The sequence below is a fragment of the Microbispora hainanensis genome (assembly GCF_006874475.1).
Taxonomy (GTDB): Bacteria; Actinomycetota; Actinomycetes; order Streptosporangiales; family Streptosporangiaceae; genus Microbispora; species Microbispora hainanensis.
The window spans coordinates 56,521-114,191 of the sequence record NZ_VIRM01000011.1 but is presented as its reverse complement, the minus strand read 5'-3'; the positions used below and the strand labels follow the sequence as shown (position 1 = coordinate 114,191).

Annotated in this window: 46 protein-coding genes (2 of these 46 only partly in view); 33 read left to right on the top strand and 13 right to left on the bottom strand. The window is 71.6% G+C overall.

The features are described 5' to 3' along the window. The 6 genes in view from FLX08_RS11810 to FLX08_RS11785 are tightly spaced (each overlapping or abutting the next) and all read left to right on the top strand, a layout consistent with a single transcriptional unit that may run on beyond the window. Nucleotides 1–1,803: the 3' portion of a molybdopterin oxidoreductase family protein gene (locus FLX08_RS11810; RefSeq protein WP_167530376.1), read on the top strand. Its footprint begins 432 nt before the window's first position; only the last 1,803 of its 2,235 coding nucleotides appear in the window; its start codon lies beyond the left edge, outside the window; its stop codon occupies nt 1,801–1,803. Next, nucleotides 1,800–3,209 carry an FAD-dependent oxidoreductase gene (locus FLX08_RS11805; protein ID WP_142618816.1) on the top strand — a complete coding sequence of 470 codons (1,410 nt, stop codon included), beginning with the start codon at nt 1,800–1,802 and terminating at the stop codon, nt 3,207–3,209. Before FLX08_RS11810 ends, FLX08_RS11805 begins: the two co-directional genes overlap by 4 nt. Then, entirely contained in the window at nt 3,206–5,677 is a 2,472-nt protein-coding gene (gene nirB, locus FLX08_RS11800) for a nitrite reductase large subunit NirB (RefSeq protein WP_244312563.1), read from the top strand. Before FLX08_RS11805 ends, nirB begins: the two co-directional genes overlap by 4 nt. Next, the gene (nirD, locus tag FLX08_RS11795) at nt 5,674–6,030 is read left to right on the top strand and encodes a nitrite reductase small subunit NirD (protein ID WP_142618814.1); all 357 of its coding nucleotides are present in this window, start codon (nt 5,674–5,676) and stop codon (nt 6,028–6,030) included. Before nirB ends, nirD begins: the two co-directional genes overlap by 4 nt. Next, nucleotides 6,027–7,190 carry a uroporphyrinogen-III synthase gene (locus tag FLX08_RS11790; RefSeq protein ID WP_142618812.1) on the top strand — a complete coding sequence of 388 codons (1,164 nt, stop codon included), beginning with the start codon at nt 6,027–6,029 and terminating at the stop codon, nt 7,188–7,190. Before nirD ends, FLX08_RS11790 begins: the two co-directional genes overlap by 4 nt. Beyond that, nucleotides 7,187–7,918 (top strand): sirohydrochlorin chelatase, encoded by a 732-nt coding sequence (locus tag FLX08_RS11785; protein WP_142618810.1) that lies wholly within the window; start codon nt 7,187–7,189, stop codon nt 7,916–7,918. The genes FLX08_RS11790 and FLX08_RS11785 overlap by 4 nt, the downstream gene beginning before the upstream one ends. Before the next feature lie 159 nt (nt 7,919–8,077). On the opposite strand, the gene FLX08_RS11780 is transcribed toward FLX08_RS11785, so the two are convergent. Then, entirely contained in the window at nt 8,078–8,407 is a 330-nt protein-coding gene (locus FLX08_RS11780; protein ID WP_142618808.1) for a ribbon-helix-helix protein, CopG family, read from the bottom strand. 946 nt (nt 8,408–9,353) lie between these two features. Between FLX08_RS11780 and epsC the strand changes: the two genes are divergently transcribed. From epsC to FLX08_RS11750, 5 genes are read left to right on the top strand one after another with little or no spacing between them, the layout of a single operon-like run. Further along, a complete protein-coding gene (epsC, locus tag FLX08_RS11770) occupies nt 9,354–11,324 on the top strand; it encodes a serine O-acetyltransferase EpsC (RefSeq protein WP_208761401.1) in 1,971 nt (656 codons plus the stop codon). Nucleotides 11,325–11,377: 53 nt separating this feature from the next. Further along, entirely contained in the window at nt 11,378–12,652 is a 1,275-nt protein-coding gene (locus FLX08_RS11765; RefSeq protein ID WP_142618806.1) for an ATP-binding protein, read from the top strand. Beyond that, the gene (locus tag FLX08_RS11760) at nt 12,649–13,992 is read left to right on the top strand and encodes an MFS transporter (RefSeq protein ID WP_208761400.1); all 1,344 of its coding nucleotides are present in this window, start codon (nt 12,649–12,651) and stop codon (nt 13,990–13,992) included. The genes FLX08_RS11765 and FLX08_RS11760 overlap by 4 nt, the downstream gene beginning before the upstream one ends. Beyond that, the gene (locus FLX08_RS11755; RefSeq protein ID WP_142618804.1) at nt 13,992–14,669 is read left to right on the top strand and encodes a TRM11 family SAM-dependent methyltransferase; all 678 of its coding nucleotides are present in this window, start codon (nt 13,992–13,994) and stop codon (nt 14,667–14,669) included. The genes FLX08_RS11760 and FLX08_RS11755 overlap by 1 nt, the downstream gene beginning before the upstream one ends. Continuing rightward, nucleotides 14,666–15,601: a PLP-dependent cysteine synthase family protein gene (locus FLX08_RS11750; protein WP_142618802.1), complete on the top strand. Its 936-nt coding sequence runs from the start codon at nt 14,666–14,668 to the stop codon at nt 15,599–15,601. Before FLX08_RS11755 ends, FLX08_RS11750 begins: the two co-directional genes overlap by 4 nt. Nucleotides 15,602–15,631: 30 nt before the next feature. On the opposite strand, the gene FLX08_RS11745 is transcribed toward FLX08_RS11750, so the two are convergent. Further along, a complete protein-coding gene (locus tag FLX08_RS11745; protein ID WP_079315266.1) occupies nt 15,632–16,486 on the bottom strand; it encodes a PAC2 family protein in 855 nt (284 codons plus the stop codon). Nucleotides 16,487–16,706: 220 nt separating this feature from the next. Here FLX08_RS11745 and metH point away from each other — a divergent pair, with 220 nt between their 5' ends. The 8 genes from metH (at nt 16,707) to FLX08_RS11705 (ending at nt 27,816) form a co-directional block, all read left to right on the top strand. Next, nucleotides 16,707–20,171, top strand: a complete 3,465-nt coding sequence (gene metH / locus FLX08_RS11740; RefSeq protein WP_142618800.1) for a methionine synthase — start codon at nt 16,707–16,709, stop codon at nt 20,169–20,171. Nucleotides 20,172–20,251: 80 nt separating this feature from the next. Then, nucleotides 20,252–20,893: an HAD family hydrolase gene (locus FLX08_RS11735; RefSeq protein WP_142618798.1), complete on the top strand. Its 642-nt coding sequence runs from the start codon at nt 20,252–20,254 to the stop codon at nt 20,891–20,893. A gap of 68 nt (nt 20,894–20,961) precedes the next feature. After that, nucleotides 20,962–21,462, top strand: coding sequence for a cellulose synthase (locus FLX08_RS11730; RefSeq protein ID WP_142618796.1), 501 nt, complete (start codon nt 20,962–20,964; stop codon nt 21,460–21,462). Nucleotides 21,463–21,829: 367 nt separating this feature from the next. After that, nucleotides 21,830–22,822: an ABC transporter permease gene (locus FLX08_RS11725; RefSeq protein ID WP_142618794.1), complete on the top strand. Its 993-nt coding sequence runs from the start codon at nt 21,830–21,832 to the stop codon at nt 22,820–22,822. Nucleotides 22,823–22,871: 49 nt separating this feature from the next. Continuing rightward, nucleotides 22,872–24,650, top strand: coding sequence for an ABC transporter substrate-binding protein (locus tag FLX08_RS11720; protein WP_142618792.1), 1,779 nt, complete (start codon nt 22,872–22,874; stop codon nt 24,648–24,650). Between the two features lie 90 nt (nt 24,651–24,740). After that, nucleotides 24,741–25,760, top strand: coding sequence for an ABC transporter permease (locus FLX08_RS11715; protein ID WP_142618790.1), 1,020 nt, complete (start codon nt 24,741–24,743; stop codon nt 25,758–25,760). Then, nucleotides 25,757–26,782: an ABC transporter ATP-binding protein gene (locus tag FLX08_RS11710; RefSeq protein ID WP_142618788.1), complete on the top strand. Its 1,026-nt coding sequence runs from the start codon at nt 25,757–25,759 to the stop codon at nt 26,780–26,782. The genes FLX08_RS11715 and FLX08_RS11710 overlap by 4 nt, the downstream gene beginning before the upstream one ends. After that, the gene (locus FLX08_RS11705; protein WP_142618786.1) at nt 26,779–27,816 is read left to right on the top strand and encodes an ABC transporter ATP-binding protein; all 1,038 of its coding nucleotides are present in this window, start codon (nt 26,779–26,781) and stop codon (nt 27,814–27,816) included. The genes FLX08_RS11710 and FLX08_RS11705 overlap by 4 nt, the downstream gene beginning before the upstream one ends. 277 nt (nt 27,817–28,093) lie before the next feature. On the opposite strand, the gene FLX08_RS11700 is transcribed toward FLX08_RS11705, so the two are convergent. From FLX08_RS11700 to FLX08_RS11690, 3 genes are all read right to left on the bottom strand, one after another. Beyond that, nucleotides 28,094–28,777: a response regulator gene (locus FLX08_RS11700; RefSeq protein ID WP_142618784.1), complete on the bottom strand. Its 684-nt coding sequence runs from the start codon at nt 28,775–28,777 to the stop codon at nt 28,094–28,096. Nucleotides 28,778–28,874: 97 nt separating this feature from the next. Next, nucleotides 28,875–30,074: a sensor histidine kinase gene (locus tag FLX08_RS11695; RefSeq protein WP_244312562.1), complete on the bottom strand. Its 1,200-nt coding sequence runs from the start codon at nt 30,072–30,074 to the stop codon at nt 28,875–28,877. A 93-nt stretch (nt 30,075–30,167) separates the two neighbouring features. Next, nucleotides 30,168–31,028, bottom strand: a complete 861-nt coding sequence (locus FLX08_RS11690) for a RecB family exonuclease (protein WP_142618782.1) — start codon at nt 31,026–31,028, stop codon at nt 30,168–30,170. A 160-nt stretch (nt 31,029–31,188) separates the two neighbouring features. On the opposite strand from FLX08_RS11690, the gene FLX08_RS11685 reads away from it, so the two are divergent. Then, nucleotides 31,189–32,358 (top strand): site-2 protease family protein, encoded by a 1,170-nt coding sequence (locus tag FLX08_RS11685; RefSeq protein WP_142618780.1) that lies wholly within the window; start codon nt 31,189–31,191, stop codon nt 32,356–32,358. Between the two features lie 243 nt (nt 32,359–32,601). Further along, entirely contained in the window at nt 32,602–34,119 is a 1,518-nt protein-coding gene (locus FLX08_RS11680) for an FHA domain-containing protein (RefSeq protein WP_142618778.1), read from the top strand. 43 nt (nt 34,120–34,162) lie between these two features. Here the strand turns inward: FLX08_RS11680 and FLX08_RS11675 are convergent, their stop codons facing one another. Beyond that, nucleotides 34,163–34,753 carry a TetR/AcrR family transcriptional regulator gene (locus FLX08_RS11675; protein WP_142618776.1) on the bottom strand — a complete coding sequence of 197 codons (591 nt, stop codon included), beginning with the start codon at nt 34,751–34,753 and terminating at the stop codon, nt 34,163–34,165. Nucleotides 34,754–34,805: 52 nt separating this feature from the next. Between FLX08_RS11675 and FLX08_RS11670 the strand changes: the two genes are divergently transcribed. Both FLX08_RS11670 and FLX08_RS11665 read left to right on the top strand, forming a co-directional pair. Beyond that, the gene (locus tag FLX08_RS11670) at nt 34,806–35,726 is read left to right on the top strand and encodes a carbohydrate kinase family protein (RefSeq protein WP_142618775.1); all 921 of its coding nucleotides are present in this window, start codon (nt 34,806–34,808) and stop codon (nt 35,724–35,726) included. Nucleotides 35,727–35,791: 65 nt separating this feature from the next. Further along, nucleotides 35,792–37,015 carry an aminotransferase class III-fold pyridoxal phosphate-dependent enzyme gene (locus FLX08_RS11665; protein ID WP_142618773.1) on the top strand — a complete coding sequence of 408 codons (1,224 nt, stop codon included), beginning with the start codon at nt 35,792–35,794 and terminating at the stop codon, nt 37,013–37,015. Nucleotides 37,016–37,129: 114 nt separating this feature from the next. Here FLX08_RS11665 and FLX08_RS11660 read toward each other — a convergent pair whose 3' ends face one another. Further along, the gene (locus FLX08_RS11660; RefSeq protein ID WP_142618771.1) at nt 37,130–38,242 is read right to left on the bottom strand and encodes a GNAT family N-acetyltransferase; all 1,113 of its coding nucleotides are present in this window, start codon (nt 38,240–38,242) and stop codon (nt 37,130–37,132) included. A gap of 151 nt (nt 38,243–38,393) precedes the next feature. On the opposite strand from FLX08_RS11660, the gene FLX08_RS11655 reads away from it, so the two are divergent. The 4 genes from FLX08_RS11655 to dop all read left to right on the top strand — a co-directional run bounded on the left by FLX08_RS11655 (nt 38,394) and on the right by dop (nt 44,333). Continuing rightward, the gene (locus FLX08_RS11655; protein ID WP_142618769.1) at nt 38,394–39,257 is read left to right on the top strand and encodes a tRNA (adenine-N1)-methyltransferase; all 864 of its coding nucleotides are present in this window, start codon (nt 38,394–38,396) and stop codon (nt 39,255–39,257) included. A 205-nt stretch (nt 39,258–39,462) separates the two neighbouring features. Beyond that, nucleotides 39,463–41,226 carry a proteasome ATPase gene (arc, locus tag FLX08_RS11650; protein WP_142618767.1) on the top strand — a complete coding sequence of 588 codons (1,764 nt, stop codon included), beginning with the start codon at nt 39,463–39,465 and terminating at the stop codon, nt 41,224–41,226. Nucleotides 41,227–41,486: 260 nt separating this feature from the next. Then, nucleotides 41,487–42,740 carry an acyltransferase family protein gene (locus FLX08_RS11645; protein ID WP_244312561.1) on the top strand — a complete coding sequence of 418 codons (1,254 nt, stop codon included), beginning with the start codon at nt 41,487–41,489 and terminating at the stop codon, nt 42,738–42,740. A gap of 75 nt (nt 42,741–42,815) precedes the next feature. Next, a complete protein-coding gene (gene dop, locus FLX08_RS11640; RefSeq protein ID WP_142618763.1) occupies nt 42,816–44,333 on the top strand; it encodes a depupylase/deamidase Dop in 1,518 nt (505 codons plus the stop codon). 74 nt (nt 44,334–44,407) lie between these two features. On the opposite strand, the gene FLX08_RS11635 is transcribed toward dop, so the two are convergent. Beyond that, the gene (locus FLX08_RS11635; protein WP_142618761.1) at nt 44,408–44,923 is read right to left on the bottom strand and encodes a type 2 periplasmic-binding domain-containing protein; all 516 of its coding nucleotides are present in this window, start codon (nt 44,921–44,923) and stop codon (nt 44,408–44,410) included. Nucleotides 44,924–45,016: 93 nt separating this feature from the next. Between FLX08_RS11635 and FLX08_RS11630 the strand changes: the two genes are divergently transcribed. The 3 genes from FLX08_RS11630 to FLX08_RS11620 all read left to right on the top strand — a co-directional run bounded on the left by FLX08_RS11630 (nt 45,017) and on the right by FLX08_RS11620 (nt 47,453). Beyond that, the gene (locus FLX08_RS11630) at nt 45,017–45,709 is read left to right on the top strand and encodes a response regulator transcription factor (RefSeq protein WP_142618759.1); all 693 of its coding nucleotides are present in this window, start codon (nt 45,017–45,019) and stop codon (nt 45,707–45,709) included. A gap of 4 nt (nt 45,710–45,713) precedes the next feature. Beyond that, on the top strand, nt 45,714–47,003 hold the full coding sequence (locus FLX08_RS11625; protein WP_142618757.1) for a sensor histidine kinase: 1,290 nt from the start codon (nt 45,714–45,716) through the stop codon (nt 47,001–47,003). A 90-nt stretch (nt 47,004–47,093) separates the two neighbouring features. Next, nucleotides 47,094–47,453, top strand: a complete 360-nt coding sequence (locus FLX08_RS11620) for a PepSY domain-containing protein (RefSeq protein ID WP_142618756.1) — start codon at nt 47,094–47,096, stop codon at nt 47,451–47,453. 637 nt (nt 47,454–48,090) lie between these two features. Here the strand turns inward: FLX08_RS11620 and FLX08_RS11615 are convergent. Both FLX08_RS11615 and FLX08_RS40515 read right to left on the bottom strand, forming a co-directional pair. Further along, nucleotides 48,091–48,822 carry a hypothetical protein gene (locus FLX08_RS11615; protein WP_142618754.1) on the bottom strand — a complete coding sequence of 244 codons (732 nt, stop codon included), beginning with the start codon at nt 48,820–48,822 and terminating at the stop codon, nt 48,091–48,093. A 465-nt stretch (nt 48,823–49,287) separates the two neighbouring features. After that, nucleotides 49,288–49,428 carry a hypothetical protein gene (locus tag FLX08_RS40515; RefSeq protein WP_167530368.1) on the bottom strand — a complete coding sequence of 47 codons (141 nt, stop codon included), beginning with the start codon at nt 49,426–49,428 and terminating at the stop codon, nt 49,288–49,290. Nucleotides 49,429–49,907: 479 nt separating this feature from the next. Here FLX08_RS40515 and FLX08_RS11610 point away from each other — a divergent pair, with 479 nt between their 5' ends. Next, the gene (locus FLX08_RS11610) at nt 49,908–50,819 is read left to right on the top strand and encodes a helix-turn-helix domain-containing protein (protein ID WP_142618752.1); all 912 of its coding nucleotides are present in this window, start codon (nt 49,908–49,910) and stop codon (nt 50,817–50,819) included. Between the two features lie 316 nt (nt 50,820–51,135). After that, a complete protein-coding gene (locus FLX08_RS43365; protein WP_208761399.1) occupies nt 51,136–51,753 on the top strand; it encodes a transposase in 618 nt (205 codons plus the stop codon). Here FLX08_RS43365 and FLX08_RS11600 read toward each other — a convergent pair. Further along, entirely contained in the window at nt 51,647–52,858 is a 1,212-nt protein-coding gene (locus tag FLX08_RS11600) for a serine/threonine-protein kinase (RefSeq protein WP_167530367.1), read from the bottom strand. The two genes, FLX08_RS43365 and FLX08_RS11600, sit on opposite strands and share 107 nt — an antisense overlap. 305 nt (nt 52,859–53,163) lie before the next feature. Here FLX08_RS11600 and FLX08_RS11595 point away from each other — a divergent pair, with 305 nt between their 5' ends. Then, complete coding sequence (locus tag FLX08_RS11595) at nt 53,164–53,373, top strand: ubiquitin-like protein Pup (protein ID WP_142618748.1); 210 nt, start codon at nt 53,164–53,166, stop codon at nt 53,371–53,373. A 304-nt stretch (nt 53,374–53,677) separates the two neighbouring features. On the opposite strand, the gene FLX08_RS11590 is transcribed toward FLX08_RS11595, so the two are convergent. Together FLX08_RS11590 and FLX08_RS11585 are read right to left on the bottom strand one after the other, a co-directional pair. Beyond that, nucleotides 53,678–56,716 carry a glycoside hydrolase family 38 N-terminal domain-containing protein gene (locus FLX08_RS11590; RefSeq protein ID WP_244312560.1) on the bottom strand — a complete coding sequence of 1,013 codons (3,039 nt, stop codon included), beginning with the start codon at nt 56,714–56,716 and terminating at the stop codon, nt 53,678–53,680. Between the two features lie 10 nt (nt 56,717–56,726). Continuing rightward, nucleotides 56,727–57,671: the 3' portion of a Gfo/Idh/MocA family protein gene (locus tag FLX08_RS11585; protein ID WP_244312559.1), read on the bottom strand. 267 nt of this gene lie beyond the right edge of the window; the window shows 945 of its 1,212 coding nt (coding positions 268–1,212); its start codon lies beyond the right edge, outside the window; it ends in the stop codon at nt 56,727–56,729.

The window sequence follows — 57,671 nt, the reverse complement described above, 5'->3', positions numbered from 1 at the left end:
TTCGGCATGGACCGGGGGCTGCCGTTCCCGATCACCGACATCGCCCGCGCCGGCGCCGTGCTGTTCGCCGGGGGCAACGTCGCCGAGACCATGCCTCCCTTCGTGCGCCACCTCAGCGCCATGCGGTCCGGTGGCGGCCGGCTCGTCGTCGTCGACCCGCGCGTCACCCAGACCGCCAAGATGGCCGACCTGCACCTCCAGGTCACCCCCGGCACCGACCTCGCCCTCGCGCTCGGCCTGCTGCACATCGCGATCGCCGAGGGGTATGCCGACCTGGACTACCTGGCCGCCCGCACGACCGGCTTCGAGGAGGTGCGCACCTCCGTGTCGGCCTGGTGGCCCGAGCGGGTGGAGCGCGTCACCGGCGTCCCGGTCGCCCAGATGCGCGAGGCCGTACGGATCCTCGGCGAGGCCGAGCGCGCGATGGTGCTGACCGGCCGGGGCGCCGAGCAGCACGCCAAGGGCACCGACACCGTCACCGCGTTCGTCAACCTGGCGCTCACACTCGGGCTGCCCGGCCGTGAGGGCTCCGGCTACGGCTGCGTGACGGGCCAGGGCAACGGCCAGGGCGGCAGGGAGCACGGCCAGAAGGCCGACCAGCTCCCCGGCTACCGCAAGATCGACGACCCGGCGGCGCGGGCGCACGTCGGCGCCGTGTGGGGAATCGACCCCGCCGACCTGCCCGGACCCGGCCGGTCGGCGTACGAGCTGCTGGACGCGCTCGGCACGCCGGAGGGACCGAAGGCCCTGCTGCTGTTCGGCTCCAATCCCGTCGTCTCCGCGCCGCGCGCCGGGCACGTCGCCCGGCGGCTGGGCGCGCTCGACCTGCTCGTGGTCTCCGACTTCGTGCTGTCGGAGACGGCGGCCATGGCCCACGTCGTGCTGCCCACGACCCAGTGGGCCGAGGAGGCGGGCACGATGACCAACCTGGAGGGCCGCGTGCTGCTGCGCCGCCAGGCCGCCGCGCCCCCGCCGGGCGCCCGCAGCGACCTGGAGATCCTGCGGGGCCTCGCCGAGCGGCTCGGCTGCGGCGAGAAGTTCCCCGCCGACCCGCGCACGGTCTTCGACGAGCTGCGCCGGGCCTCCGCCGGGGGCGTCGCCGACTACTCCGGCATCACCTACGAGCGGATCGCGGCCGAGACCGGGGTGTTCTGGCCCTGCCCCGGCACAGTGGACGACGGCACAGTGGACAACGGCACTGTGGACGACGGCGCCGTGGACAACGGCACCGGGAACGACGGCACGGTGGACGACGGCACGGTGGACGACGGCGCCGGGAACGACGGCGCCGGGAACGACGGCGCCGGGAACGACACCGGGGGCGACCCGCACCCCGGAACCCCGCGGCCGTTCCTCGACCGCTTCGCGACCCCGGACGGCCGGGCGCGCCTGGTGCCGGTGGAGCACCGCCCGCCCGCCGAGGACGTGGACGAGGAGTTCCCGCTCTACCTGACGTCGGGCCGGGTGCTCGCCCACTATCAGTCGGGGGCGCAGACGCGCCGCATCCGCCCGCTGACGCAGGCGTCGCCCGAGGTGTTCGTGGAGCTGCACCCGGACCTCGCCGAGCGGCTGGGGGTCGCTTCCGGCGACCGCGTCCGGGTGCGCAGCCGCCGGGGCGCCGCCGAGGGCGTGGCCCGCGTGAACGCCTCGATCCGGCCGGACACGTTGTTCATGCCGTTCCACTGGGAGGGCGTCAACCTGCTCACCAACCCGGCGCTCGACCCGATGTCGCGCATGCCGGAGTTCAAGGTCTGCGCGGCCGCCGTCGAGCGGTGCGCCGAAGACGGGGAGCGTGTCGCGTGAGGCTTGTGGTGGTGGGGAACGGGATGGCGGGCTCGCGCGTGGTGAGCGAGGTCCGCGCCCGGGCCAAGGACGTGAAGATCACGGTGTTCGGGGCCGAGGCATGGCAGCCGTACAACCGGGTGCTGCTGTCGAACGTGGTGGCCGGCACGTCGAGCCCGGACCAGGTCCGGCTGCTCGACTCCCGCTGGTACGCCGACCACGGGGTGACCGCCCGCCTCGGCGTCCCGGTCTCCGCCATCGACCGGGACTGCCAGACGGTGGTCGCCGCCGACGGGACGCGCGAGCCGTACGACGTGCTCGTGCTCGCCACCGGCAGCGAGCCGATCGTGCCGCCGATCCCCGGCGTGCAGCGGGCGACGGCGTTCCGCACGCTGGACGACTGCGAGCGGATCAGGGAGGCCGCAGAGAGCGCGCGCAGCGCGGTCGTGGTCGGCGGCGGGCTGCTCGGCATCGAGGCCGCGCGGGGCCTGGCCGGGCGGGGCGTCCCGGTGACGCTGCTGCACCTCGCCGGCCACCTGATGGAGCGACAGCTCGACGAGGAGGCCGGGCTGATCCTCCGCGAGACGCTCGGCGCGCTCGGCGTCGCCATCCGCACGGGCGTCACCGTGAGCGCGATCCGCGAGCGGCACGTCGAACTGGCCGGCGGCGAGCTGATCGACGCCGACCTGGTCGTGCTGGCCTGCGGCGTGCGCCCGGTCGTCGGGCTCGCCCGCGACGCGGGGCTGGAGGTCGAGCGCGGCGTCGTCGTGGACGACGAGCTGCGCACCGACGACCCGTCGATCTTCGCGATCGGGGAATGCGCCCAGCACGCGGGCCTCGTCTACGGGCTGGTCGCCCCCGGCTGGGAGCAGGCGTCGGTCGTGGCCGACCTCGTGACCGGCGCCGACAAGGGCGCCCGCTATCGGGGTTCGCGGCTGGTCACCCGGCTCAAGGCCAGGAGCGTGGAGCTCGCGGCGATGGGGGAGACCCAGCTGACGGAGGACGAGGCGGAGATCGTCCGCTTCTCCCACCGGCACAAGGGCACCTACCGCAAGCTCGTCATCCGCGACGGCCGGCTGGTCGGCGCGATCCTGCTGGGCGAGACCTCCGCGGTGGGCACGCTGACCCAGCTCTTCGACCGGGGAGGTCCCCTGCCCGGCGACCGCACCGGGCTGCTGTTCCCCGACCTCGCAGGCATGGGCGGCGCGGCGGTGGCCGACAGCCCCACCCGGATGCCCGACTCCGCGCGGGTCTGCCAGTGCAACAACGTGACGAAGGGCCAGATCAGAGCGTGCTGGGAGTCCGGCGCGCGGAACGTGGAGGCCGTGGCCGCCGCGACGAGGGCCACCACCGGCTGCGGCAGCTGCCGCGACGCGGTCGAGGGCATCGTCGGCTGGCTGTGTGAGCAGGAAGGTGTGAGCGCATGAAGGACCGTAAGGGCATGAGACTCGTCGTCGTCGGACACGGCCCGACGGCACACCGCCTGATCGAGACGCTCGCCGGCCGGGGCTTCGAGGGGACGGTCACCGTTGTCGGGGAGGAGCCCCGCCCGGCCTACGACCGGGTGGCGCTCACCTCCTACCTCAGCGGCAAGAGCGTCGAGGACCTCACCTATCCGGTGCCGGACGGCGTCACCGTCAGGACCGGCGTCCGCGTCACCGCGATCGACCGCGCGAGCCGCACCGTCACCACCGACGCCGGCGACAGCGAGCCGTACGACGTGCTGGTGCTGGCCACCGGGTCGGCGCCGTTCGTGCCGCCGGTGCAGGGCCGGGACCTGCCGGGCTGCTTCGTCTACCGGACGATCGACGACCTGGACGCCATCAGGGACGCGTCGCGGGACGCCCGCGCGGGCGTGGTCATCGGCGGCGGCCTGCTCGGCCTGGAGGCGGCCGACGCCCTGCGCGGGCTCGGCCTCGACACCCACGTCATCGAGATGAGCGGCCGGCTCATGCCGCGGCAGGTGGACGAGGGCGGCGGCTCGGTGCTGCGCGGGCACATCGAGGGGCTCGGGCTGACGATCCACACGGGCGCGGGCGTGGGGTCGATCGAGGCCGGCCCGGACGGCCGGGTCGCGTCGCTCGTCAAGCCCGACGGAGAGGCGATCGAGGCGCAGGTCGTGGTCTTCTCGGCCGGCATCCGGCCGCGTGACGAGCTCGCCCGCGCCTGCGGCCTGGAGGTCGGCGAGCGCGGCGGCATCGTGGTCGACGAGGGCATGCGCACCTCCGACGAGCACATCTACGCGATCGGCGAGTGCGCCCTCGCCGGAGGCATGGTCTACGGCCTCGTCGGGCCCTGCAACACCCAGGCGGAGGTGGCCGCCGAACGGATCCTGGACGGGCAGGCCGCCTTCACCGGCGCCGACATGTCCACCAAGCTCAAGCTGCTCGGCGTGGAGGTGGCCCAGTTCGGCGCCATGTCGGGCGCGCTCGACGTCACCTACATGGACCCCGTCGGCGGCGTCTACAAGCGGCTGTTCATCAGCGACGACGCCAAGACCCTGCTCGGCGGCATCTGCGTCGGCGACGCCGCGCCCTACAACGCGCTGCGGCCGTTCGTCGGCAAGCCGCTGCCCGGCGCGCCGAGCGACCTGCTGTTCGCCGGAGCGGGCAAGGCGACGGTCGACCTGCCCGACGACGCGCAGGTCTGCTCCTGCAACAACGTCACCAAGGGAAAGATCTGCGAGGCCATCGCCGACAAGGGCCTGACCGACGTGCAGGGCGTCAAGGACTGCACCCGCGCCGGCACCACCTGCGGGAGCTGCGTGCCGATGCTCAAGCAGATCCTGGTGAAGTCGGGCGTCGACGTCGGCAAGGCGCTGTGCGAGCACTTCCCGCACAGCAGGGCCGAGCTGTTCGACATCGTCAACGTCCGCGGGATCACGACGTTCTCCCAGCTCATCGCCGAGCACGGCACCGGCCGCGGCTGCGACATCTGCAAGCCCGCGGTCGCCTCGATCCTCGCCTCCCTCGGCCGCGGCCACATCCTCGACGGCGAGCAGGCCGCGCTGCAGGACACCAACGACCAGTTCCTGGCCAACATCCAGAAGAACGGCACCTACTCGGTCGTCCCCCGCATCCCGGGCGGCGAGATCACCCCGGACAAACTCATCGTCATCGGCGAGGTGGCCCGCGACTTCGGGCTCTACACGAAGATCACCGGAGCGCAGCGCATCGACCTGCTCGGGGCCCGGGTCGAGCAGCTTCCGGCCATCTGGCGCCGCCTCGTCGATGCCGGCTTCGAGTCCGGTCACGCGTACGGCAAGGCGCTGCGGACGGTGAAGTCCTGCGTCGGGTCCACCTGGTGCCGCTACGGCGTGCAGGACTCGGTGGGCCTGGCCATCGCCCTGGAGCTGCGCTACCGGGGGCTGCGCTCGCCGCACAAGCTGAAGTCGGCGGTCTCCGGCTGCGCCCGGGAGTGCGCCGAGGCCAGGTCGAAGGACTTCGGCATCATCGCGACCGAGCAGGGCTGGAACCTCTACGTGGGCGGCAACGGCGGCTTCAAGCCCCGCCACGGCGACCTGCTCGCGTCCGACCTGTCCACCGACGACCTGGTCAGGACGATCGACCGGTTCCTGATGTTCTACATCCGCACCGCCGACCGGCTCCAGCGCACCGCCGCGTGGCTGGAGAACCTGGACGGCGGGCTCGACTACCTCCGTGAGGTGATCATGGAGGACTCGCTCGGCATCTGCGCCGAACTCGACGCGCAGATGGAACGGCACGTGTCCACGTACGTCGACGAGTGGCGCGCCACCATCGAGGACCCCGACAAACTGCGCCGCTTCGTGAGCTTCGTCAACGCCCCCGGCGTTCCCGACCCCTCGATCTCGTTCGAGACCGAGCGCGACCAGATCAAGCCGGTGCTGATTCCACTGGAGGTGACCCGCAGATGACCATCCTCGACGAGATGCCGGCCCTTGCCGGCCACTGGACCCCGGTCTGCTCCTACACCGACCTGCTGCCCGAGCGGGGTGCGGCGGTGCTCGTCGGCGACCGGCAGGTGGCGGTCTTCCGCACCTTCGACGGCGCCCTGTACGCCCTGGGCAACCTCGACCCGTTCAGCGGGGCGTACGTCATGTCCCGGGGCATCGTCGGCACCAGGAACGGTGAGCCGACCGTGGCCTCGCCCATGCACAAGCAGGTGTTCTCCCTGGTCACCGGCGTCTGCGCCGACGACCCGGGCGTCGCAGTGCCGACCTATCCCGTTCGGGTGACCGACGGAACCGTGGAGGTGAGCGTGGTATGACCGCGCTGGTGGACGAGACCCCGATGAGCCTGGAGACGGCGCCGGACGCGCTGGCCGGGTTCACGATCGGGGTGACGGCGACCCGCCGCAGCGAGGAGCTGGCCGCGCTCCTCGAACGGCGGGGCGCCCGGGTCGTGCGGGCGCCCGCGATCCGCATCGTGCCGCTCGCGGAGGACGCCGGGCTGCTCGCCGCGACCCGGGCCTGTCTGGAGGCGCCCGTCGACGACGTGGTCATCACCACGGGAGTGGGGTTCCGCGGGTGGATGGCGGCGGCGGAGGGCTGGGGCCTGTCGGCCGACCTGAACGCGCACCTCGGCAACGCGCGGCTTCTCGCCCGCGGCCCCAAGGCGCGCGGGGCCGTCCGCGCGGCCGGCCTGGTGGACTTCTGGACGCCGGCCACGGAGTCGTGCGAGGAGGTCAAGGAGTATCTGCTCGCGCAGGACCTGCACGGCCGCCGCATCGCCGTTCAGCTCCACGGCGAACCGCTGGACAGCTTCGTCGCGGCGCTGCGGGAGGCGGGCGCGGAGGTGATCGAGGTGCCGGTCTACCGATGGCTGCCCTACCGTGACACCTCGCCGCTGCGCCGCCTGATCAGCCAGGCGATCACCGGCTCGGTGGACGCGGTGGCCTTCACCAGCGCGCCCGCCGTGCTGGCCATGCTGGGCGCGGCCCGCGCCGACGGGCTGGAGGACGCGCTGCTCGCGGCGTTCGGCAGCCGCGTGGTGGCGGCCTGCGTCGGCCCGGTCACGGCCGGGCCGCTGACCCAGCGCGGGGTGCGGGCCGTCCAGCCCGAGCGGGCCCGCCTCGGCGCGCTCGCCCGGATCCTCGCCCGCCACCTGCCGGAAAGCGGTGTCACGCGGCTCGTCGCGGGCGGGCACGAGCTGGAGATCCGCGGTCACGCCGTGGTGGTCGACGGCGAGCTCAAGCCGCTGCCGCCCGCCCCGATGGCCGTGCTGAAGCGGCTCGCCGAGCGCCCCGGGCATGTCGTCAACCGGGCCGACCTGCGGGTCGTGCTGCCCGGCGGCCCCTCCCGCGACTCGGCCGAGCACGCGGTGGAGATGGCCATCACCCGCCTGCGGCGGGCGCTCGGTCCCGCGGGCATCGTCGAGACCGTCGTCAAGCGCGGCTACCGCCTCGCCTGCGGCCGGGACGAGCGATGACCCCGACCCTGGTGATGGCGGCGCACGGGGCACGCAGCGGCCACTGGGAGTCGGTCATGGACTCTCTGGCGGCCCGCGTGCGCCGCGCCAGGCCCGGCGCCCCGGTCGAGCTGGGGTTCCTGGAGATCAGCGCGCCGCTGCTGTCCGACGTGCTGTCGGGGGTGGCCGGGCCCGTCGTGGTGGTCCCCATGCTGCTCGCCGGGGGATACCACGCGCACATCGACCTGCCGGCCGTCGTCGCCCGCAGCCGGCCCGACGCGGTCGTCGCCGGGCAGCTCGGGCCGCACCGGCTGCTGACCTCGGTGCTGGCGCGCCGCCTCGCCGCGGCCGGCCTGCGGCCCTGCGACGCCGTGATCCTGGGCGCGGCCGGCTCGTCCGACCCCGCCGCCCTCGACGACGTCCGCGCCGCCGCCCGGCTCCTTTCCGTACGGCTCTCGCGTCCCGTCACGGCCGCGTTCGCGTCGGCCGGGACGCCCACCCTCGCCGAGGCCCTGGAACGCACCAGAGCCGGCCTCGCCCCGCGCGTCGCCGTCGCCTCCTACCTGCTCGCGCCCGGGTTCTTCCACGACCGGCTGGTGAGCAGCGGCGCGGACCTGGTCAGCCCGCCCCTCGGCGTGGACGACGACCTGGCCGCCCTCGTCTGGACCCGCTTCGACGAGGCCCTCGCCCGGCACCGCGCCGCCATCACGCCCGCCCGCACCCCGTTCGCCATCCGCACCCACGCCTGAGCCACCGGCCACCCCCCACCCCGGCCCGAGCCACCCCCCACCCGCAGCCACCCCCCACCCGGGCCTGAGCCGCCGGCCACCCGCACCCGCGGCTGAGCTGTCAGCCGCCCGCACGGCTGAGCCGTTCGCCGTGACTGCGCCTTCCGAACGCTGGATCCATCAGGCCGCGTGGTCGCGGAGGTACCGGGCGAACGCCTCTCTGGCCAGTTGCGACACCGTCTTGCCCTCCCGTTCGGCCAGCGCCCTGGCGGCTGCCTTCTCCTCCGGACTCAGGCGGAACGTCACCTGCGGTGAATGCTTGCCCGGTGCCGTGAGCGAGGGACGGCCGACCGTCCGGCGCACATGCTCGACAGCGGCCTCGACATAGGCCTCGTCGATCCGATTCCCCCGTCTGTCATAGAGCTCCTCGGCGCTCAGGTCGACGTCCGACTCGTCGTCCACGGCGAGCTCGACGTCCTCCGGGGGCCAGGGGCCGGTGTATTCGGTCATAGCTCGTTCCTCCTGAACGCGGTCGGCATCGCGTGGATCACCAGCAGGTACTTCTCGGTCAGAACGGCGATCACCTCGAGCTCCAGTCCGCGATCATCCAAGCCGAGCCAGTGCCACTGCTCGTCCAGACCAGGCCCTGGTGGCGGCACTATCCGGGGTGGCTGGCCCCGGATAACGGCAAGGACCCGCGCTGTCCCGATGCGATGCTTCCGTGCTGACTGCGTGAACCTGATTCTACGCACGAAGACGAATTGTGCCATGCACAATTGTTTCTTGCTTACGGAACGCGATTGATTGTTTACCCTTAGTTTGCCGTGCTGCCTCGGCGAGGGCATCGGATGTGGAAGACGACCTGGCCGCCCTCGTCTGGACCCGCTTCGACGAGGCCCTCGCCCGGCACCGCGCCGCCATCACGCCCGCCCGCACCCCGTTCGCCATCCGCACCCACGCCTGAGCCGCCGGCCACCCCCCACCCCGGCCTGACCCGTCCCTGTATCCGCGGCTGGGCCATCAGCCGCCCGCGCCCGCTGCCGAGCCGTTCGCCGACGGCTCCGCGCGGCCGTTGCGGGCGCCCTGCGCCGTCTGGGGGGCCGGGGGTGGGGCTTTTTCTTTTTTTGCCGCGCCGGCCCGTTTCGGGCCGGCGCGTAGGCGTTTTCCGACCCCGCCGACTCCGGGAAAACGCCGCCTTGGGCTCGCATAATTCGGTACGACGCCTGTCCAGTCGGGGTCATCGGCCCGCCGGTTACCGGTCGACGGCCGGTCGGGTAGGGGTTGACCTGGTGGTTCCAGGGCAAGCACGCTTACCCAATAACCGAGGAAAAAGGGTCCGTAATTCACTCTCCCGGAGATGGCCGTGGAGGATCTCCACGCCAGTGGCGGTCTGCCATTCCATGAATCCGGGTTTCATTCATGGTTCATTCGCCGAGCTGAATGTGAGGAGGCGAAGATGCCGCGTGCCGATTTCAGGTCTTCTCCGCCGCCCCCGGGAAGCGAACGGCCGGAGAGGCTGCCGCGTCTCCTGGCCGAGGACCTGCGGACGATCGTCGAACGGGACCCGTCCGTACGCGACCGGAAGGAGGCGTTGCTGCACCCGGTGCTCCCGGCGCTGTGGCTGCACCGGGTCGCCCACCTGCTGCACCGGCGCGGCAGGCGACTGCCGGCCCGGCTGCTGATGCTCCTCGCACGCCACGTCACCGGAGTGGAGATCCACCCGGGCGCGAAGCTGGGGCGCAGGGTCTTCGTCGACCACGGCGCGGCCGTGGTGATCGGGGAGACCGCCGTCGTGGGCGACGACGTGACCATCTATCACCAGGTGACCCTCGGGGCGGTCGGCTGGTGGCGCGACAACCTCCGCGCGGACGGGGAACGACGGCACCCGGTGATCGGAGCCCGCGTGGTGCTGGGCGCCGGCGCGACCGTTCTCGGCCCGGTGCGCGTGGGGGACGACGCCGTCATCGGGGCGCGGGCGCTCGTCCTCGACGACGTGCCCGCCGGCGCGCGCGTCCTCGCCCCCGCCGGGACCGTGGCCGCGCCGCGCGGCGGCGCCCCGGCCCGTACGGCCGGAGCCGACCTGCCCCGACCCCCCGACGAAAGGAGCGGATCGATGAATCCGGACAGCACGGTCCTGATAGTCGGCGCCACCGACGAGACCGTGCGCACGGCCAAGGAGCTGGGGCTGACCGTCCTGCTGCTCCAGCACCCCACCAAGGTCAGCCCCGAGCAGGAGGAGCTCGCCGACGTCCTTCGCGTGCTCGACTACACCGACTGGGCGGCCGTCGAGCCCGTCGCCAGGGAGCTGTGGCGGGAGCCGGGGTTCCGCGTCGCGCTGTCGATCACCGAGCCCGGGCTGGAGAACGCGGGACGGGTCAACGACCTGTTCGGCCTGGGCGGCACCGGTTATGAGGTCACCCGGAGGTTCCGCGACAAACTTGCCATGCGCCGCCACCTCGCATCGGTTCCGGGCGCGGAGCTCGACCCCTCCGCGGTGGCCGCCGCGCCGCTCCTGCGGCGCGAGGACCTGGACGCCTTCGGCGCCGCCCACGGCTATCCGTTCATCGTCAAGCCGACCGACGCGACCGCGAGCATCGGCGTCTTCCGCATCGGAGGACCTGAGGACGCCGGGCAGGTGTGGGCCACGGTGGAAGGCCTGCGCGGCACCCGCACCGACCGGGTCTCCACCATGTTCATCCTGCGGGACTTCCTCATGGAGGAGTACGTCGAGGGGCCGGAGTTCAGCGTCGAGGCGTTCAGTTTCGCGGGCCGCCACGTCGTGGTGGCGATCACCGAGAAGTTCGTGCACCCCGAGCGGTTCGCCGAGCTCGGCCACGCCGTGCCGGCCCGGCTGGACGAGCCGGTGCGGGAGCGCATCCGCGCGAGCGTGTGCCGCTTCCTCGACCTGATCGGTCTCAGGGACGGCGTCACGCACACCGAGCTGCGGCTCGGCCCGGACGGCCCGGTGGTCATCGAGAGCCACAGCCGCGTCGCCGGCGACATGATCCCGGAGCTCGTGCGCGGGGCGTACGGCATCGACCTGATCGAGTATGCCCTGGGCTGGCCGTTCCGGCTGGTCCCCGAGCTGCCGGAACGGCCGGAGGCGCACGCGGGGGCCAGCGTGCGCTCCCTGGTGAGCGAGCCGGGGCGGGTCGAGTCGGTGGAGGGCGTCGCCGACGCCGCGGCGCGGGACGGCGTGCTCGACGTGCGCGTCACGGCCAAGCCGGGCGACACGGTGCACGCGCTGCGCGACAACTGGGACCGGCTCGGCCTGGTGGCGGTGACCGGCCCCGACACGGAGGCGGCGATCCGCCGCGGAGCCGAGGTCGTCGGCGACGCGATCCGGATCCGGATCGCGGGCGAGGACGGGCGCACCTGGTTCGCGCATGTGGCCGAGGCGCGATCCTTCGCGGAGGTGCCGGCATGAAGGAGCGAAGCGAGCGAACCGGCAGACCCCGAGCCGCCGGGCGAGGGAGTGACATGAGTGTCGTCATCGTGCACCGCAACCCGCTGGAGCCGTTCCCGTACGACCGCTGGCTGCGCGATCACGAGGGCCCGGTGGTCATCCTCGCCGCCCGCGACAGGTTCGAGCCGTTCGGCGAGCGGATCCCCGAGGGGAACCTCGGCTACACGCACCTGGAGCTCTTCGACCACGACGACGAGGTGGCCGGGCGGGTCGCGCGGCTCGTCGCCGAGTATGGCGCCACGCACCTGATCGGGGAGCACGAGGCCGACGTGCTGCGCGTGGCCGCCCTGCGCGAGGAGCTCGGGCTGCCCGGCGCGCGGGCCGCCGACGTGCTGCCGTTCCGCGACAAGGCCCTGATGAAGGAGCACGCGGCGCGGGCGGGCGTGGAGGTCGCGCCCCACACGGTGCCGCGGACCGCCGCCGACGCGCCGGCTTTCGCCGGTGTCCACGGATTCCCCCTCGTGGTCAAGAACAGGGCCGGTTTCAACTCCATCGGCCTGCGCGTCCTGCGCGACCGCAACGCGCTGACGGCCTTCCTCACCGAGGCGTACGGCCCGCGACGGGACGGGCAGCGCGACGACCTGCTGCTGGAGGCGTACGTGCCCGGCCGCATGTGCCACGTCGACGGGCTGGTGGTGGACGGCGAGGTCGTGCTGGCCTGGCCCTCGCAGTACCAGTACGAGCTGGCGTCGTTCGGCAGCGACCCGGGCTCCCGCGTCGACCTGGCGCTCGACCCCGGCGACCCGCTCACCGGCCGCCTGCTGGAGCTGACCGGGCGGACGCTGGCGGCGCTGCGGCGGCCCGGCGGCCGGCTGCGCGACCACGCCTTCCACGCGGAGATCTTCCACACGCCCGACGACCGGCTGGTGCTGTGCGAGATCGCCTGCCGGTCCGGCGGCGGGAAGATCCGCGAGGTCTTCCACACCCTGTTCGGGGTCAACCTCGCCGAGTGCTCCATCCGGGCCCAGCTCGGCCTTCCGCTGCCCGACGTGGAGCGGGCCGTACGGCCGGGGCGCCGGCCGGAGCCGGCGCGGATGGCCGGTCAGGTGCTGATGATGAAGCGGCCCGGGCTCATCCACGCGCTGCCCGACGTCCCGCAGGAGCCCTGGGTGGAGCACTTCTGGCTCTACGCGCGGCCGGGCCAGGTGGTGCCGCCCGCCTCGGGCTCGGCCGACTTCCTGACCGTGGCCATCGCCTCGGCCCCCACGCGGGCGGAGTGCGAGCGCAGGCTCCGCTCGCTCGGCGCGCGGCTGGAGGAGCAGGTGCGGATCGGGGCGGTGTCGTCGTGATCCGCCCGTCGACGCAGGTGCGCTACATGGCCGGCATGGTGGTCGACTCCACCGGCAGCGGCATGTACCTGCCCCTGTCGCTGCTGTTCTTCCACCACGTCACCGGGCTGCCGATCGAGCGGGTCGGCGTCATCATGACCGCGGCGGCGCTGTTCAGCCTGGTCGCCAACCCGATCGCGGGCGTGCTCGTCGACCGCTTCGGCGCGCGGGCCGTCGTCGTGGGCGGTTATCTGGTGCGCGCCGTGGGGTTCGCCGCCTACCCGCTGGTGGACTCGCCGCTGACGATGTTCCTCGCGGTGGCGCTGGTGGCGCTCGGCGACGGCTCCTACCCGCCGTCGATCCAGTCGTTCGTCGCCGCGATCGCGCGGGGCGCGGACCGAGACAGGCTCCTCGCCGCGCAGCGCAGCCTGCGCAACGCGGGCCTCGGCGCGGGCGGTCTCATCGCGGGCGCCGCGCTCGGCCTGGGCAGCGACGCCGCCTACCGGGTGATCGTGCTCGTCAGCGCCGCCGCGTTCGCAGGCGCCGCGCTGATCCTCCGTACGATCCCCGTCCCCGGCGGGCAGGATCGTACGGCCGCGCGGGCCGGTGCGGCCGGCACACCGGCTCCGGTGGCGGCGCGGGGGAGCGGGGGATACCGGCTCGTCCTGCGCGACCGGACGTTCCTCGCCCTGACCCTGCAGAACGTGCCGACCGCCTTCGGCTACATGGTGCTGTCGGTGGCGCTGCCCGTCTACGTCACCCAGGAGCTGGACGTCCCCGCGTCGCTGGTCGGCGTGCTGTACGCGGTCAACACCGTCGGCATCGCGCTGCTGCAGATCCCGGTGACGCGGCGGCTGATCCGCTATCGGCGCACCCGCACGGTCGCGGCGGGCGCCGCCACGTTCGGGGCCTCGTTCGCGGCGTTCGCCCTGCTGGCCGGGGTCCCCGTCCGGCCGGTCGCGCTGGCCGGGGTGTTCGCCGCGACGGCGCTGTTCACGCTGGGGGAGATGCTGCACGGCGCGCCGCTGTCGGCGCTCGTGTCGAGCGCCGCCCCCGAGGAGACCCGGGGGCGGTATATGGCGGTCTACCAGTTCTCCTGGGCCATCCCGATCACGCTGGCCCCGGCCGTGCTGACCGCGCTGCTGAGCCTGTCGCCGGTCTCCATGTGGCTGCTGCTCGCGGGAGGCGTCTCCTGCTCGGCCCTCACCATGCTCCGCCTGGAGCCCCGGCTGCCGGCCCGGGCCGTCCACGCGCGAGTCCCCGACGACCCCGAGAACCCCGAAGACCCCGACGACACCGAAAAGACAGATACGGACGACCGTCGCGCAGCGACGACGACACAGAAGGCTGGTGTGGAGTGATGGGCAGATCGAGTTGGCACGTGCTGCGGGGAGAGGACCCCGCCTTCGAGCTGCCGGAGGCCGCGGGGCAGTGCGGCTGGGTCAGCCAGCTGAGGCCGCTGATCGTGGAGATGACCGAGCCGGGCGACGTCGTGCTCGACCCGTTCGCCGGCTGGGGGACGACGCTGGTGGCGTGCGCGGTCGAGGGCCGGAAGGGGATCGGCCTCGAGGTCTCGCCGGAGCGCGCGGAGCAGGCGCGCAAGCGCCTGGAGGCGTACCCCGGCCAGACCATGCTGTGCGGCGACGCCCGCACGCCGCCGCTGCCGCCGGAGTCGGTGGACTTCGTCCTGGCCGACCTGCCCTATTTCGGCACCAACCTCGACACCGACTCCACGGTGGAGGGCCAGTTCTACGCGCTGCGCGACTACGACGAGTATCTGAGCGCGATCGACGAGGCGTTCGCCGCGGTGGCGAAGGTCATGCGGCCCGGCGCGCGGGCGGTGCTCGCCGTGCAGAACCGCCGCCTGGCCGGCAGGTTCGTGCCGCTGGCCTGGGACGTCGCCCGGGTGCTCGGCCGCCACCTGACCCTCGGCGACGAGCGGATCCACTGCTATGACCGGCCGGTGAGCGACGACGGCCCGATGCTGACCAACCGCTCGCACGAATACCTGCTCGTGGCCGAGAAGGAGCAGGCATGATCCCGCTGATCGGCGGCGACATCGCGGCCAGGATCGACGACCTCATCGGCGACACCCCCCTGCTCCGTCTCCGCCTCGACGGCCTGCCCCCGGACGCCACCGTGCTCGCCAAGCTGGAGGCGGCCAACCCGCTGTCGAGCATCAAGGACCGGGTGGCGCTGCGCATGATCGAGGAGGCCGAGGCGTCCGGGGCGCTGACCCCCGGCGCCACCGTGATCGAGTCCACCTCGGGCAACACCGGCATCGCCCTGGCGGCGCTCGCGGTCAGCCGGGGATACCCGTGCGTCGTCGTGATGCCGGACAACGCGTCGCGGGAACGGACGCTGACCCTGCGCATGCTGGGCGCCCGGGTCGAGTTCACCGACCACACCCTCGGCTTCCAGGGCTGCGTGGACCGGGCGGCGGAGCTGCACGCCGCCCTCCCCGGGTCCTGGTACGCCCGCCAGCACGAGAACCCCGCCAACGTCCTGGCCCACTACACGACCACGGGGCCGGAGATCTGGGCCGCCACCGGCGGGCAGGCCGACGTGCTGGTGTGCGGGGTCGGGACCGGCGGCACGCTCACCGGGACGGCCCGCTACCTGCGCGAGCGCAACCCCGGGCTGCGGGTCGTCGCGGTGGAGCCGGAGGGCTCGCCCCTGCTGTCGGGAGGCGCCGCGGGGCCGCACCGGATCCCCGGCCTCAACGGCGGCTTCATCAGCCCCGTCACCGACGTCACCCTGATCGACGAGGTGATCACCGTGCCGGACGGCGAGGCGGCCGCCATGACCCGCCGCATCGCGGCCACCACCGGGCTGCTGGTGGGGGTCTCCTCCGGCGCGGCGGCGTACGGCTGCGCCGAGCTGGCCCGCCGCCGGGACCTGTCGGGACAGACAGTCGTGACGATCTTCCCGGACACGGGCGAGCGCTACCTCAGCTGGTGGCCGGCCTGACCGGTCCCACCGCCACGGCCGCCTCAGGGCTCAGCGGTCGGTGCCGCGGTCGCGGCGGCGCAGGTAGCGCTCGAACTCCGCCGCGATGGCGTCGCCGCTGGCCTCGGGCAGCTCGGCCGCGTCCTTGCGCTCCTCCAGCTCCCGCACGTATTCGGCCACCTCGCTGTCCTGGGCCGCCAGCTCGTCCACGCCGTGCTCCCAGGCCCGCGCCTCCTCGGCGAGGTCGCCGTACGGCATCGGGATGTCGAGCATGTCCTCGATGCGGCGCAGCAGCGCCAGGGTGGCCTTGGGGTTGGGCGGCTGGGCGACGTAGTGCGGGACCGACGCCCACAGGGACACCGTCCGCAGCCCGGCGGTGCCGAGGGTGTGCTGCAGCACGCCCACGATGCCCGTCGGGCCCTCGTATTTGGTCAGCTCCAGGTTGAGCGCGCGGGCCATGCCGGGGTCGCTGACCGAGCCGGTGATCGGCACCGGCCGGGTGTGCGGCGAGTCGTTGAGCAGCGCGCCGAGCAGGATGGCCAGCTCGATGCCGAGGTCGTGGCAGAGCCCGACGATCTCGGCGCAGAACGACCGCCACCGCATGTTGGGCTCGATGCCGCGCAGCAGCACCACGTCGCGCTTGGCGCCGGGCGGGCGCGCCAGCAGCAGCCGGGTCGTCGGCCAGACGATGGAGCGGGTCACGCCGTCGCCGAGCTCGACCACCGGCCGGGTCACCTGGAAGTCGTAGTAGTCCTCGGGGTCCAGCTCGACGAGTGGGGTGGCCTTCCACTCGGACTCGAGGTGCGCGAGCACACCGCTGGACGCCTCGCCGGCGTCGTTCCACCCCTCGAACGCGGCGATCAGCACCGGGTCGACGAGCTCGGGGAGCCCTTCGAACTCGATCACGCGCCGCCTCCTCACTGGCCTTGTGCAGTATGGCTCAGTCCAAGACTATTCGGTGAGGGGCCCCGTACGTCACCTCCGCGGGGGACCGGCCCGTCGCAGCGGCGCTGACCTGCGGCGGCGCGCCGGGCGGACAGGGGCCCGCCGTCCCCCGCGCGACCGATATTCCCGTTTCCCGCGCGTGGACGATGTTCCGTCCGGCGGGGCCGATAGGCTTGCCTCCATGACCAGCAGACCGTCGTTCCGAGAAGTGCTGTCCGAGCGAGTTCTTGTCGCCGACGGAGCCATGGGGACGATGCTGCAGTCCTACGACCCCACCCTTGACGACTTCCAGGGCCACGAGGGCTGCAACGACGTGCTCAACGTGAGCCGTCCCGACATCGTACGGGCCGTGCACGACGCATACCTGGAGGTGGGCGTCGACTGCGTCGAGACCAACACCTTCAACGCCAACCGGGCGGCCCTGGGCGAGTACGGCATCGAGGACCGCATCTTCGAGCTCTCCGAGGCCGGCGCGCGGCTGGCCAGGGAGCGCGCCGACCACTGGTCGACGCCGGACAGGCCCCGGTTCGTCCTCGGCTCGATGGGCCCCGGCACGAAGCTGCCCACGCTCGGCCATCTGCCGTACGAGACGCTGCGCGACGCCTACCGCGACAACGCGGCCGGACTGATCGCCGGCGGGGCGGACGCCCTGATCATCGAGACCTGCCAGGACCTGCTGCAGGTGCGGGCGGCGGTCGTCGGCGCCAAGCGGGCGGTCGAGGCCGCCGGGCGCGACGTGCCGATCATCGCGCAGGTCACCATCGAGACCAACGGCGCGATGCTGCTCGGTTCCGAGATCGGTGCCGCGCTGACCGCGATCGAACCGCTCGGCGTCGACCTGATCGGCCTCAACTGCGCGACCGGCCCGACCGAGATGAGCGAGCACCTGCGCTACCTGGCCAGGCACTCGCGGATCCCGATCTCCTGCATGCCGAACGCCGGTCTGCCCCAGCTCACGGCCGACGGCGCGTACTATCCGCTGAGCCCGGGTGAGCTGGCGGACGCGCACGAGGCGTTCACCCGCGACTACGGCCTCGCGCTGGTCGGCGGCTGCTGCGGCACCACTCCCGAGCACCTGCGCCAGGTGGTCGAGCGGGTGGGCGGCCGCGCCCGCGGCGAGCGGCGGCCCCGGCCCGAGGCGGGGGCGGCGTCGCTCTACCAGCACGTGCCGTTCCGGCAGGACACCTCCTACCTCGCCATCGGCGAGCGGACCAACGCCAACGGCTCCAAGGCGTTCCGCGAGGCGATGCTGGCCGGCGACTACGAGGAGTGCGTGGAGATCGCCCGGGCCCAGGCCCGCGACGGCGCGCACATGCTCGACCTGTGCGTCGACTACGTCGGCCGCGACGGGGTCGCCGACATGAAGGAGCTGGCGTTCCGGTTCGCCACCGCCTCGACGCTGCCGATCGTGATCGACTCCACCGAGCCCGCCGTGCTGGAGGCGGGGCTGGAGATGCTCGGCGGCCGGGCCGTGGTCAACTCGGTGAACTACGAGGACGGCGACGGCCCCGACTCGCGCTACCAGAAGATCATGCGCCTGGTCAAGGAGCACGGCGCGGCCGTGGTCGCGCTGACGATCGACGAGGAGGGCCAGGCCCGCACCGCCGAGGGCAAGGTGCGCATCGCCACCCGGCTCATCGAAGACCTGGTGAACACCTGGGGCATGCGGGTCGAGGACATCATCGTCGACTGCCTGACGTTCCCGATCGCCACCGGCCAGGAGGAGACCCGGCGCGACGGCGTCGAGACGATCGAGGCGATCCGCGAGCTCAAGCGCCGCTATCCGGGCGTGCAGACCACGCTTGGCGTCTCCAACGTGTCGTTCGGCCTCAACCCGGCGGCCCGCATGGTGCTCAACAGCGTCTTCCTCAACGAGTGCGTCAACGCGGGGCTCGACTCGGCGATCGTGCACGCCTCCAAGATCCTGCCGATGAACCGGATCCCGGACGAGCAGCGGCAGGTCGCGCTCGACCTCGTGTACGACCGCAGGCGCGAGGGCTACGACCCGCTGCAGCGGTTCATGGAGCTGTTCGAGGGCGTCGACGCCGCGTCCATGAAGGCCGGCAAGGCCGCCGAGCTGGCCGGGCTGCCGCTGTGGGAGCGGCTCAAGCGGCGCATCATCGACGGCGAGCGCAAGGGCCTGGAGGCCGACCTCGACGAGGCCCTCGCCCAGCGGCCGGCCCTGGAGATCATCAACGACGTGCTGCTCGACGGCATGAAGGTCGTCGGCGACCTGTTCGGCTCCGGCGAGATGCAGCTCCCCTTCGTGCTGCAGTCGGCGGAGGTGATGAAGACGGCCGTGGCCTACCTCGAACCCCACATGGAGAAGGTCGAGGGCAGCAGCAAGGGCCGCATCGTGCTGGCCACGGTCAAGGGCGACGTCCACGACATCGGCAAGAACCTCGTGGACATCATCCTGTCCAACAACGGCTACGACGTGGTGAACCTCGGCATCAAGCAGCCGGTGTCGGCGATCCTGGAGGCGGCCGAGGAGCACCGCGCCGACGTGATCGGCATGTCCGGGCTCCTGGTCAAGTCCACGGTGGTCATGAAGGAGAACCTCGAGGAGCTGAACTCCCGGGGCATCGCCGACAGGTATCCCGTGCTGCTCGGCGGCGCCGCCCTGACCAGGGCGTACGTCGAGCAGGACCTGGCCGACCTCTATCGGGGCGAGGTCCGCTACGCGCGGGACGCGTTCGAGGGCCTGCGGCTCATGGACGCCTTCATGGCGGTCAAGCGCGGCGAGGACGGCGCGACGCTGCCGCCGCTGCGCGCGCGGCGGGTGAAGACCGGGGCGGTGCTCACGCGGACCGCCGAGGAGGACCTGCCGGCGCGCTCCGACGTCGCGGCCGACAACCCGGTGCCCACCCCGCCGTTCGTCGGCGACCGGGTCGTGAAGGGCATCCCGCTGGCCGACTACGCCGCCTTCCTCGACGAGCGGGCGACGTTCATGGGCCAGTGGGGCCTCAAGGCCGCCCGGGGCGGCGACGGACCCTCGTACGAGGAACTGGTCGAGACCGAGGGCAGGCCGCGGCTGCGGATGTGGCTGGAGCGGCTGCAGACGGAGAACCTGCTGGAGGCGGCGGTGGCCTACGGCTACTTCCGCTGCGTCAGCGAGGGCGACAGCCTGATCATCCTGGACGACGACGACAAGGAGCGCACCCGCTTCACCTTCCCGCGGCAGCGGCGCGACCGGCACCTGTGCCTGGCCGACTTCTTCCGTTCCCGGGAGTCCGGGGAGACCGACGTCGTCGCCTTCCAGGTGGTCACGATGGGCAACCGGATCAGCGAGGCCACGGCCGAGCTGTTCGCCAAGGACGCCTACCGCGAATACCTGGAGCTCCACGGTCTGTCGGTGCAGCTCACCGAGGCGCTGGCCGAATACTGGCACGCGCGGGTGCGGTCGGAGCTGGGCATCGGCGGCGACGAGTCGCTGGCCGACATGCTCAAGGTGAACATCACCGGCTGCCGCTACTCCTTCGGCTACCCGGCCTGCCCCAACCTGGAGGACCAGGTGCAGGTCGTGGAGCTGCTCGACCCGGCGCGCATCGGCGTGACGCTGTCGGAGGAGTTCCAGCTCCACCCGGAGCAGGCCACCTCCGCCCTGGTCGTCCACCACCCCGAGGCGAAGTACTTCAACGTCTGACCGGCCGCACGGGCATTTACGGACACCCCTTACCATGTTGGTCCCCCCTCTTCGGGGGTCTCGCAGGGGGAAGGGGCCACGTGGACGCCGTGCTGTTCGACATGGACGGATTGCTCGTCGACACCGAAGGAGTGTGGTTCGAGGTCGAGACCGAGGTGGTCACCCGCCTCGGCGGAGACTGGGGCCCGGAGCACCAGGAACAGCTCGTGGGCGGCTCCTGGGACCGCACCGTCGCGTACATGCTGGAGCTGACGCAGGCCGACGTCGATCCCGCACTCGTGGGGGAGTGGCTGATCGACGGGATGGAGAGCCGCCTGTCGAGAGGCGTCGAGCCCATGCCGGGGGCCCTCGACCTGCTGCGGGGGCTCGGCGACCAGGGGGTGCGCACCGCGCTGGTCACCTCGTCGCTGCGGATCATCGCCGACGCCGTGCTCAAGGCCGTCGGCCGGGAGCACTTCGAGGTCGTCGTGACGGCCGACGATGTCACCTGCACCAAGCCGCACCCGGAGCCCTACCTGACCGCGGCCGGCCTGCTGTCGGTGGACCCGGAGCGGTGCGTCGCGCTGGAGGACTCGCCGAACGGCGTCGCCTCCGCCACCGCCGCGGGCTGCAGGGTCGTCGCCGTGCCGGGCGTCCTGCCGATCGCCCAGGCGCCGGGCCGGGTCGTGATGCCCTCGCTGCTCGACGTGGACGTCGACTTCCTGCGGGGGCTCGTCCGGTAACGCGGGCCCCCGCATGATCGTCGCGCGGGTGCCAGGATGGGGGTACGCCGTGGACCAAGGGGGCCCTCATGAATTTCAACGACATCGCCTGGCTGCCGCTGTGCGCCGGCCTCACCGCGGTGGGCGTCGGGCTCAGCTACCTGGCCTTCCGGCGGCGGGGGGTGACCGCCGGCCTGCGCGCCACCGCCTGGTCCCTGCTGCCGCTGGCCGCCTACCTCACCGGCGCGCTGCGGACGATCTGGAACATCGGCGCGGCGGCGGTGGGTTTCGTGACCGGCCTGGTCCTGTCGCCCGCGGTCTGGGCCGGGGTGGTCCTGGCCGGTCTGTCGGCGCTGCTGTTCGTCGTCTCCGGCAGGCTGCGCGGCCGCGCCCTGTCCCGGGCCCGTACGGCACGGCCGGAGCAGGGCGGCGCCGCCGCGTCCGAACGCTCCGCCGAGCCCAAAACGTCCAAGACGGCCACGTCTAAAACGGCACAGACCGGGAAGACGGCACCACGACAGGTGGAACAGCCCGCATCAGATGATTTTTCGGACATCGAGGACATTCTCAAGCGCCGGGGGATCAGCTGATCGTTCTCGCATCGTGAGACGAAGTTACCGGCCAGTGCAATGTTACAGTTCCACGACATAATCGAAACGGGACGCGGACAATCCCTCCAAGATCAACACGAATGAGTTTCGCGTGAATCACAGTTGAGCCACAGCGGCCCTCTGGGGACTGGTCAGCCCAGCTCAGACCATAGATTCTGCCTCCGGGGGCCGCACACCACGCGGTCCCTTCGGACAATGTCGTCTGGGATCCAGGGGGCCTGCACCACATGGCCGTGCGAGGCAAGGTCGTAAGCGGCCACAGCTTCTTCGTCGCCGGATCGATCCCGGGCTATCCCGAGCATGTCACCGCTGATGCGGTGCGCTCGGGCAGGGCGAAGGAGGATCGATGACCGCGCCGATGGACGTCACCGGTGGGGACACAGAGGCCGCGCCGGAGGCCGTCGTCGACGCGTCGGGCGGCAAGGCGATCCAGGGCAGGTCTCTCGGTCAGATCGCCTGGATGCGGCTCAAGCGCGACAAGGTCGCCCTCGCCGGTGGTCTGATCGTCATCTTCCTGATCCTGGTCGCGGTCTTCGCGCCGGTGATCGTCGGGCTGCTCGGGCAGGACCCGACGCAGTTCAACTCCGACCTCATCGACTCCTCCACGATGGTGCCCAAGACGGGCACCGGCATCAGCGTCGACCACCTGTTCGGCATCGAGCCGGTGAACGGCCGTGACATCTTCAGCCGGGTCGTGTACGGCGCGCGGATCTCACTGCTCATCGCCTTCCTGGCCACGCTGCTCTCGGTGGTCATCGGCACCCTGCTCGGGGTCACCGCGGGCTTCTTCGGCGGCCTGGTCGACTCGATCATCAGCAAGACCATGGACGTCTTCCTGGCCTTCCCGCTCCTGGTCTTCGCGATCGCGCTGGCGGGCATCGTCCCCGACTCGGCGTTCGGCCTGACCGGCGACACGCTGCGCGTCTCGCTGCTGGTGTTCATCATCGGCTTCTTCAACTGGCCGTACATCGGGCGGATCGTCCGGGGGCAGACCCTGTCGCTGCGCGAGCGGGAGTTCGTGGACGCGGCGCGGAGCCTCGGGGCGCGCGGGCCGTACATCATCTTCCGTGAGCTGCTGCCGAACCTGATCGCGCCCATCCTCGTCTACGCGACGCTGCTGATCCCCACGAACGTGCTGTTCGAGGCGGCGCTGTCGTTCCTCGGCGTCGGCGTGCGCCCGCCCACCCCCACCTGGGGCGGCATGCTGGCGGACGCGGTGCGGTTCTACACGATCCCGCACTTCATGTTCTTCCCCGGCATGGCGATCTTCATCACGGTCCTGGCGTTCAACCTGTTCGGCGACGGCCTGCGGGACGCTCTCGACCCGAAGGCCCGCTGAGCCCTCCCTTCTCATAAAGTCCCCGGCTCCTATCACCAAGGGGTTTGCAATGCTAAGAAGAAGACTGGGTGTGGCGGCCATCGGCGCCGTGCTCGCCCTTGCCGTGGCCGCCTGCGGCGGCGGTTCGGGCAGCAGCTCGCCGTCGTCCTCCGGCGACGCCGCGGGCGGCGGCGCCGCCGCGACCGGCGAGTTCAACGCCGCCCTCACGGGGGTCGTGAACCCGTCCGACAAGAAGGGCGGCATCCTCAAGTTCGCCAACGGCGGTGACTGGGACTCCCTCGACCCGGGCGACACCTACTACGGCTACTCCTGGAACTTCATCCGCCTGTACGGCCGGTCCCTGCTGATGTTCAAGTCCGCCGTGGGCAAGGAGGGCAACCAGCTCACCCCCGACCTCGCCGAGGACCTGGGCACGCCCAGCGACGACGCCAAGACCTGGACGTACAAGCTCAAGAAGGGCATCAAGTTCGAGGACGGCACCCCGGTGACGTCCAAGGACGTGAAGTACGCCGTGGAGCGGTCGTTCGACAAGGAGGTGTTCCCGGACGGGTACACCTACTTCAACGACTTCCTCGACTGGCCGAAGGGCTACAAGGGCGCCTACAAGTCCAAGGACGTCAACACCGACAGCGCGATCGAGACGCCCGACGACTCCACGATCGTCTTCCACCTCAAGCAGCCGCTGAGCAACTTCGACTACTTCGCCCAGCTTCCCGCCACGATCCCGGTCCCCAAGGACAAGGACACCGGCGCGAAGTACAAGGAACACGTCATCGCCACCGGGCCGTACAAGTTCGAGAAGAACGAGATCGGCAAGGGCTTCACGCTGGTCCGCAACGAGCAGTGGGACCCGGCGACCGACCCGAACCGCAAGGCGCTGCCGGACGGCTACGAGGTCTCCACCAACGTCAACGCCGACGACATCGACAACCGGATCCTCGCCGGCGACCTCGACATCGACGTCGCGGGCATCGGCATCCAGTCGGCGGCCCTCGGCCGGGTCCTGCCCGACCCCGCCCTGAAGGCGAACTCCGACAACCCGACCAGCACGCGCCTCTGGTACACGTCGATCAACGGCAACGTCCCGCCGCTCGACAACATCGACTGCCGCAAGGCCGTCCAGTACGCCACGGACAAGGTGTCCCTCCAGACCGCCTGGGGCGGCGAGTTCTCCGGCGGCCAGATCGCGACCAGCCTGCTGCCGCCGGCGATCCCCGGCCACGAGGACTTCAACCTCTACCCGCCGGGCGCCGACAACAAGGGCGACCTGACCAAGGCCAAGGAGGCGCTGACCGCCTGCGGCCAGCCCAACGGCTTCGAGACCAACATCTCCTACCGCGCCGAGCGGCCCAAGGAGAAGGCGGCCGCCGAGGCGCTGCAGCAGTCCCTCGGCCGGGTCGGCATCAAGCTCACGCTCAAGCCGTTCCCGCAGGCCGACTACTTCGCGCTGTACGCCGGCAAGCCGGGCTACGCCAAGGACTACAAGATCGGTCTGGCCATGAACGGCTGGCAGTCCGACTGGCCCGACGGCTTCGGCTTCCTGCAGCAGATCGTCGACAGCCGCGTCATCCGTGACACCGGTGGCTCCTCCAACATCAGCGTCCGCGACCCCGAGGTCGACAAGCTGATCGACCAGGCGATGAAGGAGACCGACACCAACGCCCGCAACGCGATCTGGACCCAGATCGACAAGAAGGTCATGGAGGACTCCTTCATCCTGCCGAACGTGTGGACGAAGACCCTGCTCGTGCGCAGCAAGAACGCCACGAACATCTTCGTCAACGACGCGTACGGCATGTACGACTACCTCGGCATGGGCGTCAAGTAAGCGTCCGCCGAGACCAGACAGATCCGATAGACGCGTGAACGCGGCAAGGGGGCCGGTCCCACAGGGCCGGCCCCCGGAGCCGGGGGGACTGTGGTCACATACATCATCCGGCGGCTGATCTGGGCGGTGGTGATGCTCACCATCGTGAGCATCATCACGTTCGCCATCTTCTTCCTGGTGCCCCGCCTGGCGGGCGCCACCTCGGAGAGCCTGGCCGCGCGCTACGTTGGGCGCACCGCCTCGGCGGAACAGGTCAAGATCGCGGCCGACAAGCTCGGCTTCAACGATCCGCTGATCGTGCAGTACGGGCGGTTCGCCAAGGGCATCGTCGCCGGCGCCGACTACGACTACGGCCCCGGCGTGGAGCGCTGCCCGGCGCCCTGCTTCGGCTACTCGTTCCTCACCCGGCTCCCCGTCTGGCCCGACCTGCTGGACCGGCTGCCCGTGACGCTCTCGCTGGCCATCGGGGCCGCCGTCATCTGGGTGTTAGCCGGTGTGGCGACCGGCGTGCTGTCCGCGCTGAGACGCGGCAGCCTGTTCGACCGCGCCGCGATGGGCGTCGCCCTGGCCGGCGTGTCACTGCCGATCTTCTTCACCGGCATCGTCTCGCTGGTCATCTTCAGCTACGGTCATCCATTCCGGATCACCGCCCCGGGCGGCAGCTTCACGCCGTTCGATGAGAATCCGGCGATGTGGGCCTACAACCTGATCCTGCCGTGGATCACGCTGGCCTTCCTGTACGCCGCCGGATACGCGCGGCTCACCCGGGCGGGCATGCTGGAGACGATGAGTGAGGACTACATCCGCACCGCACGGGCCAAGGGCCTGAACGAGCGGAGGGTCGTGGTCAAACACGGCCTGCGCGGAGCGCTCACTCCGATCCTCACGATCTTCGGCCTCGACCTCGGCCTGCTGCTCGGCGGCGCCGTGCTCACCGAGAGCACCTACTCGCTGCCCGGCATGGGCAAGTACGCGATCGACGCGATCACGAACCAGGACCTGCCCAAGGTCATGGGCGTGACGCTCGTCGCCGCCTTCTTCGTGGTCTTCGCGAACCTGATCGTCGACCTCCTGTACGCCGTCGTGGACCCGAGGGTGAGGCTGGGATGAGCTTCCTGGAACTGAAGGACCTGCGGATCCACTTCCCGACCGACGACGGCCTGGTCAAGTCCGTCGACGGGCTGTCGTTCACCCTGGAGCGGGGCAAGACGCTCGGCATCGTCGGCGAGTCCGGCTCCGGCAAGAGCGTGACCAGCCTCGGCATCCTCGGCCTGCACAAGGGCGGGCGCGCCCGCATCTCGGGCGAGATCTGGCTGGACGGCGAGGAGCTCGTCGGCGCCGGCCAGGAGCACGTGCGGGCGCTGCGCGGCAAGAAGATGGCGATGATCTTCCAGGATCCGCTGTCGGCGATGCACCCGTTCTACACGGTCGGCGACCAGATCATCGAGGCCTACCGCATCCACAACGACGTCAGCAAGAAGGTCGCGCGCAAGCACGCGATCGACATGCTCGGCCGGGTGGGCATCCCGCAGCCGGAGCGCCGCGTGGACAGCTACCCCCACGAGTTCTCCGGCGGCATGCGGCAGCGCGCCATGATCGCCATGGCGCTGAGCTGCGACCCCGAGCTGCTGATCGCCGACGAGCCGACGACAGCGCTCGACGTGACCGTGCAGGCGCAGATCCTCGACCTGATGCGCGACCTGCAGCGCGACTTCAACGCCGCGCTGATCATCATCACGCACGACCTCGGCGTCGTCGCCGAGCTGTCCGACGACATCCTCGTGATGTACGGCGGCAAGTGCGTCGAATACGGCACCTCCGACGACATCTTCGAGCGGCCCGAGCACCCCTACACGTGGGGCCTGCTCGGCTCGATGCCGCGGCTGGACCGGGAGCCGACCGAGCGGCTGATGCCGATCAAGGGCTCGCCACCCTCGCTGATCAACGTGCCGTCCGGCTGCGCCTTCCACCCGCGCTGCGTGTTCGAGGAGCGTACGGGCGGGCGGGCCAAGACGGAGGTCCCCGAGTTGCTGGAGACCGAGGGCGGCCACCTCGTGCGCTGCCACCTGCCGCGCGAGCGGCGGCGCGCTATCTGGGAGAACGAGATCAAGCCGAACCTGGAGGCTTCGTGAACGAGGAGCCCTTGCTGTCCGTACAGGGGCTGGAGAAGCACTTCCCGGTCACGAAGGGCCTGCTCAAGCGGCAGGTCGGCGCGGTCAGGGCGGTCGACGGCATCAGCTTCGACGTGAAGAAGGGCGAGACCCTCGGCCTGGTCGGCGAGTCGGGATGCGGAAAGAGCACCAGCGGACGCCTCATCACGCGTCTGATCGAGCCGACCGCCGGCAAGATCGTCTTCGAGGGCGCCGACATCACCCACATGTCCCAGGGGCGGCTGCGCCCGCTGCGCAGGGACGTGCAGATGATCTTCCAAGACCCCTACAGCTCGCTCAACCCCCGGCACACGGTCGGCGCCATCGTCGGCGCGCCGTTCCGGATCCAGGGCATCAAGACCGAGCAGGGCACCAAGAAGGCGGTCCAGGAGATCCTCGAACTGGTCGGCCTCAACCCCGAGCACTACAACCGCTACCCGCACGAGTTCTCCGGCGGTCAGCGGCAGCGCATCGGCATCGCCAGGACGCTCGCGCTCAAGCCCAAGCTGATCATCGCGGACGAACCGGTCTCGGCGCTCGACGTGTCGATCCAGGCCCAGGTCGTCAACCTGCTCGAGGACCTGCAGAAGGAGCTCGACCTCACCTACGTGGTGATCGCGCATGACCTGTCGGTGGTGCGGCACATCAGCGACCGCGTCGCGGTGATGTACCTCGGCAAGATCGTCGAGATCGCCGACCGCAAGGGCCTCTACGAGTCGCCGATGCACCCGTACACCAACGCGCTGCTGTCGGCGGTCCCGATCCCGGACCCGAAGCGGCGCACGGAGCGGGAGCGCATCCGGCTGCAGGGCGACGTGCCCTCTCCGCTCAACCCGCCGCCCGCCTGCCGGTTCCACACCCGCTGCTGGAAGGCGCAGGAGATCTGCAAGCAGGTCGAGCCTCCGCTGGTGACGCTCGCTCCCGGGCACGAGGTGGCCTGCCACTTCCCCGAGAACGCCCCCTCCGGCGACGCGGCCGCGGCGCCCGCGCAGCCGGCCGCCGCGCCCGCCGACTGAGGCACCGGGACTTTCGGCACCGGACTTTCGGCACCGGGACTTTCGGCACCGGTCTTTCCACGCCGGGTCTTTCCGCCGGTACGGCCCCCGCCGTCTTCCCCCAGACGGTCCGCGGGAGCCGTACCGGCGGGGCGTGTTTCCGCCACCTCGGCCACGCCCCTGTCACGACGCTATCGGCGCGCGCCCCCGCCCGGCATCGGCCTCCCGTACGGCTCTCGCCCGCGACCAGGGGAGGACCCGGGCCTGTCTCACTCCTCCTGCGGTCGTAGACCGGTGGTCACGAGAAGGCGCCGGGGACGATCAGCCCGGTCTCGTACGCGAGCACGACCGCCTGCACCCGGTCGCGCAGCCCCAGCTTGGTCAGCACGTTGCCCACATGGGTCTTCACGGTCGTCTCGCTGACCACGAGCTCGGCGGCGATCTCGGCGTTCGACATGCCCTTCGCGATCAGGCGCAGCACCTCCAGCTCGCGCTCGGTGAGCCGGTCGACCCGCGCGGGGGTGGCCTGCGGGTGGGCGGAGGGCAGCCGGGCGGCGAACTTGTCCAGCAGCCGCCGGGTGACGCTCGGCGCCACGATCGCGTCGCCGGCCGCCACCACGCGGATCGCCTGGACCAGCTCGTCGGGCGGCACGTCCTTGAGGAGGAACCCGCTCGCGCCCGCGCGCAGCGCCTCCACGATGTACTCGTCCAGGTCGAACGTGGTCAGCACGAGCACCTTCGGCACGTGGGCGCTCGGTGCGGCCTCCCGCACGATGCGGCGGGTCGCCTCGATGCCGTCGGTGCCGGGCATGCGGACGTCCATGAGCACCACGTCGGGCAACAGGGCCCGCGACTGCTCCATGGCCACCGCGCCGTCGCCCGCCTCGCCCACGACGGTGACGTCCGGCTCGGCCTCCAGGATGAAGCGGAACCCGGTGCGCAGCAGCGGCTGGTCGTCGACCAGCAACACCCGGATCGTCATGATGCGTCCGTCATGGGATGGGCGGCGGGCCGCCGGGTGGAGGGGGACACCCTGATCGTCATGGTCTGTCCTCAGAGGGGCTCTACGTGCGGGGGCTTCACTTCAAGGGGAACCGGGCGCGGACCTCGAACCCGCCCCCGGTGCGGGGACCGATCCGCAGAACTCCACCATAGAGCGCCACACGCTCGCGGATGCCGACGAGGCCGTGACCCTTGCCGCCGATACGCACCGACTCCTCCGCCGCGCCGCGCCCGTCGTCCTCCACGTGGATGCTCAGCTCGTTCGGCTCGTGCCGTACGGTCACCCAGGCGCGGGCCGCGGGCCCGGCGTGCCGCAGGCTGTTGGTCAGCGCCTCCTGCACGAGCCGGTAGGCGGCCAGATCCACCCCCGGCGGCAGGCCGCGCCGCTCGCCCTCGATCGACAGCCGGGTCCGCAGCCCCGCCTCGCGCATCTGCTCCACCAGCGCGGGCAGGTCGTGCATGCCCGGCTGCGGCCCGCGCTCGGCCGGGCCGTCGGTGCGCAGCACGCCGACGATGCTGCGCATCTCCGCCATCGCCGTACGGCCCATCTCCTCGATCGCGGACAGGGCGTCCCGGGCCACGTCGGGCTTGGTGTCGAGCATCTTGCGGGCGGCGGCGGCCTGGACCGTCATCACGCTGACGTGGTGGGCCACGACGTCGTGCAGCTCCCGGGCGATGCGGGAGCGCTCCTCGGCCCTGGCGGCCCTGGTGTCGGCCTCACGCGCCCGCTCCAGCCGGTCGGCCCGCTGCACCAGCTCGGCGAGGTAGGCGCGGCGCAGCCGCAGCGCCCGGCCGCACACCCAGCACAGCAGCAGGACGGAGGCGACGACGACGTGGTCGGTCCACGACGGGGTGATGACCCCGGCGATCGCGCTGGCCGCGTAGGAGGCGAAGGAGACGACGAGGGCGACCAGGCTCAGCGCCAGCCCCCGATAGGCGGCCACGGAATAGAGCAGGACGAGCGCGCCGAACCCGCTCAGACCGGGGTCGTAGTCGAGCGTGTCGAGCACCGCCTGAGGGACGCAGGTGGCCACCAGCAGCACGAAGGGCCGGCTGCGGCGCAGGGCCACGGGCAGCGTGCAGGCCGCCGCCAGGATCAGGTTGAGCGCGTCCGCCGGGCGCGGCGTCCCGGACCGCAGCCAGCCGGCGCCTTCCCCCGGGCCGGCCGAGGCGATCCACGCCAGGGACGCGGTCGTCAGCACCACCGCGAGGATCGAGTCGTAGACCAGGGGACGAGCCCTGAGCCAGGACCGCATGTTGCCGGGGGTGGTGCGCACGTACCAAATCTAGGCGTTCGCCCCTCGCGGCCACCCTGCCCGGGAGGGATATCCCCCCTCCTCCTCGCGGAGGAGCCCGCAGCAGTCCGGGCGTCACAGCTCGTCGCTGGCCGACCTCCTGCTCACGCGGGCGGACAGCCCCGGCTCGCGGTCGGGCACGGGCGGCGGGGTGCCGCCGAACTCCGGGCACAGCGCCTGGTGGTCGCACCAGTCGCACAGCCGGGAGCGCCGGGCGCGCCACTCACGGGTGCGTACGGCACGCTCGATGGCCGCCCACAGGGCCTCCACCTTGCGCTCGGTCGCCCGCAGGTCGGCCTCGTCCGGGACGTAACGGATGATCTCGCCGTTGCCCAGGTACATCAGCTGGAGCATCCGGGGGACCTGGCCGCTGCGCCGCCACAGCGCCAGCGCGTAGAACTTCATCTGGAACAGCGCCTTGGCCTCCCACTCGCGCCCCGGCGCCGTGCCCGTCTTGTAGTCCACGACCCGCACCTCGCCGGTCGGGGCCACGTCGAGCCTGTCGATGTAGCCGCGCAGCAGCAGCCCGCTGTCGAGCACGACCTCGACGTACATCTCCCGCTCGGCGGGCTCCAGCCGCTGGGGGTCCTCCAGCGTGAAGTAACGCTCGACCATGCCGCGGGCCTGGGTCAGCCAGGCGTCCCGCTCCGCGTCGTCCTCGAACAGCCCGGCGTAGTCGGGCTCCTCGGCGAGCAGCCGCAGCCACTGGGGCTCCAGCAGGTCCTGGGCGGCGGCGACCGTCCGCGCCTCCGCGGGCAGATCGTAGAGCCGCTCCAGCACGGCGTGAACGAGCGTGCCCCGGACCGCGGCGGCCGAGGGCCGCTCGGGGAGCTGGTCGATCACCCTGAACCGGTAGAGCAGGGGGCAGGTCATGAAGTCACCGGCCCGGGAGGGGGATAGCGCCCCGATCACGGCGCGCTCTTCGGCGAGGGTCATGCCGGAACTGTAGGACACCGGGCCGACAGAACGCTCCCGCCCCGCCCCTCCCGGGGAGCCGCGGCGCCGATCACACGGTGCGCAACGGGCGGGCGAGCTCTTAGGCTGATCTCACGCTCCGGCACGTAGCATCGAGGAGCGTGGGAGGGGAAGGCGGCACATGAGCACACCTGTCAAGGAGTCCACTGGACTGCGGATGGGGCGGCCCTTCGGCATTCCCGTCTACGTCTCGCCCACGTGGCTCATCGTGGCGGCGTTCATCACCTACAGCTTCCAGCCGGTCTTCGCCGCCAGCCTCCCCGGATACGGGCTCCTCGGCAGTTCCGTGGTGGCGCTGGTCTTCGCCGTCCTGCTCTACGGCTCGGTCCTGCTCCACGAGCTGGCGCACTGCGTCGTCGCCAAGCACTACGGCCTTCCGGTGCGCAGGATCACCCTCTACATGCTGGGCGGCGTCTCGGAGATCGAACGCGAGCCCGAGACGGCGGGCCGGGAGTTCAACGTCGCGCTCGCCGGGCCCCTGCTCTCGCTGGGCCTCGCGGCGATCGGTTATCTGGTGTCCGCGGTCGCGTTCGTGACCGGTCCCGTCGACCCGCTGTCCATGTTCCTGCGCCCGCCCGACGGGCTCGTGCCGGTGCTGATCTGGCAGCTCTGGTCGTCCAACCTGATCGTGGGGATCTTCAACCTCCTCCCCGGCCTGCCGCTCGACGGCGGCCGGATGCTGCGGGCCGCCGTGTGGAAGGCCAAGCGCGACGCGGGCATCGGCACGCTGGCCGCCGCGTGGGTCGGCCGCGGCGTCGCGATCGCGCTGGTCGTGGTGCCGCTCCTGATGAACCTGATGTCCGGCCAGGAGCCCGGCATCGGGAGCATGCTCTGGACGGTGGTGCTGGCGTCGTTCATCTGGCTCGGGGCCTCCCAGTCGCTGCGGGTGGCCCGCGTACGGGCCCGGCTGCCGCAGCTGCGGGCCCGGGTGCTGGCCCGCAGGGCGATCCCGGTCACCGCCGAGGTGCCGCTCTCCGAGGGCCTGCGCCGGGCGCGGGAGGCCGGAGCGGGGGCCATGGTGGTGGTCGACCACGACGGGCGGCCGGTCGGCATCGTCAACGAGGCGGCGGTCAACGCCACTCCGGAGCAGCGCAGACCGTGGGTGAACGTCGGCGCGCTGTCCCGATCTCTGGAGCCCTCGCTCGTGCTCGGCGCCGATCTGGAGGGGGAGTCCCTACTCGACGCCATGCGGGAGGCCCCCGCGCCGGAATACCTGCTCGTCGAGCGGGGCGGTGAGATCTACGGCGTGCTCGCCACGGCCGACGTCAACCGCATGTTCAGCGGTGTGTGAGCGGCCCGGGGAACGGCCCGTGAAACGTCCCGGCCCGCCGGGGCGGCCCACACGCCCGCACGCCGGGCCCCGCGCGCTTCCGCAGGTCGAAACGGGGGCCGGCCACCGTCCGGGCACCCCTCGCGCGGTCCCGCAGGCCGCTTCATCGTTCTTTTTTGCTACTTTCTGGGGTGATCGATCCGGCACATGGCGTGCCGGCGATGGTGCCGGTCATCCGGTGGCGTTTCCGGAGGGAGAACTTCTGTGACGGAACAGGGCGTGGGGGTGGTCCGCCCGCTGCCGGGGGAGGGCGTGGTCGCCCATCTGAACGGGTTGCTGCTCGTGTGCGCCACCGGTGGCGACCACCCGGTCGAAGACCTGCTGGCGGCGCTGAACGAGACCGCCACGACGGGCGGGGACGGCCGGGCGCTCGCCCGGCGGGTGGCCCAGGTCCTCGCGCGCGCCATGGACAGGTCGATCGGCGGCGAGCCGATGGCCTGCGCGGTCGCCGGTCCCGCCGGAGGCGGCGTGGCCGTGCTGGTCAGCGGGGCCGCGTACGCGACCGTGTCGGGCGGGCCCGACGGCGAGGTCCGCCTCGCCGGGCACGACGCGCTGACCTGGACCGATCGTCTCGTCAACGGTGCGGTGTCCCGGGTCGAGCTGCGCCTGCCGGGAGCGGGCCCGTCGAGCCCGTACGCCCGGCTGGACGGCGGTGTGGTCACCGGGGCCGGGCTGGAGTGCGACTTCACGCGGCACGGCGACCTCGCCTTCCCGCCGCTGCCCCCGCGCCCGCCCCAGCCCCAGCCGCAGCAGCAGGGCGTGCAGCCCTCGCCCATCGGCGCTCCGGAGCCGATCGCCCCGCGCGGGCCCGTGGTGCCGTCGACCGTGCCGCCGCCGCCCGTGTCGCCGTTCTCCGGTCCGCTGTCCGGCGGGCCGTCGGGGGAGCAGGGGGCGCCGTCGCCGGGACCGTCCCAGCCCCTCGCGCCGCCGCCCGTCCAGCCGCTGCCTCCGCTCCCCGACCCGGGGCCCGCGCACCACTCGGGGCCGCAGCCGCTGCCTCCGCTGCCCGAGCCCGCCGAGGACCGGGGCGCCCTGCACGACCTCAACCCCCCGCACGACCTGAACCCGCAGCATGACCTGAACCCGCAGCACGACCTGAACCCGCCGCTCGACCTGGGCGGGCCGCATGACCTCGGCGGTCCTGACGGCCCGCCGAGCGGGCCGTTCGAGCCGGTGCCGCACGCGCTCGCGGACGAGGAGCCGGGCGACGCGACCCAGCTGGACGCGACGCCCGAGCCGGAGCAGCGGCCGATGGTCTACGGCGTCGACTGCAAGAACGACCACTTCAACGACCCGCGCGCGCCCTACTGCGCGGTCTGCGGCATCCCGATCGACCAGCGGGCCGTGGTGCCCTACAAGGGTCCCCGGCCGCTGCTCGGCGTGCTGCTGCTCGACGACGGCATGGCGCTGCCGCTGGAGGCCGACTACCTGCTGGGCCGCGACCCCGAGCGCGCGCCCGAGGTGCAGTCGGGCGAGGCGAGGCCGGCCAGGGTGACCAGCCCCGACGGCTCGGTGTCGCGCCGTCACCTGCGGGTCTTCCTGGACAACTGGGACGTCAACCTGCTCGACCTGGGCTCGGTGAACGGCACCCAGATCCAGCCGCCCGGCGACCCCAACTTCTACGACATCCCGCCGAACGAGCCGGTGCCGATACTGCCCGGCACGACCGTGCGTGTGGGCGTCTCGCGCACGATGCGGTACGAGCCCCACCGCACCGCCTGACGATCCCGAGGCCGCCGGGGCAACCGGCTCCCGGCGGCCCTCGTCAGGCGCGCAGCCTGTCGATCTCGCCGAGGATCAGCCGTTCCAGCCGCTCGGCGGTGACGTGCGCGGGATACAGCAGCCGGTGCATGCTCAGCCCGTCCACGAGCGCCAGCAGCCGCTCCGCCACGTCCTCCAGGTCGTCGTCCGTACGGATCTCACCGGCCTCGGCGGCGCACCTGAGCAGGCTCGTCACCAGAAAGCGGAGCTCGGCGGCCTCCCGGCGCTGGACCTCGAGCAGCGCGGGGCTGGTCAGGCTGCGCCCCCAGAAGCCCACCTCCAGCCCGGTCTCCCCGGCCCGCTCGTCGTCGAGCGGCACGTTGTCGAGCAGCAGTTCGCGCAGCGCCTCCAGGCCGGTGCGGCCCGACAGCTTCTCCCGCAGCCGGTCGGTGATCCGGCGATGGGACGCCTCCAGGGCCGACAGCAGGATCTCGTCCTTGTCGGCGAAGTAGTGCGTGAGCACCCCGTTGGAGTAGCCGGCCTCCTTGGCGATGGCCCGCGTCGTCGCGGCCTCGATGCCCTCGCGCAGGATGATCCGGCGCGCCGCCGCGACGACCTCGCCCCTGCGCTCCTCGTGATTGACGATCTTCGGCATGGTGCACCACCTCGGTTGACATTTTAGTCGGGCGCCCGTCTATTATCCGCTCATGACGGTAGTGACGGTCGGCGTGCATATCGTCGACGTCCTGGCCCGCCCGGTCGAGTCGATCCCGGCCGGTCAGGACACCCACCTGCTCGAGCAGATCCGCATCACCGCGGCCGGCGCCGCCGCAGGCACGGCCGTGACCCTCGCGAAGATCGGCGTGCCGGTCGCCTCGATGGGCGCCGTCGGCGACGACGAGCTCGGCGACTTCCTCCTGATGATCATGGCGCGGCACGGCGTCGACGTGAGCGGCCTGGTGCGCAGGCAGGGGGAGCAGACCGCCGCCTCCATCCTGCCCATCCGCCCCGACGGCGGACGGCCCTCATTCCACGTGCCCGGGGCCAACCTCGGCCTGGCGACCGCCGACCTCGACGCGGATCGTCTCACCGGTGCGAAGGTGGTGCACCTCGGCGGCATGGACGTCACCTGGGGCCTGCACGACCCCGCCTTCTTCGAGCTGCTCGACAAGGCCCGCGAGGGCGGCACGACCGTCACGCTCGACCTGCTGTCGAACATGCCCGACCTCATGCCCGGCGTCCGCGCGTTCCTGCCTCACGTCGACTACCTCCTGCCGAACGAAGAGCAGGCGCTCATGCTCAGCGGGGCGGCGACGCCCGAGGAGGCCGCGGCCGCGCTGCTCGCCGAGGGACCCACGGGCGTGATCGTCACCCTGGGGGCCGCCGGCAGCCTCGTGGCCACCGCCGACGGAGTCACCCGCGTGCCCGCCCTCGACGTGCCGGTGGTCGACACCACCGGCTGCGGCGACGCGTACTGCGCCGGGTTCGCGGCGGGACTGCTGCACGGCCGCGACGTCCTCGGCGCCGCACGCCTCGGCACCGCCGTCGCCGCACGGGTCGCGGGCGGGCTCGGCTCCGACGCCGGGCTGGACGGCTTCGTCGCCGCCGGCCACGGCCCGGACGCCTGACGCGGCTCCCCACCCGGCCCCCGCCCCCCGACCTCTCCGATTTCCCGATCCCAGGAGTGCCGCCCATGTCCCTCGACGCCTCCCTGCGGGCCCGTGCCGCGAAGGTCATCCCCGGTGGCATGTACGGCCACCTCAACGCGGCCCTGCACGGGGACCGCTACCCCCAGTTCTTCGTACGCGCCGAGGGCGCCCGGCAGTGGGACGCCGACGGCCGTGCGTACGTCGACCTGATGTGCAGCTGGGGGCCGATGATCGTCGGCCACCGCAACCCGCGCGTGGAGGCCGCCGCCGCCGCGCAGCAGGCGGAGGGCGACTGCCTGAACGGCCCCGGGCCGATCATGGTGGAGCTCGCCGAGTTGCTGGTGGACCTCATCCCCTCGGCCGACTGGGCCATGTTCTCCAAGAACGGCACCGACGCCACCACCCAGGCCCTCATGGTGGCCAGGGCGGCGACGGGCCGCACCAAGGTGCTGGTCGCCCACGGCGCCTACCACGGCGCCGACCCCTGGTGCACGCCCGGCCTGTCCGGCGTCACCCCCAACCAGCGGGCGGACACGATCCAGTTCACCTACAACGACCTCGCGAGCGCCGAGGCCGCCGCGGTCCAGGCGGACGGCGACGTCGCCGCCATCCTCGTCACCCCGTTCAAGCACGACTCGTTCGAGGACCAGGAGGACGCCGACGCGGAGTTCGCCCGGGGCGTGCGGGCGCTGGCCGACCGGATCGGGGCGGCGCTGGTCATCGACGACGTACGCGCCGGGTGGCGGCTCGACCTGCGCGGCTCGTGGGAGCCGCTCGGCGTGCGCCCCGACCTGACGGCCTGGAGCAAGGCGATGGCCAACGGTTTCCCCATCGCGGCGGTCACCGGGACCGACACGCTGCGCGGGGCGGCCCAGACGCTCTACTCGACGGGCTCCTTCTGGTTCTCCGCGACGGCCATGGCCGCCGCCAAGGCGACGATCGAGATCCTGCGCGAGACCGACGGCCCCGCGCTCATGCACCGCGCCGGGACCCGGCTGCGCGAGGGCCTCGCCGCCCAGGCACGGGCGCACGGCTTCGTGGTCCGCCAGACCGGCCCGGTGCAGGTGCCGTGGCTGTCCTTCGAGGGCGACGAGACCCTGGAGAAGGGCATCGCCTGGGCCGGGCACTGCCTGGAGGAGGGGGTCTACCTCCACCCCTGGCACAACTGGTTCCTGTCGGCCGCGCACACCGACGAGGAGATCGACCGGGCACTCCAGGGCACCGACGCCGCCTTCGCCAAGCTGCGGGCCGCGTACGGAGCCGACTGAGGGACCGGCCTCAAGGGCGTGGGCGGGACGCCCGGCGGGCGTCCCGTGCCGCGGACGGCCCGCGCTCGGGTGCCGGGTTCCGGGCGGCATCCGGGCGCGGGAGGTCCGTTCCGCTCAGGGGCGTGTCCGCGCCCACTGGATGTCGTCGAGCCGGGTGTCTCCGGGGCCGGGCAGCAGCCCCTTGACGAGGTGCTCCCGGACGAAGCCCGCCCGTTCGAGCACGCGCTGGGAGGCCGTGTTGCCGGGGTTGGTCCCGGCGATGATCCGCCTCAGCGGCGTGCTGGCGAACGCCCACTCGACCAGCAGGTCCACCGCCCGCGTCACCAGGCCCCTGCCGCGGAACTCCGGACGGAGGCTGTAGCCGAGCATCGCCTGGCCGAGCGGCGGGACGACGCCGGTGAGCTGGATCTCCCCGGCGAACTCGCCGGTCGCCGCGTCCCTGATGGCGATGTCCGCCCGCTGGCCGGTCAGCCATCGATGCCCGGCGTACCGGCAGAGGACCTCGCTGCCTGCGTACTCCGGCGGCACGGGCGGCACCGACGAGTCGATCACGTCCGGTAGGGACGCCAGCGCAAAGTAGTCGGCGGCGTCGGCCGTGGTCAGCGGCGTGAGCCGGACGACGCCGTCGGTGAGCGAGCCGCCGGGGAACCCTCCGGGGAAGAACGGCAGGAAGGGCGTGATCGGGTCGCCGGGATCGGTGCTCAGCCGCCCGAACACGGCGAGGTCGGCAGGGGTGCCGTCCCGGGGACCGCCGGCCCCGCGCAGCACGCCCTCGTGGGCGAAGCCGCACCGCAGGGCTACCTGCTGGCTCGCGACGTTCTCCACGTCGGCGTACAGCTCGATCCGCGGGACGCCCCGGGCGAAGGCCCGTTCGGCCAGCGCCCGCACGGCGGCCGTGACGACGCCACGCCCGCGTGCCCACGGCGCGAGCCAGTAGCCCACCTCCGTCCCGCCGAACCGGTCCTGCGGCTTGAGCCCGGCGGTGCCGAGCACCTCGTCCGTGGCGGCATCGGCGACGACGAAGTCGGCGCCGCCGTTCTCCCAGGTGGCGGGCACGGTCTTGGTGATCCACGTCAGCGCGTCGTCCCGCGTGTACGGGGAAGGGATGAAGGGGATGAACCTGGCGATCTCGGGGTCGGCGCAGGCTCGGGCGATCTGGTCGGCATCCCCCTCGACGGGCAGGCGCAGCACGGCCGGCCCGGCGGGGATCGCCTCTTGGGGCAACATGTCACATTGTTACCAGCAGCGACTCCGCACCGGCCAGGTCTTTTCCCGGCCGCCGCCGCTCCCCGCCGCGTTGCCGCCCGCCCAGGAAGCACCCCCGGGACACCGCTCCGCGCGGGCGAATCTCGTCGGTCGCGGCACTAGCCTTTTCCGCATGGGTTTTCGCAGGCACGGCCCGTTCCAGGCCGGAGATCAGGTCCAGCTCACCGACCCCAAGAACAAGCGGCACACGGTGACGCTGAAAGAGGGCGGCGTCTTCCACACGCACAAGGGGTCGATCCCGCATGACGACCTGATCGGACAGCCCGAGGGGTCCGTGGTGCGGTCCTCCGGCGGCACGGCCTACCTGGCGTTCCGGCACCTGCTCGCCGACTACGCGGTGTCGATGCCGCGCGGCGCCGCGGTGGTCTACCCGAAGGACGCGGCTCAGATCGTCGCCATGGCCGACATCTTCCCGGGCGCCCGGGTGGTCGAGGCCGGCGTGGGCTCCGGCGCGCTCACCTGCTTCCTGCTGCGCGCCGTCGGCTCGGAGGGGAAGGTCACCTCCTATGAGCGGCGCGCCGACTTCGCCGAGGTGGCCACCAAGAACGTCGAGAAGTTCTTCGGCGGCCCGATGGGGCAGTGGCGTCTCGTGGTCGGTGACTTCGTCGACGCGCTGGACGAGACGGACGTGGATCGCGTCATCCTCGACATGCTCGCCCCTTGGGAGTGCGTTGACGCGGCGGCGAAGTCCCTTACTCCTGGGGGAGTTATCTGCTGCTATGTTGCGACGACGACCCAGATGTCCAGAACCGTGGAAACACTGCGGGAGCACGGGAGTTTCACCGAGCCTCACGCGTGGGAGACCCTGGTTCGCGACTGGCATGTCGAAGGTCTCGCCGTACGGCCCGACCACCGGATGGTCGGCCACACGGGGTTTCTGGTGATGGCCCGTCGCATGGCGGACGGCGTCACGCCCCCGCCGCGGCGCAGGCGTCCCGCCAAGGGGGCGTACGGAGAGGGGATCGAACAAGTGTGACGATTCAGCCACAACCCGGCAAAGCCGCGTGACACGGGAACATTTGGGTGTGTTCCTAATGGTGAACCGAACAATCGGTCCATAAGGTATCAAACGCCGAACACCCAACGTAACTACACGAACACTGCCCGGCCAGGTTACGTACAGCGCCAAGATAGGTAGGGTCTTGAGTAGTCGTTCTCGACGGGGAAGGAGGTGACGGGGCGTGGCAGCTCGCGACGACGCTGAGGCTCGAGCCGCGCAGCGCGAACGGGAGGTCGCGGATCTCACAACACAGGTCTCCTTCCTGCAAGAGGAGATCACCGCGTTGCGCCGGAAGCTGGCCGAGTCTCCCCGGCAGGCCAGGGTCATCGAGGAGCGCCTCCACGAGGCACAGGCTCAGGTGGCCGCTCTCACAAGCCAGAACGAGCGTTTGGTCTCCACCCTCAAGGAGGCCAGGGACCAGATCGTCGCCCTCAAGGAGGAGGTCGACCGGCTGGCGCAGCCGCCATCCGGATTCGGCGTCTTCCTCGAAGCCAGGGATGACGGCACGATCGAGGTGTTCACGGGCGGGCGCAAGCTCCGCGTGAACGTCAGCCCGGCGGTCGACGTCGACTCGCTCAAGCGTGGCCAGGAGGTCATGCTGAACGAGGCGCTCAACGTCGTCGAGGCCCTCGGCTACGAGGACGTCGGCGAGATCGTGATGCTCAAGGAGTTGCTGGAGAGCGGCGACCGCGCGCTCGTCATCTCGCACGCGGACGAGGAGCGGGTCGTCAAGCTCGCCCACTCGCTGCTGGACCAGCCGCTGCGGGCCGGCGACTCCCTCCTGCTCGAACCCCGATCCAACTACGTCTACGAGCGCATCCCCAAGTCGGAGGTGGAGGAGCTCGTCCTCGAAGAGGTCCCCGACATCTCCTACGAGGAGATCGGCGGCCTCGGCCGGCAGATCGAGCAGATCAGGGACGCCATCGAGCTGCCCTACCTGCACGCCGACCTGTTCCGCGAGCACAAGCTCCGCCCGCCGAAGGGTGTGCTGCTGTACGGCCCGCCCGGCTGCGGCAAGACGCTCATCGCCAAGGCGGTGGCCAACTCCCTGGCCAAGCAGGTCGCGGAGAAGACCGGCCAGTCGGGCAAGAGCTTCTTCCTCAACATCAAGGGCCCGGAGCTTCTCAACAAGTACGTCGGCGAGACCGAGCGGCACATCCGCCTGGTCTTCCAGCGGGCGCGTGAGAAGGCGTCCGAGGGCACCCCGGTGATCGTGTTCTTCGACGAGATGGACTCGATCTTCCGCACCCGCGGCTCCGGTGTGTCCTCCGACGTCGAGAACACCATCGTTCCCCAGCTCCTTTCGGAGATCGACGGTGTCGAGGGCCTGGAGAACGTCATCGTCATCGGCGCCTCCAACCGCGAGGACATGATCGACCCGGCGATCCTGCGGCCCGGCCGCCTGGACGTCAAGATCAAGATCGAGCGGCCCGACGCCGAGGCGGCGAAGGACATCTTCTCGAAGTACCTCGTCAGCGACCTGCCGCTGCACCCGGACGACCTGGCCGAGCACGGCAGCAGCCGCGAGGGCACGATCGCCGCGATGATCCAGCGGGTCGTCGAGCGGATGTACGCCGAGAGCGAGGAGAACCGCTTCCTCGAGGTGACCTACGCCAACGGCGACAAGGAGGTCCTCTACTTCAAGGACTTCAACTCCGGCGCCATGATCCAGAACATCGTGGACCGGGGCAAGAAGATGGCCATCAAGGAGTTCCTGGAGACCGGGCAGAAGGGTCTGCGGATCTCGCACCTGCTGGCCGCCTGCGTGGACGAGTTCTCCGAGAACGAGGACCTGCCCAACACCACCAACCCCGACGACTGGGCCCGCATCTCCGGCAAGAAGGGCGAGCGGATCGTCTACATCCGCACGCTCGTGCAGGGCAAGCAGGGCACCGAGGCCGGACGGTCGATCGACACGGTCGCCAACACCGGTCAGTACCTGTAACACCCCGGCTCCGGCCGGACCGGCGCCATCGAGGAGCGGCGCGACCCGCGGGTCGCGCCGCTCCTCCGGCGTTTCAGGCCCTTTCCGGCGCGGGGACGTGGGGAGGGCAACAACAGGAGGGGCATAGGCGACCATTGATAACGATCGTGATCTGAGGGAACCGAAACCCGGGCTGATCACGTCAAAGAAGGCATGATCTTTCTTGGCTCGCACGGATGACCGCTGTGGGACAGCCTGTGAGACAGCCGGCAGGACGGCCCGTGCGACAGTCCGCTCCGGTCTCGGCCGCGCCGGACAGGGCGCCGGACAGGGCGCCGGACAGGGCGCGGGACAGGGCCCCGGCGCGGGGCGCCGCCGCCGCCAAGGGCCGCCGCCTGGTCGAACTCGACGTCCTTCGGTTCGTGGCCGCGTTCGCCGTCATGTCCTTCCATTTCATGGCGGCCAGCAAGTCGCTGTGGGACGAGTACCCCACCAAGCTGTTCGAGCCGGTCGCCCGCCTGACCACGCTGGGCATCCTCGGGGTGGAGCTGTTCTTCCTCATCAGCGGGTTCGTCATCCTGATGAGCGTCTGGGGGCACACGGTCGGCGAGTTCGCGGTCTCCCGGGTGTCGCGGTTGTATCCGGCGTACTGGTTCGCCGTACTCATGATCTTCGTCATGTACCGCTTCAGCGGGGTCGCGGGGTTCGACCCCAAGCTCAGCGATGGCGAGTATCTGCTCAACCTGACCATGTTCCAGGGGGCGTTCGGCGTGGGCCACGCCGGCGGCGTCTTCTGGTCCCTCTGGGTGGAGCTGCGGTTCTACGTCCTCGTGGCGCTGTTCTCCCTCGTGGGGATCACACTGCGGCGCTGCCTGGTGTTCCTGGCGGCCTGGTCCGGCCTGGCGCTGCTGGCCGAGCTCACCCAGAACGAGACGCTCGTCTTCGTCTTCATGCCGCGGCAGGCGCCGTACTTCATCGCGGGCATGGCCTTCTTCCTGATCCACCGCTTCGGCGCGCGTTCCGGCGCCTTCATGCCGTGGCTGCTGGTCGCCGCCGGCTACGGGATGTCCCTGTACGCCGCCATGGAGCGCGTGGGGGAGCGGGTGCGCCTGGTCGGCATCAAGCATTACCCGGCGCCCCCGGAGGCCGTCGTCATCGCGATCACCGTCGTCTATCTGCTGATGGCCGCGGTCGCCCTCGGCTGGTTGCGGTGGGTGCGCTGGCGTCGCCTGGTGACCCTGGGGGCCCTCACGTATCCGCTCTATCTCGTGCACCAGACGGTCTCGGCCGTCGTGATCCCCGCATATCGGGACGTGGTGGATCCGTGGCCGCTGGTCGTGATCACGATGGCGGTCTCGATCGGGCTCGCCTACCTGATCTACCGTATGGTCGACAAACCCGGTCAGCGCTGGCTTCGTGCCAGGCTGGGGGCCCTGCTCGACCGCTTCCGGCGGTCCCGCCCCCGGGGCGGCGGGGGTAGCTCCCGGACTACGAGGGCTATTCCGGCGCAAAGTCCCGAGGCATCTGTGCCGTAACTGTTCGGTAGCAGGGCATAGAGAAAGGGCTAGGCTCGTATATGACTACGACGGCCTGATACAGGCGGGGTGCGAATGACGGTTCGGCGGGTGATGGGCATCGAGACCGAGTACGGCATCGCCGTGCCAGGTCAACCGGGAGCGAACGCGATGGTGACCTCCTCACAGGTCGTCAACGCGTACCTGGCGGCGTCGGCCGCCCGGGCTCGCCGGGCCCGGTGGGACTTCGAGGAGGAGAACCCGCTCCGCGATGCCCGAGGGTTCGACCTGGCCCGTGAGGTGGCCGATCAGAGTCAGCTCACCGACGAGGACCTCGGCCTCGCCAACGTGATCCTCACCAACGGCGCGCGCCTCTACGTCGACCACGCCCACCCGGAATACTCCACGCCCGAGTGCACCAACCCCCGTGCCGCGGTGATCTGGGACAAGGCGGGCGAGCGGGTGATGTACGACGCCGCCGTGCGGGCGTCCGCCATGCCCGGCAACGCCCCCATCCAGCTCTACAAGAACAACACCGACGCCAAGGGCGCGTCGTACGGGTGCCACGAGAACTACCTCATGCGCCGCGCGACGCCGTTCGCCGACATCGTCAGGCACCTCACGCCGTTCTTCGTGTCGCGGCAGGTCGTCTGCGGCGCGGGCAAGGTCGGCATCGGCCAGGACTCGCGCGGCGAGGGCTTCCAGATCAGCCAGCGGGCCGACTTCTTCGAGGTCGAGGTCGGGCTGGAGACCACGCTCAAGCGGCCGATCATCAACACCCGCGACGAGCCGCACGCCGACCCGGAGAAGTATCGCCGCCTGCACGTGATCATCGGCGACGCCAACATGTCGGAAATTTCGACTTATTTGAAGCTGGGCACGACGGCGCTGGTCCTCGCGATGATCGAGGAGGGGTTCCTCACCATCGACCTGACCCCCGAGTCGCCGGTCGCGGCGCTGCGCGCGGTCTCCCACGACCCGACCTGCAAGTACGAGATCGCGCTGCGCAACGGGCGGAAGATGACCGCCGTGCAGCTGCAGATGGAATACCTGGAGCAGGCCCGCAAGTACGTCGAGGACCGCTTCGGCTCGGGCGTCGACGACCTCACCAAGGACGTGCTCAACCGCTGGGAGTCGGTGCTCACCCGGCTCGCGGAGGACCCGATGCAGCTGTCGCGGGAGCTCGACTGGGTCGCCAAGCTGGAGATCCTCGAGGGCTACCGCACCCGCGACAACCTGCCGTGGTCGCATCCGCGGCTGCAACTGGTCGACCTGCAGTATTCCGACATCCGTCCCGACCGCGGCCTGTACAACCGGCTGGTCGCCAGGGGCCGCATGCAGCGCCTGGTGACCGACGAGGACATCGAGCGGGCGGTCGAGCTGCCGCCCACCGACACCCGGGCCTACTTCCGCGGCCGGTGCCTGCGGCAGTACAGCGAGTCGGTCGCCGCCGCGTCCTGGGACTCGGTCATCTTCGACATCCCTGGCCGCGAGTCGCTCCAGCGGGTGCCGACCCTGGAGCCGCTGCGCGGCACCAAGGCGCACGTGGGCGACCTGCTCGACCGGTGCCGTACGGCCGCCGACCTCGTCGCCGCCCTCACCGGCGAGGGCTGACCGGGGCACGGCGGCGCCGGTACCGACGGTCCGGCCGGACGCCGCCGCGATCGACGTCGGCCGGTGTCTCCCGGTCAGCCGTCGTGCCGGGTGATCCGGGGGACCGGGACCCCACCGGAGCAGCGCACCTCCACCTCAAGCCGGTCCTCGTCCGACTCGAACTTCACCCGGGCGCGGTCGTCCGGCCCCGGGTCGACGTCGTCCACCTCGAAGCCCTGCGCAGGCGTCCACGACTGGAGCCGTACCAGCTCGCCGTCGCATCGGGCGATCACGCTGCCCGCGTCCGTGGAGACGAGCCTGCGCCAGGTCGCGGGCGCGGCGCCCGGCGTCCGTACGCCGGACGGGCCTGCCGAGGCGTCATCGGAGGGGACGGCGGCAGGGGAGGGCGCGCCGGGGCTGCCGCCCCGCGTGTCCTGGGCGAGCGGTGTGTCCTGGGCGAGCGCGACGCGGATCTCCTCGGCCGTCATCAGCCGCTCCGCCGACCCCGTGAGCGGCCGGCCCAGCAGGCCGAGCACGGCGACACCCGTGCCGGTGGCGAGGACGGCGGCCAGCAGCCACCCGGCGACGGCGAGTGCGAGACGGCTGTTCACGCCGCCACTTTCCCACTCCGAACGCTAAGGGAACGCTAAGGCCCGGATAACGGACTTATGCCGCTTCCACCGGGCGGCTACCGTAACGGTCAAATGCCAAGCGTGCTGCTCATCGAAGACGACGCCCCCATCCGCACCTCCCTCACCCGGAGCCTGCGCGACCGCGGGCATGCCGTCTCCTCCGCCTCCACCGCCCTCGACGGCCTGCGGTCGGCCGTCGAGGACCGTCCCGACCTCATCGTGCTCGACCTCGGCCTGCCCGACATGGACGGCGCCGACCTGCTGCGCATGCTCCGCGCGGTGAGCCGCGTGCCGGTCATCGTCGCCACCGCCAGGGACGGGGAGGCCGACATGGTCCGCCTGCTCGACGCCGGCGCCGACGACTACGTGGTCAAGCCCTACAGCGCCGCGCAGCTCGACGCGCGCATCCGCGCCGTGCTGCGCCGGATCGACACCGGGCGTACGGACACCTCCCTGACGGTGGGGACGCTCCGCGTCGACCCGGGCGCCAGGGAGGCGACGCTCGACGGCGCGGTGCTGGACCTGACGCCGCGGGAGTTCGACCTGCTGCACTATCTGGCGGCACGGGCCGGGCAGGTCGTGACCAAGCGCGAGCTGCTCACCGAGGTCTGGCGCATCCCCTACGGAGGCACCGACAAGACGGTCGACGTCCACCTGTCGTGGCTGCGCCGCAAACTCGGCGAGACCGCGCAGCGTCCGCGCTATCTCCAGACCGTCCGCGGGGTGGGCGTACGCCTGACCGCGCCGCCTTCGCCCGCGGAATGAGCCGATGAGGCGCTGGCTCGCGGCCCTCGTCGCGGCGACCACGTCGCTGGTCCTGGTGTCACTGCTGGTGCCGCTTGCCTTGCTGGTGCGGTCGGTGGCGCACAGCGAGGCCGTCGCCTCCGCGACCCGGGCCGCCGAATCCGTCGCCGTGGCCGTGGGCGCGGTGGACGAGGAGACGCTGCGGCTGACCGCCGAGCAGGCGGGCGCGTCGAGCGGACACCCCGTCACGGTCTTCCTCGCGGACGGCCGCGTGCTCGGGGCCCAGGCGGCCCGCACCCGCGCCGTCGACCTCGCCGCACGCGGCCGGAGCCTGACCGCGGCCGTGCCGGGCGGCAGGGAGATCCTGGTGGCGGTGCAGGGCGCGCCGGGCGGCACGGCCGTCGTCCGCGCCTTCCTCTCCGACGACGATCTCGACCGCGGCGTCCACCGGACCTGGCTCGCGCTGCTGATCCTCGGGGTCGCCCTGGTCGGGCTCGGCATCCTGGTCGCCGACCGCCTCGCACGCGCGGTCGTGCGGCCCACCACGGCGCTCGCCCAGGTCTCCCACCGCCTCGCGAAGGGCGACCTGACCGCCCGGGCGACCCCGCAGGGCCCGCCGGAGGTCCGTACGGCGGGCCTGGCCCTCAACCACCTCGCGGGACGCATCTCCGACCTGCTCGCCGAGGAGCGCGAGATGGTGGCGGACCTCTCCCACCGGCTGCGCACACCGCTGACCGGCCTGCGGCTCGAAGCGGAGTCGCTGGCCGATCCCGGCGAGGCGGCCAGGATGGAGGCCCGCGTGGACGCGCTGGAGCGGGCGGTCACCGCCGTCATCAACGACGTGCGGCGGCGGTCGCGGGAACGGGCCTCCTGCGACGCCGTCGCCGTGGTGCGCGACCGGGTGGAGTTCTGGTCGGTGCTGGCGGAGGACCAGTCGAGGTCCTTCACGCTCGACCTCGTGCCCGGCCCGCTGCCGGTGGCGGTCGCGGCCGAGGACCTGGCCGACTGCGCCGACGCCCTCCTCGGCAACGTCTTCGCGCACACCCCCGACGGGACGTCCTTCCGCGTGCTCCTGGCCCCCGGGCCCGACGACGCGGCGGCCCTGACGGTCTCGGATGCCGGTCCCGGCTTCGGCCCCGGCGGCCCGCCGAGACGCGGGGAGAGCGGCGCGGGCTCGACGGGGCTCGGGCTCGACATCGCCCGCCGCGTGGCCGAGGAGTCGGGCGGCTCCCTGACCGTCGGCCGATCGGATCTCGGCGGCGCCGAGGTGCGCCTGCTCCTGGGCTCGGCCCGCCGCGACTCGGACGGGCGCTGACGCAGGGGTTCCGCCGGTGCCGGAAGAAGGCAGCGATGCTTTAGGGATCGCTTAGCGCGGCCCTAACATGATCGCTGCGAACCTCGACGCATGAGACAGACAACGAAGATCGCTCTCGCCGCCGCCGTCACCGTCACCGCACTGGCCGCCGGCGGAACCGCCGTCGCGGCCGCGGCGCCCGCCCCGCTCTCCTCGGCCGCCTCGGCCTCCCTCTCCCAGGCCTCCCTCTCCCGGGCCTCCGCCTCCACGGCCGCGATCACCTGGCGCCAGGCGGTCGCGATCGCGAAGAAGCGGGTGCCCGGCGCGCGGGTCACCGAGGTCGAACGCGAGTGGGAGCACGGCTACCGCACCTGGAAGATCGAGCTGCACAAGGGTCACACGGAGTACGACGTCTACGTCGCGATCGCGACCGGACGGATCATCAAGTTCCGCGTCGACCACGACGACTGACCACAGGAAACGCAGGAAGATCCGGCTCCCCCGGCCACCCACGCGGGGGAGCCGCCCGGCACGAGGCCGGGCGGCCGGGTGGCCGGGGCTACCGGGGTGCCATGGGTATCCGCCGCCGCACCGCTTGTCGGCGAAGATGCGGATGCAGCCGGCGGCTTCGAGCGCGCGGGTCTGTCGGTCGAGGCGCTGATCGCGGGCTGTGCACGCGCTGGGAGACCTTCCCGCACCGGGAGCACGCCGCCTGCGTGGAGACGGTCCTGGCCCGGATCCGTACCGACCTGCCTGACCGGGACACCTGGTCAATCTGTAGGCAGGCCAGGTGAGGGAAGAGAACCGCGAGCAACTCAGAGATCGTCACCCAGCATGATCAGCAACACCGGCAGCCGAGCGCGGGAAGATCACAAAATTAGTGCCAGAGCCACTATCGGGAGTCCGTTGACAGACACGAACGGGGCGCCCTCGGCCGATTGTCGGCGAGAACGCCCCAAGGACGTGCGACGGCACCTCGTCCCCGCCACCCGGTCGCGCGATCCTGCCGGGCTCCGGTGTGAAGGTTGTCAAAACAAGGTGGGGACGCCCCGCGGACTGATGCCGCATAGATTCCTCACACCGAACTGAAGAGACTAGCCTAGGTGCTCTAGCGGGGCGGGCACGAAATAGGGCTGTATCCATACCCCATGTACCCGACACCGCTAGACCAGTCGGTGAACCCGACCATTGCCCAGGCCTGGATGCATCGATCGCCGGCGAGAATGGTGACGGACTTGGTACGGGTATGCACGTCCTTCACGGAGTTTTCGGCCTGCGGGGACGGGTCGTTTCTGCCCCACGGGTGAGCCCTTCGGCACTCGTCGGCAGTGCGGCCACATGCCCACAGGGATACTTCCATGTCCTTAGAAAAGCGTTCGGCTGCTGCGCTGGTGTTGGTGAAGGCGCAGACCCGGCTGCCACTGCGGTAGATGTGCAGGTAGGCCGCTTTCATAGCCTTTCGACTGCCCGTGGCCATGATCTGAACGTGGCCGATGCGCCTGCCGCTGCAGGAGGTCTGGGACTGCTGGGCCGAGGCATGGGCTGGGACCTCGATGAGGGAACCGCCCAGGAACAGCCCCACGGCCAAGCCTGCTGTGGAAGCCGTGCGCAGCACAAAGGAAATCGTGGACACAGGAATCCTTTCGTTGGCGCCGTTTTTTTCGGCGGCGTGGGTGAGGGCAGAGTGGCGCAGGTCGTGCAGGGCCCTGCTGATGGCGGCGGGCGAGCTGGTCGGGGTCGGTGATGTCAGCGCGCCGGTGGGACAGGCGGGCCCGGCCGGAGTCGGGTCGAGGTCGGCGGCGGCCAAGGCGACGCGGGCGCGCCGGTCGGTGAGGTACACCGGTCCTTTGGTGCGGCCGCCCGGAGGAGTTTGGAGAGTAGGCGGCGGTGCCGTCTGATGTTCATCCAGGGCTCCGAATCCAGGATCACCGAAGTGTCATCCTTCGAGGCCGTCTGCTTGGCCGCTGACAACCTCGAAGGGTGATCAACTTCGGGGCGGGGAAGAACTTGTCACCAGCCCCATGACTCTCCGTGGCCCTTGCAGGAGTGGCACACGCCATCCCCGCCGCAGGCGTCGCACTTGGGCCGGGAGAAGAAGCCATCCAGCTCCCCCGTCCCATTACACTTGCGGCACTCGCCGTTTCCTTCGCATGACTTGCATCGGGGCATCAGCTCGGTCCTTCCTGGTGTCGCGGCTTGAGCAGCCGCAGTCGATGTTCGAGCGTGGATCTGTGGTCCGTTTCGTCTGCAGTGATGCGCCGACGGCGACGGGGCGAGCAGGGGCCGATCCGCCGCTGTCGGGGGTCTAACGCTTGGACACCGTTACCGCGAGAATCCGCCCCCAGCGCGCATCGTTGAGCACCTTGCCGAAGTAGTAGTTCGGGGCCGTGCTGACCCCGCTGACCAGCCGCCTATCGTGGTTGAGAATGTTGCTATAGGTCTTCATGATGGCCAGGGATTTCGTCAGCCCGGGCAGCAGCTCCGGAGAGGTTGAACATGCAGACCTTCCCGAAGACTGGCTGGACGGCCGCATGTGCGGTCCCGGCAGCCGGGCTGGACGTCAGGGCCCATGGCCGTCATAGCGGCGGCAGCAGCCCTCTCTTCGTGCTGTGATCAGCATTGCTCCCCTTAGGTCAGTTGAAAGACACTGCTCGCAGTGATCCGCATCGCTAGGCTCGGCGGATGCCGGAATGCTGAGACGTGGGTGATCTGCGAGCTTGGCGAGCCATGTGGGCGTCGCCGGATTCAGGATTGGGGAGATCGTGGAAGCGCCACCAGTGCTGTTGGCGGGGGTCGCGTCCCGCCCGGATCCCGGCCCGATCCCGATTGCTCTTCGCGGCTCTCACCTGCGGAACCGTCCGGCTTTGGGATGGCGGAGGGATAGTGACGGGATATCGGGATGTCCGCGACGATGCAGGAGCGCCGATGGGAAAGGTTCCTAGTGCAGCGAGGGTGGTGCTCGCTCAGAAACTGCGCGCCAAGTGGGTGACTTCCGGCGGCCTGAAGTTGGACCAGGTCGCGGCGAAGCTGAAGGTGAAGCTGCAAGACCAGAACGTCAGAGGACTGAGCGACACGGCCTTGAGCCGCTATCTGAGCACGGAGCACACCACTCTGCCTGAAAAGGCGGTGCTCACGGCGTTGGCGGAGATCTTCGGGGCCAGCGCCGAGGAACTGGACGAGTGGCACGAGCTGCAGAGGCAAGCAAGGGGCGACCAGCGGCAGCGCCAGCTCCAGCGCCCAGCCCCCACCCCCGAGGTGCCTGCTGCTCAGGCCCGCGACTCGCCTGCCCCTGTGGCCATGCACGCAGGAGACTCTCCTGATAATCGCGAGCGATCGCGGCCTCGGCGGCGGCGCGGGCGCTGGCTCGTCCCAGTGGCCGGTGCGGGGGCCACCGTGGTGGCCGGCCTCGTGCTCGTCCTCCTTCTCCACGCTCCGGGCGAGGAGACGGCGGCCGTCGCCACGTCGGCCTCGCCGCCGCCCGCACCCGATCCCGGATACGGGTTCGCCATGCGGATCGACCGCATGGCCTTTCGCATCCTTTCGCGGGAGTGGACTCAGACGTCCGCCGGTGACGTCGAGCTGTGGTGGAACAACTCTTGTCCAGAGGGGACGACCACATACTGGGTGGCGCTCCGGCCCACGGGCGAGGCCGCGCGGTTTAGCTGTAACTCGTGGCAGTACCGCAAGTGGGCGGGTGTCCCGGCTGGGACCTACCACCTGGAGTTTTGGAAGGACCAGGACGGCCGGTCCCTCCACGGCTCCGGCGCGATGCGGGCCAGCGTGCCCATCATCGTCCATCCCAAGCCTGTTCCGGTCCCGCACCCTGCGGCGAGCTGACATCGCCCCCCGGGCCAGCGATGAGGCTGGGCCGGAGCGGTCGACGTCGACGAGGACGTCGACCAGCGGGACGTCGCCTCGGGCTTCCTTCCCACCCCCGCCTCACGACGGCGCAGTTGCCTCCGGCTCGGAGTCAGCACTACCTCTGTCTCCAGGGGACTTTCACCCCCAAGCGATCGCCCATGACGGGCGTACCGCGAAAGGGCCCGAGCCGTATGGCCCGGGCCCCTCGACCACGACAGGTCAGAATGGCGGCTCGTCGTCGGCGGCCGCGCCGGGCCACCCGCCGGCCGAGCCGTTCGCCACGGCGGTCGCGGTGCGCCGGCGGGAAGTGCCCCGCGGTGGCCTGTCGACCAAGCTGCACCTGGCCTGTGAACAGGGCCAACGGTTGCTGTCGCTGGTGCTGACCGCCGGGCAGCGGGGCGATGCCCCACAGTTCCAGGCCATCATGGCCGGCATCTACGTCCCCCGGCTCGGGCCAGGCCGGCCCCGCGCCCGTCCCGAAGTGGTGCGCGCGGACAAGGCCTACTCATCCCGGGCGATCCGCGCCCACCTACGCAGTCGCGGGATCAGATGCACCATCCCCGAACCAGCCGATCGCATCGCCGCGCGCCTACGGCGCGGCAGCCGCGGCGGCCGCCCGTACACGTTCGACGCCCGCGACTACCGCGCCCGTCACGCTGTAAAATGCGGCATCAACCGGCTCAAACGCCACCGAGCCATCGCAACCAGATACGACAAACTCGCCGTCCGCTACCAAGCCACCATGAGCTATGGGGGCAGGGCCGGCCGGGGGCTACAGGGGCTGTCGGGGGCTGTCGGGGGGGCTACGGGAGGCGCGGAGGCCAGGGCCGGCCGGGCCCGGTCGTGGGAAGGGGCCAGTGGGAAAGGTCCCGGCGACCTGCCTCCGCGTCGTGGAACCGCCCGGTCGTGAGCTCGCCCGGCACCATCAGCTCCCGCGGCACCGGGAATTCCCGAGGCACGGGGAACTCCCGGGACGCGGCGAACTCCCGGTGCACAGGAAGTTCTCGGGGCACTGGGAGTTCCCTGGACGCTGTCAGTTCACGGGGTGCCGGCGGCCACGCGTGGCCGGAGGAACGGCCGCGCTGGTGCGCCCCGCCCGGTCTGGGCGCCGCGCCGGACGCCGCGTACGGCACGGCGGCGGCCGTGCCGAGGCTCGGCAGCTCGCCGGCCGTCCGGCCGGGCGCCGCCGCCGGGATGCCCTGCCGCCGCAACACGTCCACCAGCACGCGCATCGCCTGGTCGACGGTGAGCCGTTCTTCCGGGTCGTACCGCAGCAACCCTTCGATCAGCGGTCGCAGGGGGCCCGCCCGGTGCGGCGGCTCCAGTTGGCGGCCCAGCAGCGCCGCGGCCGGGAGCGGCTGCGCGGCCTGATACGGCGGCCGCCCCTCCACCCCGCAGTACAACGTGGCGCCGAACGACCACAGGTCGGCGGCGGGGGCCAGGCCCTTCCCACGCAGCCGCTCGGGGGCCAGATAGGCCCCGGACCGTCCCACGGGCACGGTCGTCGACCCGCTGGGGTCCCGGTCGAACGCGGCGATGCCGAAGTCGGTCAGCACCACCCGGTCCTCGGTCAGAACGACGTTGGCAGGCCGGATGTCCCCGTGGACGACGCCCATCGAATGCGCGTGCCGTACGCCCGACAGGAGCTGGAAGCCCACCCAGGCGGCCCAGTGGACCGGCAGCCTGCCGACGTGGCGGACGGTGTCGCTCAGGGTGACGCCCTGCAGGAGCTCCGTCACGATCCAGAGCCGGCCCTTGTCTTCCAGCAGGTCGTGCACGGTGATGACGGCCGGATGGCTGAGCCGGGCCGCCGAACGGGCCTCCCGCAGCGCCTGCCGGCGGGCGGCCTGCAGATCGGCCACGTCCACCCGGTATGGCGGCTGCACTTCCTTGATCGCGACATCGCGCTTGAGGCGGAGATCATGCGCCTGCCACATGATCCCGCCACCGTCGCGCCGGAAGGGCGTCAGCAGCTTGTACCGATCCGCCAGCAGTTGCCGTGCGTGCGATGCCATCGACCACCCGTGCGCTAGGTCGTGCCGTGATCCATCAATTGTCGTCCCGGACACGGTAGCGCTACGCCGAAAGGCGGCCACGAAGAGTGTGAGGTCGATAACGATCCGGTCTATCAAAGGCGGTGCCCGATGCCCTGTGCGTCCGCCGCAGGGCCGGGTCCCCGCGCGTTTGCCTTCCCGGCGCTCAGCAGGTTGTCTGGCCAGAGTGGCCGGGCCGAAGATCGCACGCTCTTTCGCGCGCATTGTCGGTCGGTTCGGGGAAGATATGGGGAGAGGCGTCCCCCCGAGCAGCGGAGGTGTCAGGGATGGCGACCAAGGAGACCGGCGGCCAGAAGCAGACCGGACGGCAGGAGCACGAGGTCGAAGAGGTCGAGGCGCAGGCGTCCCCGGACGTCCAGGAGCGCCAGGAGAAGCTCACCGACGACGTCGACGCGATCCTGGACGAGATCGACGAGGTGCTCGAGGAGAACGCGGAGGAGTTCGTCCGTTCCTACGTGCAGAAGGGCGGGCAGTAACCCGTCGGGCAGCGTCCGGGCCGGTGGCGGCCGCGCCGGGAGACCGTCTCCCGGCAGGGCCGCCGTCGGACCCGGAGACTCCCGTCGGACGCGCCCTCGGCGACCAGGCGGCAGCCGATCAGGCATGGGCGAGGCGTGCGGACCCACGGCGCGCAGACGATGACGCGCGGGCCGTGGGGGCTCTGCGCGGGCCCTGTGTGTGGGCCCTGCCCGGATGCTCTGTCTGGCTGGATGCTCCGTGTGGGGCTCTGTGTGGGGGCTGTGTATAGGGCCCCGTGCGAGAGTCTCTGTCTAGGGCCCCTGTCTAGGGTCTCCACGCGGGCCGGGCGTCAGGCTCGCGCAGACGACTGAGATGAACGGTCGCGATCTCGAAGGGCCTCAGCGGGACACGCACCGTTCGCCACGACCCCCCGGGCTCGGAGGACTCAGAGGGCCACGAAGATTCCGGGGATCCCGAAGACCCCGGGGATCCTGCGGGTCCCGGTCCGTCCGTCCCATCGTCGGCTAACAACTCAGCGGGCAGCACTCCGCCCGGAACCACCCCGCCCGGAACCGTCCCGTCAGCGACTACTCCGTCCAGAACCACTCCGTCCAGAACCATGCCGCCGGAAACCACCCCGTCCGGAACCACGCCGTCCGGAACCACCTCGCCGGGAGCCACCTCCTCGCGGGACACCTCCAGAGGGCTCAGGGGAGAGCCCAGCACGTCGGCCGTCCAGGCCGCGGTGAAATCTCCCCGGACGACCGCCTCGGTGGCCGTGGGATCCTCGGCCACCAGGCGGACCTCCAGCCGTCCGCCCCGCTCGCGCAGAGCGGCCATCACGACGCCGTCCCCGCTGATCGCGACGCGACCGCCTCCACCCGGACCGTTCCCGTCCGCGTCTCCCGGTCCGGCGGGGCGGGTGCCCGGCACGGCGAGCAGGTCGTGGCGGAACTCCTCGGCGAGCCTCGGCAGCCCGGCCTCGTGCCACTCGCCCGCGTACGGCAGGACGGCGAAGCGCACGGTCAGCGGCCCCTGGCACTGAGCGGCCGGAGTGGGCACCTCAGGCCCGGCCGGCTCGTCGCGGTAGGGATTGCGGTTCCTGGACAGGTAGCCGACGGACCGCACGAGCGTCAGCGCCAGCTCTCGCCCGTCCCCGCCGATCTCGTCCCCGCCGATCTCGTCCCCGCCGATCTCGTCCCTGACGATCTCATACTCGGTGACGTGGTCGAGGAGCACGGCCAGGCCGCCTGCGGCGGCGAACGACTCGGCGGGGAAGGTCGGTATCGGCCGCTCGCCGCCCCCGCCCTCGGCCGTCAGGCCGCGCCGCACCACGGCGAACTGTCCCTCGGCGTACGAACCGTCCGCCGCGCGGGGCAGCGGCGCGTGCCAGCGGACGCGGTGGTCGCGGCAGCGGACGTCCATGGTGATCTCGCACCGCGCGAACGGCTCGCCCGCCCTGAGCTCCACCCGGGTCGTGACGGCCGTCCGCACGGTCTCGTCGCCCTCGCCCTCGCCCTCGCCGTCGCTGCCGAGGCCGACCGGCCAGTCGTACACGCGGGTGATCTCGTACGCGCCGGTCAGCGGGCCCGAGCAGATCTCCTCGACGACGACGCGGGAGGGCCGGTCGGAAAGCCGGTCGTCCGGCGGGGGCGCGTGGTTGTAGGTGTCCCCGGCGTCCCCGCCGTGGACGATGCGCCCGACGCCGTGGACCTCCGTGCCGTCCGCGCCGCACAGTGAGAGCGTCCCGTCGCCGGCCACGCGCACCCGTAGCAGCCCGTTGTCCAGCACCGGCTCGAACCCGTACGCGTCGGTCCGCAGGGCATGCGCGACGGGGGCGGGTGGCCGGGGCGCGGGCGGACGGGCGGTGAGGACGGCACGGCCGAGCGGCGGCACGGTGACCAGCGCGGCCACGGTGACCACGGGCTCGGCCACCGTGCGGACGACCCACGGCCCGGGGCCGGCCGCCATGACGGCCCTGCGCAGGTCCTCGTAGGCGTACGCGCCGGAGGCGTGCCGGCTCACGGTGACGGTGAACACGCCGTCCCCGGCGTGCCAGGAGACGATCTCGTGGCCGTACAGCTCCCGCTCGTGGACGCGCCCGAGGAGCCGGGAGAGGTCGTCCATGACGGTCTCGTCGAGCAGCGTGGCGGCGTGTTCGAGCCGCTGCGCGGGGACGGGCCGGTTCGAGGCGTCCACCAGGGACGCACGCTCCTCCGGCAGGTCGGCGAGCACCAGGCCGGTCCGTTCGAACGGGGACGGGTTGACGACCACGAGCGCGCCCTTGGGCGCGGCCTCGGCGAGGGACGCGGCGACCAGGTCCACGACCGCCTGGGCGGTCTGCCCGGCCTCGGCGATCCGCGCGGCCACCTGCTGGGCGGTCTCGTCCGAGCCGCAGCCCGTGACGGAGTCGTGCCCGCTGCAGGCGATGACCGACCGCCAGGCCATGTCGATGAGGCGTGCGCAGGCGGAGTCGCCGGGACGCCACAGCGCCGACAGCGGTTCCGCATAGCGGGTGAGCACCCGCTCGGCCCGCGCCATGGCCTGCTTGATCGGCACCCGGGCCGAGATCACGCCGGGCAGGATGTTGGCCCGCGCGTGCGAGCGCAGCTCGCCCACGACCCGCGGCGCCTCCTCGTCGGTCGCTTCGCCGGTCGTCAGGGCCTCGGCGAGGGTGGCGACGCGGAGCCCGGACGCGGTGATGTCGCGGGCCGGCGCCGAGTGGTCCGCGCCGTACATCGCGAGCAGGGTGCCGCCGGACGCCCAGCCCTCCGCGGTGGAGACGAAGGCCGCCACGCGGTCGGGCATCCCCTCGGCCGGGCCGGTGAACAGGCCGAAGGCGTTGCCGTATCCGCCGGGCAGATACGTGGTCCTGATCGTGGTGCCGTCGGCGCCGGTCCAGTCGAACGCGTCGCGGTCCACGTGCGCGGGCACGCCGCGCCACAGGCACGCCCGGCGCAGTCCCGCCAGCGCCAGTATCTGCGGCATCTGGGCGCAGTGGCCGAACTGGTCGGGCAGATAGCCGACGGGCATGGGGCCGCCGAGCGCGGCGGCGCCCCGCATGCCGTACTCCAGGTTGCGCAGCAGCGTCTCGCCGGCGCACAGGAACTCGTCGGCGAGGATCAGCCAGGGCCCCACGGCGAGCCGTCCCCCGGCGACGAAGCGGGCCACGTCGCCGCGCCGGTCGGGCCGGATCTCCAGGTAGTCCTCGACCGCCGCGAGCTGGCCGTCCATCGTGAAGCGGTAGGCGGGGTCGGCGGCCATGGCGTCGAGGACCTCGTCGAGCACCCGCACCAGCCCGACCCGGAACCGCTGGAAGGGCAGATACCACTCCCGGTCCCAGTGGGTGTGCGGGACCACCACGATCCTGTCGCTATCTGCTGAGGCTCTCCTTGGCGTGACCGCTGGCTCCACTCCGGCCCTCCTCGGCGTCGCTGCTTTCGGCCCCGGCGGTCGCCTCCCGCGGGGCGCCGGTGACCTCCTGGGCGCACTCCCCGCCGATGGGGATGCCCGCCCACCGCGCGTACCGGTGCACGATCCGCTGCGCCGTGACGATATCTTCCACAGCCCCGTCGAGTCCGGTGAGCGGCGGTTCCTCCAGGGTGACGAAGCGGTAGAAGGCGCGCAGCTGGCGTTCGAACGCCTCGGCGACGTCCTCGTTGACGACCGTCCGCTCGGTGGTGCCGACCCGGCAGGTGATGGTCAGGCGGGTGGGCGTGTTCAGCAAGTAAGGGGAAGGGAAGCGCAGCTCCATCGACCCGTGCTCGTGGTGCAGCGTCATGATCTCGTGGTAGGCGGGGTAGCTCGGCAGGTAGTGCCACCGGATGCCGTACCTGCCGGAGCACTCGCCTCCGAGAGTCCCGCTCACCTCCAGGGACGGCGGGAACGCCTCCACCGGCCACACGGCCACGTGGTCCACCGTGTCGGGCGAGCCGGTGAACAGCCGCATGAGCGACAGCTCGTGGCACACGCTGCTGAGCAGCACCTCCGCGTACAGCCGCCGCAGCCGCGCCGACGAGGTGCCGAGCGCGGCGGTCAGCGCCCGCTCGTCGGCCTCCGCGTAGGGGGCCACCCGCTCGGGCGCGGGATGACCGGGCCGCACCCGGGCGAACAGCAGCTGCGACTCCTCCGACGGATGCAGCACGATCGCGTCCAGGTGGCGGACGACCTGCGGCCCGCCGGCCTCGTGGAGGGCATCGAGCAGCCGCTGGGAGGCGGGGTCGTACTGCTTCATGTAGCCGGCCATCAGCCGCGCGCCGGAAAAGCCGCTCAGCTCGGCCCGGCTGTAGGCGAGGGGCTTCTCGCACAGCACCCACAG

Bases quoted from the DNA above. Each gene is read 5' to 3' on its own strand.
- FLX08_RS11595 (WP_142618748.1), top strand. From the start codon at position 53,164: ATGGCGACCAAGGAGACCGGCGGCCAGAAGCAGACCGGACGGCAGGAG.
- FLX08_RS11725 (WP_142618794.1), top strand. From the start codon at position 21,830: ATGACCGCGCCGATGGACGTCACCGGTGGGGACACAGAGGCCGCGCCG.
- FLX08_RS11690 (WP_142618782.1), bottom strand. From the start codon at position 31,028: ATGACCCTCGCCGAAGAGCGCGCCGTGATCGGGGCGCTATCCCCCTCC.
- FLX08_RS11625 (WP_142618757.1), top strand. From the start codon at position 45,714: ATGAGGCGCTGGCTCGCGGCCCTCGTCGCGGCGACCACGTCGCTGGTC.
- FLX08_RS11655 (WP_142618769.1), top strand. From the start codon at position 38,394: ATGGGTTTTCGCAGGCACGGCCCGTTCCAGGCCGGAGATCAGGTCCAG.
- FLX08_RS11665 (WP_142618773.1), top strand. From the start codon at position 35,792: ATGTCCCTCGACGCCTCCCTGCGGGCCCGTGCCGCGAAGGTCATCCCC.
- FLX08_RS11620 (WP_142618756.1), top strand. From the start codon at position 47,094: ATGAGACAGACAACGAAGATCGCTCTCGCCGCCGCCGTCACCGTCACC.
- FLX08_RS11755 (WP_142618804.1), top strand. From the start codon at position 13,992: ATGGGCAGATCGAGTTGGCACGTGCTGCGGGGAGAGGACCCCGCCTTC.
- FLX08_RS11785 (WP_142618810.1), top strand. From the start codon at position 7,187: ATGACCCCGACCCTGGTGATGGCGGCGCACGGGGCACGCAGCGGCCAC.
- FLX08_RS11780 (WP_142618808.1), bottom strand. From the start codon at position 8,407: ATGACCGAATACACCGGCCCCTGGCCCCCGGAGGACGTCGAGCTCGCC.
- FLX08_RS11730 (WP_142618796.1), top strand. From the start codon at position 20,962: ATGAATTTCAACGACATCGCCTGGCTGCCGCTGTGCGCCGGCCTCACC.
- nirB (WP_244312563.1), top strand. From the start codon at position 3,206: ATGAAGGACCGTAAGGGCATGAGACTCGTCGTCGTCGGACACGGCCCG.
- FLX08_RS11790 (WP_142618812.1), top strand. From the start codon at position 6,027: ATGACCGCGCTGGTGGACGAGACCCCGATGAGCCTGGAGACGGCGCCG.
- FLX08_RS11610 (WP_142618752.1), top strand. From the start codon at position 49,908: ATGGGAAAGGTTCCTAGTGCAGCGAGGGTGGTGCTCGCTCAGAAACTG.
- epsC (WP_208761401.1), top strand. From the start codon at position 9,354: ATGCCGCGTGCCGATTTCAGGTCTTCTCCGCCGCCCCCGGGAAGCGAA.
- FLX08_RS11630 (WP_142618759.1), top strand. From the start codon at position 45,017: ATGCCAAGCGTGCTGCTCATCGAAGACGACGCCCCCATCCGCACCTCC.
- FLX08_RS40515 (WP_167530368.1), bottom strand. From the start codon at position 49,428: ATGAAGACCTATAGCAACATTCTCAACCACGATAGGCGGCTGGTCAGC.
- FLX08_RS11720 (WP_142618792.1), top strand. From the start codon at position 22,872: ATGCTAAGAAGAAGACTGGGTGTGGCGGCCATCGGCGCCGTGCTCGCC.
- FLX08_RS11710 (WP_142618788.1), top strand. From the start codon at position 25,757: ATGAGCTTCCTGGAACTGAAGGACCTGCGGATCCACTTCCCGACCGAC.
- FLX08_RS11660 (WP_142618771.1), bottom strand. From the start codon at position 38,242: ATGTTGCCCCAAGAGGCGATCCCCGCCGGGCCGGCCGTGCTGCGCCTG.
- metH (WP_142618800.1), top strand. From the start codon at position 16,707: ATGACCAGCAGACCGTCGTTCCGAGAAGTGCTGTCCGAGCGAGTTCTT.
- FLX08_RS11685 (WP_142618780.1), top strand. From the start codon at position 31,189: ATGAGCACACCTGTCAAGGAGTCCACTGGACTGCGGATGGGGCGGCCC.
- FLX08_RS11670 (WP_142618775.1), top strand. From the start codon at position 34,806: ATGACGGTAGTGACGGTCGGCGTGCATATCGTCGACGTCCTGGCCCGC.
- FLX08_RS11675 (WP_142618776.1), bottom strand. From the start codon at position 34,753: ATGCCGAAGATCGTCAATCACGAGGAGCGCAGGGGCGAGGTCGTCGCG.
- FLX08_RS11765 (WP_142618806.1), top strand. From the start codon at position 11,378: ATGAGTGTCGTCATCGTGCACCGCAACCCGCTGGAGCCGTTCCCGTAC.
- FLX08_RS11750 (WP_142618802.1), top strand. From the start codon at position 14,666: ATGATCCCGCTGATCGGCGGCGACATCGCGGCCAGGATCGACGACCTC.
- nirD (WP_142618814.1), top strand. From the start codon at position 5,674: ATGACCATCCTCGACGAGATGCCGGCCCTTGCCGGCCACTGGACCCCG.
- FLX08_RS11700 (WP_142618784.1), bottom strand. From the start codon at position 28,777: ATGACGATCCGGGTGTTGCTGGTCGACGACCAGCCGCTGCTGCGCACC.
- FLX08_RS11600 (WP_167530367.1), bottom strand. From the start codon at position 52,858: ATGGCATCGCACGCACGGCAACTGCTGGCGGATCGGTACAAGCTGCTG.
- dop (WP_142618763.1), top strand. From the start codon at position 42,816: ATGACGGTTCGGCGGGTGATGGGCATCGAGACCGAGTACGGCATCGCC.